Annotated in this window: 41 protein-coding genes and 1 pseudogene (1 of these 42 only partly in view); 18 read left to right on the plus strand and 24 right to left on the minus strand. The window is 59.4% G+C overall.

What is annotated here, in order from left to right; all coding sequences use genetic code 11:
• A protein-coding gene (locus ASG47_RS19920; RefSeq protein ID WP_061911996.1) for an ABC transporter ATP-binding protein crosses the window boundary here: on the plus strand, positions 1 to 140 show its 3' end. Its footprint begins 928 nt before the window's first position; the window shows 140 of its 1,068 coding nt (coding positions 929–1,068); its start codon lies beyond the left edge, outside the window; it ends in the stop codon at positions 138 to 140.
• Positions 137 to 1,036, plus strand: a complete 900-nt coding sequence (locus tag ASG47_RS19925; protein WP_061911997.1) for a carbohydrate kinase family protein — start codon at positions 137 to 139, stop codon at positions 1,034 to 1,036. The genes ASG47_RS19920 and ASG47_RS19925 overlap by 4 nt, the downstream gene beginning before the upstream one ends.
• 86 nt (positions 1,037 to 1,122) lie before the next feature.
• On the opposite strand, the gene ASG47_RS21275 is transcribed toward ASG47_RS19925, so the two are convergent.
• The 4 genes from ASG47_RS21275 to ASG47_RS19945 form a co-directional block, all read right to left on the minus strand.
• Positions 1,123 to 1,512 carry a DUF6634 family protein gene (locus ASG47_RS21275; protein WP_320408931.1) on the minus strand — a complete coding sequence of 130 codons (390 nt, stop codon included), beginning with the start codon at positions 1,510 to 1,512 and terminating at the stop codon, positions 1,123 to 1,125.
• Complete coding sequence (locus ASG47_RS19935) at positions 1,509 to 3,392, minus strand: AAA family ATPase (RefSeq protein WP_061911999.1); 1,884 nt, start codon at positions 3,390 to 3,392, stop codon at positions 1,509 to 1,511. Before ASG47_RS19935 ends, ASG47_RS21275 begins: the two co-directional genes overlap by 4 nt.
• A 1,684-nt stretch (positions 3,393 to 5,076) precedes the next feature.
• Positions 5,077 to 5,781, minus strand: coding sequence for a GntR family transcriptional regulator (locus ASG47_RS19940; protein ID WP_082511871.1), 705 nt, complete (start codon positions 5,779 to 5,781; stop codon positions 5,077 to 5,079).
• Positions 5,782 to 5,815: 34 nt separating this feature from the next.
• Positions 5,816 to 6,775: a dihydrodipicolinate synthase family protein gene (locus ASG47_RS19945; RefSeq protein ID WP_156464182.1), complete on the minus strand. Its 960-nt coding sequence runs from the start codon at positions 6,773 to 6,775 to the stop codon at positions 5,816 to 5,818.
• 118 nt (positions 6,776 to 6,893) lie between these two features.
• Between ASG47_RS19945 and ASG47_RS19950 the strand changes: the two genes are divergently transcribed.
• The 5 genes from ASG47_RS19950 to ASG47_RS19970 all read left to right on the plus strand — a co-directional run bounded on the left by ASG47_RS19950 (position 6,894) and on the right by ASG47_RS19970 (position 12,313).
• Positions 6,894 to 7,988: an ABC transporter ATP-binding protein gene (locus ASG47_RS19950; protein WP_061912002.1), complete on the plus strand. Its 1,095-nt coding sequence runs from the start codon at positions 6,894 to 6,896 to the stop codon at positions 7,986 to 7,988.
• 62 nt (positions 7,989 to 8,050) lie between these two features.
• Complete coding sequence (locus ASG47_RS19955) at positions 8,051 to 9,340, plus strand: ABC transporter substrate-binding protein (RefSeq protein WP_061912003.1); 1,290 nt, start codon at positions 8,051 to 8,053, stop codon at positions 9,338 to 9,340.
• A 9-nt stretch (positions 9,341 to 9,349) separates the two neighbouring features.
• Positions 9,350 to 10,237: a carbohydrate ABC transporter permease gene (locus ASG47_RS19960; protein WP_061912004.1), complete on the plus strand. Its 888-nt coding sequence runs from the start codon at positions 9,350 to 9,352 to the stop codon at positions 10,235 to 10,237.
• On the plus strand, positions 10,234 to 11,163 hold the full coding sequence (locus tag ASG47_RS19965) for a carbohydrate ABC transporter permease (RefSeq protein WP_061912005.1): 930 nt from the start codon (positions 10,234 to 10,236) through the stop codon (positions 11,161 to 11,163). Before ASG47_RS19960 ends, ASG47_RS19965 begins: the two co-directional genes overlap by 4 nt.
• A 58-nt stretch (positions 11,164 to 11,221) precedes the next feature.
• On the plus strand, positions 11,222 to 12,313 hold the full coding sequence (locus ASG47_RS19970) for a sialidase family protein (protein WP_061912006.1): 1,092 nt from the start codon (positions 11,222 to 11,224) through the stop codon (positions 12,311 to 12,313).
• Between the two features lie 393 nt (positions 12,314 to 12,706).
• Here the strand turns inward: ASG47_RS19970 and ASG47_RS19975 are convergent.
• The 3 genes from ASG47_RS19975 to ASG47_RS19985 form a co-directional block, all read right to left on the minus strand.
• A protein-coding gene (locus tag ASG47_RS19975; RefSeq protein ID WP_244487149.1) for an IS3 family transposase occupies positions 12,707 to 13,935 on the minus strand; the annotation gives its coding sequence in 2 pieces (ribosomal slippage) (positions 12,707 to 13,587 and positions 13,587 to 13,935; 1,230 coding nt in all).
• A gap of 302 nt (positions 13,936 to 14,237) precedes the next feature.
• Entirely contained in the window at positions 14,238 to 14,450 is a 213-nt protein-coding gene (locus tag ASG47_RS20790; RefSeq protein WP_200940993.1) for an IS66 family transposase, read from the minus strand.
• Positions 14,451 to 14,881: 431 nt separating this feature from the next.
• Positions 14,882 to 16,864, minus strand: coding sequence for a MobA/MobL family protein (locus ASG47_RS19985; protein WP_061912009.1), 1,983 nt, complete (start codon positions 16,862 to 16,864; stop codon positions 14,882 to 14,884).
• A 183-nt stretch (positions 16,865 to 17,047) separates the two neighbouring features.
• Here ASG47_RS19985 and ASG47_RS19990 point away from each other — a divergent pair, with 183 nt between their 5' ends.
• Together ASG47_RS19990 and ASG47_RS19995 are read left to right on the plus strand one after the other, a co-directional pair.
• Positions 17,048 to 17,848: a hypothetical protein gene (locus ASG47_RS19990; RefSeq protein WP_061912010.1), complete on the plus strand. Its 801-nt coding sequence runs from the start codon at positions 17,048 to 17,050 to the stop codon at positions 17,846 to 17,848.
• 308 nt (positions 17,849 to 18,156) lie between these two features.
• Positions 18,157 to 18,717, plus strand: coding sequence for a hypothetical protein (locus ASG47_RS19995; protein ID WP_156464183.1), 561 nt, complete (start codon positions 18,157 to 18,159; stop codon positions 18,715 to 18,717).
• 674 nt (positions 18,718 to 19,391) lie between these two features.
• Here the strand turns inward: ASG47_RS19995 and ASG47_RS20000 are convergent.
• The 6 genes from ASG47_RS20000 to ASG47_RS20025 form a co-directional block, all read right to left on the minus strand.
• Positions 19,392 to 20,378, minus strand: coding sequence for an ABC transporter ATP-binding protein (locus tag ASG47_RS20000; RefSeq protein WP_061912012.1), 987 nt, complete (start codon positions 20,376 to 20,378; stop codon positions 19,392 to 19,394).
• Positions 20,378 to 21,346, minus strand: coding sequence for an ABC transporter ATP-binding protein (locus ASG47_RS20005; RefSeq protein WP_061912013.1), 969 nt, complete (start codon positions 21,344 to 21,346; stop codon positions 20,378 to 20,380). Before ASG47_RS20005 ends, ASG47_RS20000 begins: the two co-directional genes overlap by 1 nt.
• A gap of 4 nt (positions 21,347 to 21,350) precedes the next feature.
• Positions 21,351 to 22,544: an ABC transporter permease gene (locus tag ASG47_RS20490; protein ID WP_082511872.1), complete on the minus strand. Its 1,194-nt coding sequence runs from the start codon at positions 22,542 to 22,544 to the stop codon at positions 21,351 to 21,353.
• Positions 22,541 to 23,524, minus strand: coding sequence for an ABC transporter permease (locus ASG47_RS20015; RefSeq protein WP_061912014.1), 984 nt, complete (start codon positions 23,522 to 23,524; stop codon positions 22,541 to 22,543). Before ASG47_RS20015 ends, ASG47_RS20490 begins: the two co-directional genes overlap by 4 nt.
• Positions 23,521 to 24,915 (minus strand): adenylosuccinate lyase family protein, encoded by a 1,395-nt coding sequence (locus ASG47_RS20020; RefSeq protein ID WP_061912015.1) that lies wholly within the window; start codon positions 24,913 to 24,915, stop codon positions 23,521 to 23,523. Before ASG47_RS20020 ends, ASG47_RS20015 begins: the two co-directional genes overlap by 4 nt.
• Before the next feature lie 62 nt (positions 24,916 to 24,977).
• Positions 24,978 to 26,585, minus strand: a complete 1,608-nt coding sequence (locus ASG47_RS20025) for an ABC transporter substrate-binding protein (protein ID WP_061912016.1) — start codon at positions 26,583 to 26,585, stop codon at positions 24,978 to 24,980.
• A gap of 135 nt (positions 26,586 to 26,720) precedes the next feature.
• Between ASG47_RS20025 and ASG47_RS20030 the strand changes: the two genes are divergently transcribed.
• The gene (locus tag ASG47_RS20030) at positions 26,721 to 27,608 is read left to right on the plus strand and encodes a LysR substrate-binding domain-containing protein (protein ID WP_061912017.1); all 888 of its coding nucleotides are present in this window, start codon (positions 26,721 to 26,723) and stop codon (positions 27,606 to 27,608) included.
• Positions 27,609 to 28,057: 449 nt separating this feature from the next.
• On the opposite strand, the gene ASG47_RS20035 is transcribed toward ASG47_RS20030, so the two are convergent.
• From ASG47_RS20035 to ASG47_RS20055, 6 genes are all read right to left on the minus strand, one after another.
• Positions 28,058 to 29,359, minus strand: a complete 1,302-nt coding sequence (locus tag ASG47_RS20035; protein ID WP_061912018.1) for a glycoside hydrolase family 130 protein — start codon at positions 29,357 to 29,359, stop codon at positions 28,058 to 28,060.
• Positions 29,310 to 31,658, minus strand: a complete 2,349-nt coding sequence (locus ASG47_RS20040) for a glycosyltransferase family 4 protein (RefSeq protein WP_061912019.1) — start codon at positions 31,656 to 31,658, stop codon at positions 29,310 to 29,312. The genes ASG47_RS20035 and ASG47_RS20040 overlap by 50 nt, the downstream gene beginning before the upstream one ends.
• Positions 31,655 to 32,386 carry a class I mannose-6-phosphate isomerase gene (locus tag ASG47_RS20045; RefSeq protein ID WP_156464184.1) on the minus strand — a complete coding sequence of 244 codons (732 nt, stop codon included), beginning with the start codon at positions 32,384 to 32,386 and terminating at the stop codon, positions 31,655 to 31,657. Before ASG47_RS20045 ends, ASG47_RS20040 begins: the two co-directional genes overlap by 4 nt.
• Before the next feature lie 206 nt (positions 32,387 to 32,592).
• Positions 32,593 to 32,718: a hypothetical protein gene (locus ASG47_RS21235; protein WP_274532539.1), complete on the minus strand. Its 126-nt coding sequence runs from the start codon at positions 32,716 to 32,718 to the stop codon at positions 32,593 to 32,595.
• 927 nt (positions 32,719 to 33,645) lie between these two features.
• Entirely contained in the window at positions 33,646 to 33,849 is a 204-nt protein-coding gene (locus ASG47_RS20795) for a hypothetical protein (RefSeq protein ID WP_156464185.1), read from the minus strand.
• Positions 33,850 to 34,967: 1,118 nt separating this feature from the next.
• The gene (locus ASG47_RS20055) at positions 34,968 to 35,204 is read right to left on the minus strand and encodes a hypothetical protein (RefSeq protein ID WP_061912022.1); all 237 of its coding nucleotides are present in this window, start codon (positions 35,202 to 35,204) and stop codon (positions 34,968 to 34,970) included.
• 257 nt (positions 35,205 to 35,461) lie between these two features.
• Here ASG47_RS20055 and ASG47_RS20060 point away from each other — a divergent pair, with 257 nt between their 5' ends.
• The gene (locus tag ASG47_RS20060; protein ID WP_156464186.1) at positions 35,462 to 35,941 is read left to right on the plus strand and encodes a hypothetical protein; all 480 of its coding nucleotides are present in this window, start codon (positions 35,462 to 35,464) and stop codon (positions 35,939 to 35,941) included.
• Positions 35,942 to 37,391: 1,450 nt separating this feature from the next.
• On the opposite strand, the gene ASG47_RS20065 is transcribed toward ASG47_RS20060, so the two are convergent.
• The 3 genes from ASG47_RS20065 to ASG47_RS20075 form a co-directional block, all read right to left on the minus strand.
• Positions 37,392 to 38,171, minus strand: coding sequence for a metallophosphoesterase (locus tag ASG47_RS20065; RefSeq protein ID WP_061912024.1), 780 nt, complete (start codon positions 38,169 to 38,171; stop codon positions 37,392 to 37,394).
• Between the two features lie 46 nt (positions 38,172 to 38,217).
• Positions 38,218 to 39,468 carry an HAD family hydrolase gene (locus ASG47_RS20070; RefSeq protein WP_061912025.1) on the minus strand — a complete coding sequence of 417 codons (1,251 nt, stop codon included), beginning with the start codon at positions 39,466 to 39,468 and terminating at the stop codon, positions 38,218 to 38,220.
• A gap of 174 nt (positions 39,469 to 39,642) precedes the next feature.
• Positions 39,643 to 40,674: a LacI family DNA-binding transcriptional regulator gene (locus ASG47_RS20075; protein WP_061912026.1), complete on the minus strand. Its 1,032-nt coding sequence runs from the start codon at positions 40,672 to 40,674 to the stop codon at positions 39,643 to 39,645.
• Positions 40,675 to 40,923: 249 nt separating this feature from the next.
• Between ASG47_RS20075 and ASG47_RS20080 the strand changes: the two genes are divergently transcribed.
• The 7 genes from ASG47_RS20080 (at position 40,924) to ASG47_RS20110 (ending at position 51,126) form a co-directional block, all read left to right on the plus strand.
• Positions 40,924 to 42,915 (plus strand): ABC transporter substrate-binding protein, encoded by a 1,992-nt coding sequence (locus tag ASG47_RS20080; protein WP_200940991.1) that lies wholly within the window; start codon positions 40,924 to 40,926, stop codon positions 42,913 to 42,915.
• 281 nt (positions 42,916 to 43,196) lie between these two features.
• Complete coding sequence (locus ASG47_RS20085; protein ID WP_061912027.1) at positions 43,197 to 44,189, plus strand: ABC transporter permease; 993 nt, start codon at positions 43,197 to 43,199, stop codon at positions 44,187 to 44,189.
• Between the two features lie 9 nt (positions 44,190 to 44,198).
• Positions 44,199 to 45,347, plus strand: coding sequence for an ABC transporter permease (locus tag ASG47_RS20090; protein WP_082511873.1), 1,149 nt, complete (start codon positions 44,199 to 44,201; stop codon positions 45,345 to 45,347).
• A gap of 5 nt (positions 45,348 to 45,352) precedes the next feature.
• Positions 45,353 to 47,437: an ABC transporter ATP-binding protein gene (locus tag ASG47_RS20095; RefSeq protein WP_082511874.1), complete on the plus strand. Its 2,085-nt coding sequence runs from the start codon at positions 45,353 to 45,355 to the stop codon at positions 47,435 to 47,437.
• A gap of 15 nt (positions 47,438 to 47,452) precedes the next feature.
• Entirely contained in the window at positions 47,453 to 48,430 is a 978-nt protein-coding gene (locus ASG47_RS20100; RefSeq protein ID WP_061912028.1) for a Gfo/Idh/MocA family protein, read from the plus strand.
• A 180-nt stretch (positions 48,431 to 48,610) separates the two neighbouring features.
• Entirely contained in the window at positions 48,611 to 50,275 is a 1,665-nt protein-coding gene (locus ASG47_RS20105) for a Na/Pi cotransporter family protein (RefSeq protein WP_061912029.1), read from the plus strand.
• A 236-nt stretch (positions 50,276 to 50,511) separates the two neighbouring features.
• Positions 50,512 to 51,126 carry a hypothetical protein gene (locus tag ASG47_RS20110; RefSeq protein ID WP_061912030.1) on the plus strand — a complete coding sequence of 205 codons (615 nt, stop codon included), beginning with the start codon at positions 50,512 to 50,514 and terminating at the stop codon, positions 51,124 to 51,126.
• A 1,009-nt stretch (positions 51,127 to 52,135) separates the two neighbouring features.
• Here the strand turns inward: ASG47_RS20110 and ASG47_RS21355 are convergent.
• A pseudogene (locus ASG47_RS21355) lies at positions 52,136 to 52,216 on the minus strand (hypothetical protein); the annotation flags it as partial.
• Between the two features lie 89 nt (positions 52,217 to 52,305).
• A protein-coding gene (locus tag ASG47_RS20120) for an IS3 family transposase (protein WP_156464189.1) occupies positions 52,306 to 53,453 on the minus strand; the annotation gives its coding sequence in 2 pieces (ribosomal slippage) (positions 52,306 to 53,195 and positions 53,195 to 53,453; 1,149 coding nt in all).
• Positions 53,454 to 53,513: the final 60 nt, after the last annotated feature.

Here is a 53,513-nt window from a genome sequence, read left to right on the forward strand (position 1 = left end):
CTCTTGGAAAGGCGCAGGTGATCGCCACGGCGCCAGGCCGGGTCGTGCCGCAGATCGGCAGCACGGTCTCGGTTCACGCCGGCACTGGATCGCTCTACCTTTTCGATGCCGTCAGCGAAAAGGCTTTGGGCCGCGCATGACATCGTCTTCGCCCCGCGCCGGGGCTGTCCTCAATCTTGGTCGCATCTATTGCGACATGGTGTTTCGCGGGCTCGACGGCATGCCGGCCTTGGGGCGGGAGCTCTTTGCCCGCGACTTTGCCCTGACCCCAGGGGGTGGTGCGCTGATCACCTCGGCCCACCTTTCAGCGCTAGGGCGTCATTCCATGCTGCTCGCACGCTTCGGCACCGATGCACTGTCCCTGGCGCTCTCGGAGCAGATCGAACAACTCGGGATCGACCTGACGTTTCTGGATCGGCATGAGAGTGCGGGGCCGCAGCTGACCGTCGTGATGGTTCATGATGGCGATCGCGCCTTTCTCTCGCGCCGGGCCGGCCATGCTCGACCCGCCGGCTTTGAGGCGGCTTTGACTCATTCCGGGGTGAGTCATCTCCACATTGCCGAATATGCAACGCTTCACGAAATGCCCGACGCGATCGCAAGCGCGAAAAGCCAAGGGCTGACGGTTTCGCTTGACCCGAGCTGGGATGCGGACCTGATCCACGATCCCCTCTTCTTCGAACGGGCCGCGGGAGTCGATCTCTTCCTGCCCAACATGGAAGAAGCAGAAGCTCTGACCGGGGAGGCTGAGCCCGAAGCCGCACTCGCAGTTCTCCGACGTCACTTTCCCATTGTTGTCCTGAAGCGCGGCGCCGAAGGCGCCATGCTTGCCTCAGGTCCCGATACGATTGCGCTTCCGAGCCCAAAGGTTTCCGTCGTCGATACGACAGGGGCAGGCGATGCGTTCAACGCCGGATTCCTCCACGCCTGGCTCAATGGCTCTGAGCTTTCAACGGCGCTGGCGACCGCGGTCGAAGCCGGAACACTCTCCGTTCAGGCCTCTGGCGGGACGGGCAGTCTTCGGCGCGCTGTTTGAGGATTTTGCGCGGCGTCTGAAAGGCTGAGTCTTGCTGCGCGGTTAGACCCCTTGTTGACTCAAAGCACCGGCAATTTACCTCCAGCTTAACGTTCCTTATCGCGTTGACTCGCGTGCAAAACGTAAAAACGCGACACAGTCCTTGCCCAGGCTCCCCTTCGCGTCTCAAGGGCAACAAGGGGGGAAGTCGTAACGACCCGATGGTCTGGCAGAAGAGGGTGACCGGTGACGGTTCCGAGAAGCCGGACCAGGCCAAAATCCTGCGGCTCACTAACGGACCAGTGGTCAAGTCGAGGCGCTCGCTCCAGAATGCGGGGTTCAGGGCGCCAGCCGCTCCGGAGGCGAGCGAGGTCGCCAAGGAGTTGTCGCCAGCGAGGTAGGCTCGAGATATCGAGATCCTCGGCTTCAACGCGTGCCGCGAGATCAAGCAGAACCACGCCGTCATCGAGAATGAAGTCGAGGGCTGGAAGGATCATGCTTTGCTTTCCGTCAAAAATGCAGCGATCTCGGCCTTTGCGAGGGTCCGGCGCTCGAGCAGAACTTCTGCAAGCCGTTCGATCGTCTGGTGGTGCTGCGCGACGAGGTCGTCGGCCCGGCTCATCTGGTCCTGAAGGATTGTTTCCACCGTGTCTTGGAGCACAAGGTTAGTGGTCAGCTCCTTTGTCACCACGTCGGGCGGCAGGGCGATGAGGGTCTCAGACAGGCCGGTGCTGAGATAAAGAAGGGCAATGGCGTGGCTCGCCTGGATTAGGTCACTGGCCGAGCCATCGTCGACCCGTTTGCCAAAACGGGCATCGGCGGCACGGCCGGCCAGGGCAATACAGCAGTCATCAAGGCGCTCGTCGTAAGTGGCGCCCGCAAGGCGCGGGATGAGCGTCGTAAAACCGCTGACCGAACCGGCTCGGTCAAGGCGAAGGGCCATCGCGTCCACGATGCGTCCAAAGGCATGGGCGATCACCGCATGCGCGGCTTCATGCAGAGCCGCTTTTTTGAGAATGCCGATACGTTCTGTTTTATCAGCCGTCCGATCCGGATCGAGATCGGCAAGTTCGAGTGTACGGCCGGCGAGAAGGGCCCTGTTTCGTGCAGCGGCAACGCGGTCGGCCAGTTGGGCGTGGCTTTCTCCAAGCCAGAGGCGAGACAGATCACGAAGTGGCGCGTCTTGCAGGTCACGGCCCAGATGGACGCGCAGCACCGCAACTACGTCGTCGATAGTCTGCGGAGGCGTTACCTCGATGAGGCGGCCAATGCGGCCGGGGCGGCAGATCGCGGCGTCGACGTCCTCCGGGCGATTGGTGCAACCGACCAGCAACACCGGCGCGCCGGACGCGTTGAGGTCATCAATGGCAAGCAGAATCGAAGTGATGACCGTACTCCAATAAGCCCCATTGGAGTCGGTTCCACCGGTACGGGTACTCATGGCATCGATCTCCTCGATGATGCCAATCGCCGGTCCATTCTGGGAGCGAAGGGCGTCAAAGAAGCCAACGATCTGACGCACGACACTGTCGAGATGGCCGGTGCCAGCGACAAATAGGGCGCCCACGCTTAGGCGATAAAGTGGAACGGCGGCGCGTTCGGCAAGCTGGTCGACCAAGCTGGATTTACCGCACCCTGGTTGTCCGGCGAGCATTGTGTGACGCAAAAGGCCTTTGGGAACGCGGCACGTCTTGAGCCCATCGAAGAGTGCCAAAGTCTCGGTCAACCAAAGCGCTGCCGAACCGAAAACTGGCCATTGGTCACTCTCCTCTGTCTTCTCACTGGTATCTGCCGTTTCGTCGGTGTGCTCCGACCAGCGACGCAGTCGGTCGCGGCAAGCTTCCGCGGTTTCGCCGGATCGTATCGAGCTGGCAATAAGGGGAAGAGACAGACCGCGCCAATCGGCGTCTTCGATGATGACTTCTTGTCCCGTCACAGTGCCCACGGCGCGGGCGATGGCGGCAGAAGTGAGCCCCTGTACGGTTACAACGCACTCGGCGGCTCTTCTTGCGAGGTCGGGTACATGTGCGGAGCTCGCCGCGACCCAGACGCTGGCGCCATCCTCAATGCGCACGAGCACGTCGAGATCGCTCGCCACCTCGGATTTTTCCCGGCTCGGGGTCGCATGTACGGCCCCGCCCCTGGCATCGATAGCGACGGTTATTGGAGCGAGCCAGGAGCTATCGGGCACAAAGATGATGGTGGGGGGAGCATCCTTGGTCCAGGGATCGGGCAGAAGCACACCTTGGGAAAGGGCGTGTTCTTCTAGCGCGGCGGTGACGAGTATGACGATGCTACTTACCACGGCTGGCATGACATGGGCTGTCATGCCAGCGTTGACGGTGCTGTTTCGGATCATCTCGGACAAAGAACTCATGTTAGGTACTCGAATTGGATGAAAATGAAGCTTCCGCCCGCTGCCGGCCGTCTCAGCACCCTAGTATCTACCAGGGGAAAACAGGTGGCGTCGCGAGCCGGAAGGGGAGAGGTGAAGGGAGAAAGGGGCGTACCGTGCCATTAGCCAGCTGTAGCCGATGACCTGAGCACCGCACCGCAGTTCATGCGGGGCAGGGCAGTCAAACCATCAGGTAACAGACATGGGCAGAAGGGCACGGCAGGCGCGGGGCGACCGGCCAGCGTGCAGACGCAGACGTCCCGGCCCCGATTTGGGACCGACCGCTCTAGTTGCGCCAACGCATGCCGCCCAAGTGCGGCCCATAAAGGCTTAAAAACCCGGCCGGGTCGAAGGGGGGTGCTTGCCGACGCGCGCACGCGTCTACTACAAGGCTCGTAGCCATTGTAACTCCTGTTGCTGCAGGATTGCGGTGGTCAGGCCGTCGCTGGTGGTTCGAAGCACTGGCGGCGGCCGTCATCGATTCGGCTGAATCGACATGGTGATTGTGCACCTGGCAGATCGAAACCTGCAAGCGTCTGATACTTTACATTTAACGTCGCCTTAGCGGCCACAAGTACGCACTGAAGGACGAAGTCTCCCATTCGTTGTGTTTATGTACTCTGTCTGTGACTGGTGCTCCAGGGCTGAGACGATCCCGCGCGAAGTGGCTAATAACGCTAGTTATCAGACATCGCACTTGGGCCTCAAATTCTAAGATGACTAAATAAGTGCCTTCACGCGGCAGTAGGCACAAGTCGCCATTCGACAAAAAGAAGAAAAGCTTCGGTGAAAAATTTGACCGCTTCATTGCCCGCGATTGGAGCAATCCGGATCCGCAACGCACGGCGTTCCCCGCAATAACCCCCAAGATGGCCCGTGTTGTGCGTGCCAACAACAAGAGCGGTTCAGGTTGCCGTTCCCTTCTTTAAAGGCACGGCGCCAGGTGCGAGAACCTCTCTCTGTAGAGCCGTGAAGGCGCACGAAACGACCCTTTAGATATTGCTTGGGTCTTCCTGCTGGATCTGCATCTCGTTCTAAGGATCGTCAAGGCCACGGCGCGACCGGTAGACCCTATGTTTGGTATTGCCGAGAGCTCTTCCAACTCGGTGGAAGCCGTTTGAAATGACGATGACCGCCCGGCAGGTGCAGACTCCTGCATCGAGACCTGCTTGCCAAAACACCGCTTGTCTTGCTGACCTAGGACGTTGTCACTCACCGCGGGGTATGGCTTTCTCTTCGAGCAATGATGGTATCGAGCTCCCGCAACCAAAAGGTTCGCCAGACAGAATGCCTAGTGGACGTCATCGATGCCTATGCCCCCGCCTCGTCAAATGGGGTGCGCCGCGGACCGACCATCTGATTTCATCCTTGACGCCCTAGAGCAGGCCCTGCACCGTGAGTTGTGCTGGTTCAGTTGCAGAGGTTGCTGTGGAATGTCAGATAACACCCTCTGCCTGGCCCCATGCGCTCCGCCGATCAAGGGGCGAAGGGCAATAAGGGTCTTGCAGCAGACAGCCAGCTTCCAGTGCACCATTGTCAATTGCGAACTTCCGGAGAGCCGGTGTCGGCGGCTCAATGGGCCGGACTCCCTAACGGCCCGCAGCGTCTTCTCGAGCCTTGTTTCGCTTAGGACGCGATCTTGTGCGCCGGCTACCAATGAGCGCGATCAGAATGCAACTGCCCTCTGCCTGGCGTTATGAATGTGCCGTTCCATAGCGGAGACAGCGCGATCTCGGTCGCGGGCGATGATGCCATCGATGATCTCGAGATGGTCTTCGAGGGCAGGGGTTAGAACGACCGGATTGAGGCGGAAGCGGTCGAGAGCGATCATGCGCACGCGAAGCGAATTGATGGAATAAGCCTGGATCAGGGTCTCGTTACCGGTGCCTGCGATAAGGAATTCATGGAAGCCGCTATCAATGTTTTGAGCTTCTTCGAGAAGCTGGGCGGTGATCCCGCTTGAGGCGCGGTCGAGGACAGAGACGTGCAGCGCCTTTTGAGCCATGAGCGCATCGTCGCTGATATGGTCGAGAGCGTAGATTGTGGCCTCCCGCTCGAAGGCGACGCGCAATTGGTAAGATTCGCGGATCATCCGAAGATCAACTGCAGTAATCTGGATTCCCCGCTGCGGCATAACCGAGAGAAGTCCTTCGGCTTCCCACCGGGCGAGAAGTTCGCGCAGGGCGCCCAGCGATATGCCGAGCTTGGCCATGAGCTCGCGTTGCGACAAGTTCTGGCCAGGTCGCACATCGCCGGCCAAGAGCAATTGTTGGAAACGCCGATAGGCAGCCTGGCGGTTGAGGCCGATATCGGTGCCCAAACTGCGATCAGCGGATAGGGCGTTTGCTAGCTCGCTTTTAGCCGAAAGCATCGGCGATCTCCAATCCGTCTGGGGCAGCGCCTTGTTAACCGAGACGGGTGCCGAAATCAAAACCGGTTGCGGCAAAACTTTCAACAAGAGTTCTGGCCCCTGCTGCGTCGAGGGGTAGCAGCGGCGGCATCGGCCTGCTCCAAGCAAGGTCTTTGGTCATGTGCGCCTTGAGAGCCTTGAGTGCAATGACCCCGCCATTGGCATCGACAGCCTCGATGCGCTGCGCTGCCCGCTGGATGGCAGCGGCATCATCGCGCTGCTCCGGCGCTGCGTAACGCTGGGCGAGTTCGGCGGCGACGATGTTGGGCATGCCGCCAATCATTCCTGCGCCGCCATTGCCGACAAGTGCGGGGAAGACACGATCATCGCCGGTAAAGATCTGCAATTGAGGGAACCGGCGGCGCAGGTCGAGCGTCTGCGGCTCGATGCCGGTAGAATCCTTGATGCCGACGATGCGATCGCCATGCCGGGCCAGCAGCATCTCTATCAGTTCGGCTGTGAAGGGCGCCCTGCTTAGCTGGGGGATGTGATAGAGCACGACATCGATAGGGAAACCGCCAAGGCGATCCGCGCAGGCGGCAAAATAGGCGGCGATGCCCTCGGTGCTGGCGCCGTAATAATAGGGCGGCACGATCAGGACGGCGCGACAGTCGAGATCGGCGGCGGCTCGAATGGTGGCGATTGTGTCGTCCAGCGCAACGCTCATCGCTGCCGGAATGACGCAGCTCATGTCGAAGCCGTTTGCGGCCAAAGCTTCTAGCGCCTGGCGCTTTTCCGGAGCCGAGAACGACGGGCCTTCGCCCGTCGAGCCGAACGGGGAAACGTAGGTGCAGCCCTGTTCAAGCAGCCAGCGCAAATGCTGCTCGAGCCTTTCGACATCGACGCGAAAATCCTCGGTCACCGGTGTCAGGGAAGCGGCGACGATGCCGGTGATGGGCAGGGTTTCCGGGCGCTCATGCGTCGCGGCCTTGGTGGAAATCATCTGTTGGGTCACTGATACAATCACCGATTTAAGCAAAGAGACAATCAAGTATTTACATGCGGTCCAATTTCATGCAACTTCATTTTGCTGACGGGTGAAAATGAGCCTGATCGCGTGAAGGAGAAAGCTCGTGGCGGAACTGGAACTGTCGGGCGTGTCAAAGACCTACGGCGCGTTCAATGCGCTCAAGGACGTGTCGCTCGAGATCGGCGATGGCGAGTTTGCAGTGTTCGTCGGGCCGTCCGGTTGCGGCAAGAGCACGCTTCTGCGTCTGATCGCGGGACTCGATCCGGTCAGCGAGGGCCAGATCGCCATTGGCGGCAAGGATGTGACCTCGCGGCAAGCAGGCCAGCGGCCAATCGCCATGGTGTTCCAGAATTACGCGCTCTATCCGCATATGAGCGTATACGACAACATCGCCTTTCCGCTGCAGATGGAGCGTCGGCCCAAGGATGAAATCCGCGCCGAAGTCGCCAAGGCCGCTCAGATCGTGCAGCTTTCGACCCGCTTGCAGGACAAGCCATCCAAATTATCCGGGGGTCAGCGCCAGCGCGTGGCGATTGCCCGGGCCATCGTCCGCAAGCCGGGCATTTTCCTGATGGACGAGCCGCTGTCGAACCTCGATGCGGCCTTGCGCATGGAAATGCGTTCCGAGCTGACCCAACTTCACCGCCGGCTCGGCTCGACCATGGTCTATGTGACGCATGACCAGCTCGAAGCCATGACCATGGCCGACCGCATCGTGGTGCTGAACGGTGGCAAGGTGGAGCAGGTGGGTCCGCCGATGGAACTCTACCATAATCCGGCTAACCTGTTCGTTGCCGGATTTATCGGCAGTCCGCCGATGAATTTTCTGGCCGGAACGGTCCGTAGCGCCGAGGGCGCGACGGTGTCTGTCGAGGCGGCGCGGATCGGTGTCGTTACGCTGCCCTTCAGCGGCGAGCACCTTTATGCGGGCGACAGCGTGACGCTAGGCATACGGCCCGAAGCGCTCGAGCTCGGCGCCGGAAGGCAAGTGCAGTTTTCGGTGGTGCCGGAGGCGGTCGAGCGGCTTGGCCTGCACACGATCGTCCATGCCGGGGAAGAGGGGCGGCCGTTTACGGCCTTGTTCAACGGCGATCCCAAATTGCGCGCAGGCGAGGCGATCAACGTGAGCGTCGATGGGGCGAGCGTGAAGGTGTTCGACGCCGATGGGATTTTGCGATCCCGGCGGGCCGAGGTGTGATGCAGGAAATCGGGTGAAGCGCGAGGAGAGGCTTCATCGCTTAACTTAAGGGAGTAGGGAACATGGAAAAACAGAATAAGACGGGACTCAATCGGCGCCAATTGTTGCTCGGCGTGGCGGCCGGCAGTTTGACGCTGGGGCTGGGCGGCTCGATCGGCCGGGCCTTCGGGCAGGACCAGCAACTGGTGTTCTGGTCGCAGTTCGCGGGTAGCAAGCGAGTGGCCGGCGAAGCGCTGGAAGCCGCCTTCAAGGAAGCGCATCCCGAGCGCAACCTCGTCAGCACGCTTTATGCGGAGCCGCCGCAGCTCAACGAAAAGATCCTGACATCGATCAACGGCAACACGGCGCCGGACCTTTTTGTCCAGCACTGGGATTACAACCTCACCTATGCTGCCGCCGACCGCATGCTCGATTTGGGCGAAGCGCTCAGCGTCTCGATAGACGATCTCGACCCCTCGCTTCTGGCCTATGGTCATATCAACGGCGCGCAATATTCGGTGCCTATGTATGGCACGTCGCGCGGCATCGGTTTCAACCGCGCCCATGTGGTCGAAGCAGGCCTTGATCCGGAAAACCCGCCCAAGACCTGGGCCGAGTTCCGCGACTGGGCCATCGCCCTGACCAAACGGCAAGAATCGGGTTTCCTCGAACGCGCCGGCTTCTCGCTGTTCCACAACGACCTCGAAGCCTGGGAAGTGTTCACGCTATTCCTCCAGGGTGCGGGCGGCAAGCTACTTAACGACGACCTTTCTGCTCCAAGCTTTGCTGGGCCTGAAGGGGTCAAGGCGCTCACCTTTCTCAAGGGCCTCCTGATCGACGACCGAGTGTCGGATCTTGGGTTCGGTCTCGGGCCAGGCGGTCTTGCGAGCCCTTTCAATACGGCGCGGGCGGCGATGATAATTGCCGGTAATTATTCGACCAATAACGCCTTGCGGGCTGGCATCGAATTCGCCGTGGCGCCTATTCCGATGGAAGATGGCGGCTTCACCTCGCTGGTCGATCCGTTCTGCTACGCCATTCCGCGCGATGCGAAGAACATCGAGGGTGCCGTCGCATTCGTCGAGTTCGCGCTATCGCCAGAGCAGCAGGTTGCGTTCGCTGTGGAGAGCAAGAACGTGCCGGTGCTCAAATCCGCCCAACAAGATCCGGCGGTGCAGGCGGATCCCTATCTTTCCAAGTTCGTCGAAACCGCAAGCTATGCACCGCAGGAAGCGCCGGCGATCCCGGCCTTCTCGCGCATGGTGACGATCATCGCCCGTGCGGTGCAGGAAGCCATGTTCGGGCGGGCGAGCGTCGAAGATGCACTGAGTGCCGCAGCGGCCGAAGTGCAGACCATTCTCGACCGCGGCTGAGGAGTGATCATGCCATCCCGATCGGCCACAGCCGGACCGTTCAACAGGTCCTGGGGCGCCTATGCCTTTCTCGCCCCGGCCCTCTTGATCCTGTTCCTATCGCTGCTCCTGCCCGCGATCGCGACGATCGGGATGAGCTTCACCGACATATCATTTCTGAGGCCGACCAATTGGGTGGGTCTAGACAATTACTTCCGGCTGATGGCGGATGGCCGCTTCCAGCAGGCCATCGGCAATACGATGTACTATACGCTTGGCGTGACGTTTCCCACCATGGCGCTGGGGCTTTTGGCGGCGGTGGCGCTCAATCGCAAGTTTCCCTTCCGTATCGTATTCCGGACCATCTTCTACCTGCCGGTGCTGACTTCGCTGATCGCGGCGGCGGTAGTCTGGGTCTATCTCTACGAGCCTTATTCGGGGCCTGTGAACGGGCTTTTTGTATCGCTCGGACTTGGTCCGCAGCCATGGTTGTCCTCGCCAAATCTTGCGATGACGGCGCTGATCATCATGGCGGTATGGCGTGATTTCGGCACGGCGATGATCATCTATCTCGCGGGCCTTCAGGATATTCCCGAGGAAATATACGAAGCGGCGCGGCTTGATGGCGCCAGCAAGTTTTCGATCCTCTGGCGCATCACAGTGCCGATGCTGGGATCGGTGACCTTCTACCTGATGATCATCCTCATCGTGCAATCTTTCCAGGTGTTCGGCGCGATCTACGTGATGACCGGCGGCGGACCGCTGGGATCGACCGAGACCATCGTCTTCCAGATGTACCAGACGGCCTTCGGCTACACCGAGTTCGGCTATTCGGCGGCGATGTCGACGGTGTTGTTCTTCGTCATCCTGCTGTTTTCGCTGGTGGGGACCAAAATCATGCGGAGGGGCGAGGGATGAGCGTCGTGGCAACCCAATCCAATCTGACGCGGACTGACGAGCGCTCGTTCCCGCTGTCGCGGTTCATCCCATGGGGCGAGCGCATCGTCGGCTATGGCCTTCTGCTGTTCGCGGCCTTTGCGACAATGGCTCCGTTCCTCTGGATGGTGTCGACATCCTTCAAGGCAGACGCGGAAGTTTTTCAATTTCCACCCAGCTTCATACCGCAGGGCCTCGAATGGCAGAATTATCTCGATGTGATCTACCTGCCCGATAGTGGGCGGCAATTGGTCAATAGCCTCGTTTTTGCACTCGGCTCGACCATCTCCAACCTCATTTTCTGTTCGCTGGCCGGTTATGCGCTGGCGCGCATGCAGTTTCGTGGCAAGACGATAGTCTTTGCCCTTGTGGTTGGCCTCCTTATGGTGCCGGCTCAGAGCCAGATCGTGCCGGTCTTCCTCATCGTACAGAAGATCCCGTTCGCGGGTGGCAATGACTGGCTGGGCAATGGTGGCACGGGTCTACTCAATACGTATTGGGGTATGATCCTGCCGACGGCGGCGACGCCATTCGGCATCTTCCTGATGCGGCAATTCTTTACTCGCATTCCGAGCGAATACGAGGAATCAGCTCGTCTCGATGGCGCCAAGTCCTTCACGATCTTCTGGCGTATCCTCCTGCCACTGGCGCGGCCGGCTATGGCGGTGCTGGGTGTGCTCAGCTTTCAGAGCGCCTGGAACGAGTTTATCTGGCCGCTGATCCTGACCAATTCGCGGGATATGGCGACGCTGCAGATCGGGCTGCAATTGCTGCAGAGCGGGCCGGACGCGCGCTGGAACGTGGTGATGGCAATGGCAACATTGATCACCGTGCCGATCATCATCGTCTTCCTTTTCGCCCAGCGCTTGGTCATCGACGGCGCAGTCACGAGCGGCGTCAAAGGTTAGGCGCAGCTTTTCCAATACCACAACCCGAGCGCGGACGGCGCCACGAGGAGACTTTCCCATGATCGAGCATGTCGACGTTTATCGCGTCCCCGGAGAATACGCGGCCTGGCCTGCAAATTACGGGCTTTGGGCCTGGGGCGACGAGATCGTCGCGGTGTTCTCGCAAGGGTTCAAGGGCGTGCAGGAAAACCTTCATGCCCGAGACATGACCCGTCCGTTCGTCGGCAAGCAAGCGCGCAGTCTTGACGGCGGGCATACCTGGACGCCCGAACCATTCAATGGCCATATCCCTGGTGGGACGTCGTTGTCGGGCGACGAGCATGTGGTGGAGGCTTTGCAGTCCCAGCCCAATATCGTGCCGGATCGCGACCTTCAACCGCTCGGGCACCCCATCGATTTTCTTGATCCTGAAACCATCGTCATGGCGGCACGCACCGGGCTCAACCTTGACTCGATCAGCTGGTTTTATGTGAGCCGCGACCGCGCACGTTCGTGGGAGGGGCCATATCGCTTCGGTGATTTTGGTCTGCCCGGGATCTCTGCGCGCACTGATATCGTCCCGCTCGGCCAGCACGATGCGCTATTTCTGCTGACGGCCGTCAAGAGCAACGGCAAGGAAGGGCGTGTATTCTGCGTGAGGACGCGCGATGGTGGCCAGAGCTTCAACTTTGAAAGCTTTGTCGGCGAAGAGCCGGATGGTTATGCGATCATGCCAGCGTCGCTCAAGATGAATGACGGCAGCATTCTTTCGCTGGTGCGCTGTTCGACACCGGGCAAGGGTCCGGACCGCAAAGCCTGGATCGAGCAGTATCGTTCACTCGATGAGGGCAAGAGCTGGACGCTGGAAGGAAGGGCGGTCGACAATACCGGTTTTGGCGGAAATCCGCCGACCTTGACGCGGCTGGGCGACAAGAGACTGTTGCTGATTTACGGTTTCCGTGACGCGCCGTTCGGCATGCGCGCCCGCACCAGCAGCGACGAAGGCGCTAGCTGGAGCGACGACATCGTGCTGCGAGACGATGGGGGCATGTCGGATCTTGGCTATCCGCGTACTGTTGCGCTTGATGACGGCAAGGCGCTCACGGTTTACTATTTCAATGGAGGTTCCGATAGCGACCGATATATCGGCGCGACGTTGTTCAAGCTTTGAGTGGCAGCTTTTGGATTCGCTCAACGATGACTGAACGATCGCAATAGGACGGGCTTTACCGCACTATCTAGACAAATGCCCGGAAAGGCGATGTCGAAAAGCAAATGGTCCTTTAAGGCCCTCGTTCTTTCTCGACGCGGCTTTTCGAAAGGCAGCGCCTTCGGGCAAATGTTTGATAACGCCTTCTGTCGTTCATTAACCGAGCTGTGGGGATGTCTCGCTGCAATAAGGGTCGGGCAACGGCCCGTCCCTCCCTCTGGATCCTGTGGCAATCCAAGAAGGCGATGCGCGCAGATTCGTTGTTATGCGTACCACGTCGGACTGATCCTGCCGAAGGAGTTCCTTCACATCCGTGGAGTGAACCCCGTTTCACCGGACAGTCGGCGGTTGGGTTTAGGCACTGAGGCGCAGGAACTCGCGTGGTGAGCGGAACTTGAGACCGGAGTGCGGGTGGACCTCACAGTAATCGTCGATCCATTCGGGCAGCAAGGCCAGGATTGTCTCGGCGTCTGGGAGGATAACCGTAGAGGCATAATCCCTTTTCAGGGTTTTGACGAAGGCCTCGGACATGCCGTTGCTCTGCGGGCTTCGAACTGGGGTGAAGAGCAGTTGGATGCCCAATGCCGCGGCCACTTGGGCGGTCTGCCTTGCGATGTAGGCGCTACCATTGTCCGAGAGCCACTCCAGTCGATGCGGGACTTTGAGTGCCCGGAAGCGGCGCTCGACGGCTGCGATCATCAGGTCACATACCATCTCAGCGGAGATGCCGGCATTGGCAACAGCCGACCAGGCGATGATCTCGCGATCGCAGGCGTCGATGACGAAGACGATGCGGACTACTTCGCCATTGCGGGCGTGGATCTCCAGGTGATCGGAACACCAGCGGATGTTGGAGCGCAGGGCAACCACAACACCGTCGTGGGTGCGGGTGGGCCGGAGGGCTGTATGCTTTTGAAGGGTGAGCCCGTTCTGCTGCATAATCCTGAGGACCCGTTTGGTGTTGACGACGGGCTTGCCTTCCTTGCGCCGCTGCCGGTTGAGCAATGCTGTCACACGGCGATAGCCATAGGTGGGGCGCTGGTCGATGATCGGGCGCAGTTCAGCAAGAAGGGTAACATCCTCGGGCTTGCGATAAGGGCCTCTGACCCTTGAGGGCTTGCTGGCGCGCTCGATGAGGTTGGACCTGGAAACACCTAGAGTGCGGGCAATGGCGCTCATTGAGTATCGTCCTCGGGATTGCTCCACGACAGCAAGGGCGAGGTCCGTTTTTTTGGGCGGGCGAGATCAAGGGCTTCTTTGAGGATCTCGGCCTCCATGGTCTTCTTGCCCAGCATACGCTCGAGATCACGCACCCGCTTCTCCAGATCGCGGACCTGGGAGGCACCAACAACATCTTCATCAGCCTGAACGACAGCATGGCCGCCTTCGAGCATCCGGCGCTTCCAAGCGAATAGCTGGGAAGGAGAAATGCCAGCCTGGCGGGCCACATAGGAAACGCTCATGCCTGGCTGCAAGGCTTGCTCAACAAGCCGCATCTTCTCGGCGACGGACCAACGCCGTCGGCGCTGCACGGAGGTAATGACTTCGACCCGTCGAAACGGCTCGTCGGAACTCTTGGACATAGTCGTACTCATAGGCGCATGCCTATGCCTTATCGGCTATGCCGGCTGTCCGGTCAAAATGGGGTTCGCTCCAATCCGCATTCTCGGTGAGTAGGTGCGGTTCAGGATATGGATCATCGTTTGACTGCCAATTCCCCAATGCGACGAGAATTTTCCTTCTCTCGGACTCTCTTTCTAATACAATATGTGTTTAATGAGATCGTCCGCGCGCGAAGGTTGTCTCGGCCCTTATCTGGCGACAAACCGAACCACCTGTTCTATTAAGAAACTAGGGCCCACGTTATTTTCCACCGGGCGGCTGGTCACCTGTTGATGACTGGGATGTTCGGCAATATGGCCCGGAATACCGGCGTGCCAAGTTTGCGGTTAACATCGTCCAGCTTGGCGTTCACGATGAGGCTATAAATGAAGGTGGCCCGCTGCCCGCCGCGGTCGGAGCCGGCGAATAGGAACGCCTTCCGTCCAAGTGCGATAACTTTCAGAGCCCGTTCGGCCGCATTGCCGGTCAGATAGATCTGCCATCCTGCGGAACTGCGTGAACGCGGGCCAGCTTGAGCATATAGTCTACGGCCTTAGAAAAATTCTCCCGCCCCGACAATCCAGGGCGGTGCTTGAGTATGAGGCTTCGACCTCACTCATCATCGCGCGCTTAAAACGCCACTCATCGTCAGCTGCTCGGGTGGTCACCAGCCATTAGTGGACCTCTCGACCTCGAACAGGCCAACTAGGCGCCGCACGATCGCAAGGACCGTGCCGCAGCGTAAGTTCGCTCCTGGCCGAAGCATTTCGGCAAATATTCGAGCCGGTTTTCCATGATGCGGTTGTCTATCGCTTGGCCGTCGGTGCCGACGATGGTCCACCGATAACGTCACGCACTGAAAAGACCCGTGCCTCGGTTGACGCTCGTTACTTAGGAAGGAGGGAAGAGAACACCGCGCATGTTCTTTCAAACTTCTGGTTCGTCGAGATCGGGCTCATCGTAAACACTGTGCTCTTCGGACCATTCCTCATCATGATCGCCCGTTTCCCAAGATTGTTCGACATCAAAGCTGTCATCATCGGCTTGGTCGAAAGGCGCGTCCAGGCTGTCGAAAGCAGCATGTTCCGCATCTAGACTATCGCCGGGGACTGAGGCCATCATCGTCTCTTCAGCGAACCAGGCTTCAAGCCGTTGAAGTAAGAGCGCCTCATCCGACGCCTTGTCGTTGTTCGGAAAAGCCCATTCGAGCTCATCAGGAACACTTGCGAGCATCCTCATGATGACAGCCATGGAGGATTTCGAGGTTATGACTTGTCCATCAAAGTCGACGCCAAAGCGTGGCCAACCCCCAAGATTGGGAGCATTGGGCTTCGTTTGAGGGGCAAAGGTAATTGCCGTTCGCGGTACGATTGGAGTTCTCTCCTGGACGACTCCAGTGCGAGGATGAGAAACGTCCAGCGGCTGCCATTCGAGCACTGGGGCATGTTCAGCGATGAGATCGATAAGTTCTAGCTGTGCCCAGTCGCTGTCTGCTCGTCTCACAACGACTAGTTTATTGTTTCCCGCAACCGCTGCAGCCAGGACTAGCGACAGTTCTGCGGCGACTAGTGCATCGGGATCGTCAAGGATGATAAGCGCGTCGGAGACCATCTTGGAGGTAAGCGCCGCGGCCTCGACCACAATGGACTGCGGTAACGGATGGCCTGCGGGGGACGCGATCGATACGGCTCGCAGACCAACTCTCTTGGCAAGCCCCGCGAGGTCGCCGGCTAAAGCGTCCGCTGCGTTTTCGGTTTTTACAATGACCAGATCCGGCCCTGAAAAAATGTTGGCAAGTACGGTGCTCGTTGATTGGGTAAAGCCCTCAACGACAAGATGACTAACTTCGCGTTGTCCGAGGAAGCGCTCGGCGAGGATGAGACCACGACCAATCGCTGCCATTTCGTGATGCACCAGTCCAACGCTCGCATACCATTCGCCTGACCCTTCAGGCGTTGAAAGTGCAACGCAACCAAGGCCGATAGCTGCATCGGCGGCCTCGAGCCCGAGCGATCCAGGCAGGTGACGCATAAAGAAACGGTTGAGTTCGTTTCGCGTGAATGGCGCTTTGAGGCTTTGGAGCATACCGTCAATTTTTAAGGCGGCCTCGGTATTGTCGTACTCCCTGCTTTGATTAACCAGAAGCTCGCGCCCATCAACAGTGCCGCTGGCTGTGCGCTTTTTTGCCCGCCAGCCTCTCACCAGCCGGAGTGGCGCGGGCGTTAAAGAAACGGGAGGATTCGGAGTAACTCGAAGGTCGCTTCCCGATCCCGCAAAAAATGTGTTCTGGAAATTTCCCCAAAGCCTTCCCCACTTCCGGCCATAGGTCTTTCCATTCCTGTTCACAGGGTCAAGAGCGGTATAACGCCGGCTCGACCAACCATGTGGAGTGCGCTGTCGCGGAGAGATAAGCGCATGTACGTGGAGGTTGACGGCAGACATGGCCATTGCCGTTGCAAAAGAGTCTTCCTCTCCCACAGAAAGGAGAAGAGCGTCCATCTCGAATTCTTGTTCCGATTTATGCGGCGAATGCAAAGCGACTATTGCCGTAAGTCCGTGCTTTTCGACAATGACGTTGCGGATGAATTGCTCAGCCATTGCCTGGCTTGTTTCGACGGCTTGTTCCTCGGGCGTCGGTAGCGCAAGGACAAGTTCAAAGCCTAAGGCGGCATCCTTGCGATTACTGGCCATCTCCAGGCCGGTGCAAAGCTCAATAGCCGATCTGACAGGAACGGCGCCATTGGGCAGAAGCACTGTACCGGCGAGGTAATCTCCGTAATGTGAAAAGTCGTACGACTTGCCAGTGCGATCCGAAACTGCCCGCGTACGCATCACATACGCCACTCGTTCGATCGTCGAGTGTCCGCGTGAACGCTGGATGAGCTCGGCTCGTGCGTAAGGGATAGCCACTGCTTGTCTTTCCAGAAAACGGACCGCCAACCACAGGTTCTGGCAAGGCACAAAGCTGAATTTCGCCTCGAATGCGAAAAAAACCGGGGCAGGCGCGTGTGCCTTGCGTAGGTCCGAGTCACCCTAGGTCAGCACGCGGTTTGCAAGGTGCATACCGGGGCGTCAAGTACAGGAAGGCTTCTGATGTCGAATAAAACGAAAAAAGATGATTTGGCCGAGACGGCTAAGCTCCTCAAGGAGACGCAGCGTAGCCTGACCAAAATGCAGCTTGGTGCGCAGACGCCAGCAGCGCGCTCCGAAGCGCTCTTGCAGAAGCGTGCGCGGGTCGAGGTCGCTGAGATTAAGGGCGACCTTGCAATTAAGGGCTCACTCGCCCGTATCTGTGACGAAATTGGGCTCCACCGCTGCCGTCTCGACACAAGCGGTCTGCGTGGGGCTATGTTGCTTGCGATGGATCACGATCGCGACGCCGAGACCATTCAGCGCTTTCATGACCGAGATGCCGAATTTCAGAAGTCGCGGAAAAAAGCGCAGGTCGGAGTTGCTGCCTTTGTTGCTGCTGCCGCCCCAAGCCATGAGCTTGTGGAGATGGCTCGTCAGATCGGTCTCAAGCGAGACCTGCTAGTAGGCGGGTTCAAGGGAAGGGCAGCCCTGACTGATCTAATCGATCTTGGCGAGCGCTTCTCCTCTACCATCCGCGTCGAGATCAAGAAAGTGGCTTACCTGCTCGTTGATGCAGGAGAGGTCGATAGCGCGGTCTGCCATTTGCTGGCCCAAAACGATGTTAGCATGCTCGCTGACACGACGGAACCTTCGAAGGACAATGAAGAGGTCGTCAAAAAACCCGGCGAGGGCAACGATGTGATGGACAACAAGCCGACGATAGAGACCGAGACGGCGGACAGTGCACCCCATCACCAAGCTCGCCCAATAGGAAATACCATACGGCGTTCGGTTATCAGTGGTCCGATGCGCCCGACCTAAACGGAGCAGAGGTGTTTGACGAACTAACCTGCATGCCTTCGTGAAGTGTTGTTAACTGGCACGGTACTCATGACGACCGTCAGGCTTGCACCGACTGCAGACAACAAAGGCAGAACCTTGTGTTCTGCCTTTTTGCTTAGAACATCCAATTGCGGGCGGGCAGAGTCTCGGGTGGGCTATATGCAAGACTGTTCCGCTGCTCCTGAGCGGCTGGCGACAATATTGAGCAAAAATTTATGCATTTTAACGTTTGTCGCTTTCAAGAGCTCGGGCGAGCATACCTCACAACGACAATGTGAGGCCGATTCTTGTTTAAACCTCTTTCTCCCCCCATGACGCTGAATACCCTCGAAAGCGAACTTCGTTTGGCTCTGCTGGTGCAGGCAAGCCACATCGCGTATGTCGCAAATGTGCAAGCAGCCACAGCATTTCTAGGTAACGAAGTCGATTGGGACACGTGGGAAGGCGAAACCGTCAGTTTCGACTTGGCACACTTCCACATTTGGACAATCGTCAAGGCGGCATATGAATATGCGTACCGGTTCGATCCGACCGACTATGTCGGACACGGTTTAGATTTGGCAGATATGTTCGACAGTTTTAGTCAATGGGAAGCGGGCGGCATCCTCAGCCCACTATGGTTTCCTGATAGCCCTTTGCGGCAGCTTGCTGATAAGGCACGTGCTCGAGACAAATTTGACAAAGACGAAGTTATGGACCTCAAAGAACTCTCGCGCTTGCTCGACTGCTCGGAAGACACGATAAAGTCGCTTTTTTCGTACGGTGGAGGACCGGACGCTCCTTGGTTCCGGGCCAGCGAGGTTTCCTACATCGTGAAGATGCACCCAAATTTCGTGCCATCCCAGTAAACGTGACTGGATATCATAAATGCCGATGGGTAGAGCAGACGAGGTTTCTGCTGAACGCTAATCCCGAAGCGCGCGATGAGGCATTGCTTGATCCGGGAATGGCCTCGAGCATTTGCCGGCGGGCGATAACTGTCACAACCCTGCCGGTTTTAGCTTAATGGATTCAGAATCGTCGGTTTTTTAGGCCCAAGCTCTGTTCAATAGATTTGCTGCTCAAACCGCAATCCGCGGTAATCTGCTTTCGCCGCTCGAGCATGTGATAGCCTGACCCAATATTGGTAAATGAGGGTTGAGACAAACGGCCTGAATATGGCAAGACCGGCAACGGATCTATTGCGAAGCGCCACAAAGACGACGTCTCATACCTGTGCCGACGGTAGTTCTTGGCCTAGCCTTATGTTTCATCAAATCTTCTTGACCGTCTGTTTTGAGACGAACTCGGCTATTACACAGTCGATGGCATGGCGTTGATGTTCACGGGCAGCCCTTCTCGAGCACGAGCCTGACGCAACGAATAGCTGCTCTCTCGCCAAGAGCAGCCACCGTCCGATCATCTCAAACGGTTGGGACGACATGTCAGTGTTTGAGATATCGCAAGGTTACGTGAAACTTCAGAGCTGGGGCGCAAACTGGTTTTCGTAGGTGGGCCCAAGCCGGTTGCTTTCGATCCGATGCTACGCGTTCAGGCATGCATGAAGATGGCCGGGGACTTTTTCTCTTAAATCCGGGCGCGAAATACGGCAGTGATCCGTAGCGCGGTCACATCGCGGATGGAAATGACATCCGCTTGGCGGGTTCAGCGGAGACGGTATCTCACCCTTGATAGGCATAAAAGTCCGCCGCTCGGTTGAAATGCGCGGCATGCCGGCGAGCAACATCTGGGTATAGGGATGGACCGGATTCGCGAACAGTTCGCTGGTCTTTGCCAATTCGACCACGCGCCCGAGATACATGACCGCCACCCGATCGCAGAGGTGCCGGATGAGGCCCAGATCGTGGCTGATGAAGATCATCGACAACCCGCTCTCCTGACGGATGTCCATCAGGAGGTTGATGATCTGCGCCTGCACCGAAACATCGAGCGCCGCAACGGCTTCGTCGCAGACGAGAAGTTCCGGCTCGACCGCGAGCGCGCGGGCAATGCCGATGCGCTGCCTTTGGCCACCCGAAAACTGATGCGGATACCGATCGATACTGTCGGCGGCAAGGCCAACGCGCTCGAGCATCTTGGCCGCATGCTCCCGCATGCGCGACCGGGGGACGATGCCATGAACCACAGCCCCTTCGCCGATGATCTCGCCAACCTTCAAGCGGCCATTGAGAGATGACATCGGGTCCTGAAACACCATCTGAACCTTGAGGGCATCCCGGCGACGGGCGAGAAAACTGTCATAGTCTTCGTTCCGAAAGCGGCGCGTTCCGCCTGAGACGGGCAGAATGCCGGTGATCATGCGGGCAAGGGTGGATTTGCCGCAGCCCGATTCCCCCACAATGCCCAGGGTTTCGCCCTGGGCAACGGAAAGGCTGACGCGATCGACGGCCTGAACGATGGCGGGGCGCTTGCCGGTCAGGCGGTCTGTCAGTTTTTCGATCGTGCCGCGAGCGGGCTCGAAGACGCGGGACACTTCATCAGCTTGGAAGACGGTTTGGACCACTTGCATCATCCCTCGATTGGATGGTGGCACCAGGCGTGGTGCGTTGAAGAAAAACTGCGCTTTGGCGGGGACGTTTCGCATGCCGGGGAGGCGCGCTCGCACCGGCTGCGGAAGGCGCACCCTTCACCCAGGTCCAGAAGCGAGGGCATGGTGCCGCGGATCTGCTTGAGACGTTGACCGGGCTCGTTGTTCGACGGCACCGATTCAAGCAGCTTGCTGGTATAGGGGTGGCGCGGCGTTGCGATGATTTCGGCCGTCGCGCCTGTTTCCATCATGGCCCCAGCATACATGACGAGAATGCGGTCCGCGAGTTCGGACAATGTTGCAAGATCATGGGTAATCCAGATCATGCCGAGACCCCGATCGGTGATCTGGCTACGCATCTGGTGGATGATCTGGGCCTGGATGGTGACGTCGAGTGCCGTTGTCGGCTCGTCGGCGATGATCAGGTCGGGGTTCATCAACAGTGCCGTCGCGATTACAACGCGCTGCCGCATGCCGCCGGACAGCTCGTGCGGATAGGCTTCGAGCCGTTCTTCAGGCGAGGGGATGCCCACAGCCTTTAACGCGGCGATCGACCGCTCGCGCATCTGGGCGGCCGGGACCTTCTCATGTTCGCTGATCGCTTCGAACATCTGCTGGCGCACCCGCATCAGCGGATTGAGCGTCATCAAGGGGTTCTGGAAAACCATGGCGATGCGGCGGCCGCGATACTTTCGCATCTGGTCGAAGCTGAGCTCGGTCAGCTCTTCGCCATCGAGCCTGATCGATCCGGAGACGATTTTGCCGGGCTTTTCGACCTGTCCCATGATCGACATGCCAGTTACCGACTTGCCTGATCCGGACTCCCCGACAATGCCCAGCACCTCGCCGCGCTTGAGATTGAAGGAAACGTCCCGGACCGATTTGAACGTGCCAGCGCGGGTGAAGAACCAGGTGTTGAGGCCTTCGACCTCAAAGAACTGCTCGCTCATGGGATCAACTCTCGAAACGCGGATTGTTAAGATCGCGCAGCCGGTCACCCAGAAGGTTCATGGCGACAATCATGATAAGAAGCACGATGCCGGGGCCGAAGCTGATCCAGTATTTCTGCGAGAAGATATATTCGTAGCCGTTGGCGATCAGCATGCCGAGCGAGGGCTGCGTCAATGGCAGGCCGACACCGAGAAAGCTCAGCGAGGATTCGAGGGATATCGCCGAGGCGATATTGAGCGTGAACAGCACGATGATCTGCGGCAGGCAATTGGGCAGCACGTGGCGCAGCATGATCCGCCACGCTGGCAGACGCATGCCCCGCGCCGCCTCGATATATTCCTTGTTGAGTTCACTCAGCGCCAGGGATCGAGCCGTTCGTGCATAGTAGCACCACTGCACCAGCACCACGGCGAGAATGACCTTTTCGACGCCGCTGCCGAGGATGGCAAGGATCGCAAGGCCGACAAGAATGGCGGGAAAGCTGAGGGTAAAGTCCACGGCGCGCATGATCATGGCGTCGGTCGCTCCGCCGCGCCAGGCGGCCAGCAGGCCGAGGCCCGTGCCGAAGAGCATAGCCGACCCGGCCGCCGCAACGCCGACAAAGACGCTGATGCGAATGCCATAGAGAATAGCCGAGAGCATGTCGCGGCCAAAGGCGTCGCTGCCGAGCTGGAAGATGAAGCCGGTTGGCTGATTGTCGGTACGCGCAATGGCTTCGACGCGGGCGTCGGCCGGGGCGGTTTCAAAGCTCACCTTCCCCTGATTGTTCTCTGGCGCGTTCAAGGTCCACCATGGCTGGATGGGATGTTTGCTCGCACCATCGACGATGGCGTCGCGCGCCAGGCCGCGAAGTTGCAGGCTCATCAGCGGGGCGGAGCTATCTGCGAGACCGACAATGAAGCAGTTCGCGCCACAGGCTTCCACCTCAAAATCCGTGGCATTGGCCTCAGGTATCAACTGGCCTTGCGTCAGGGCGAAATTGGCTCGGATTTCCTCACCCGGCTTTACCTGGGGTGAGCCCATAGGCTTGAGCGCGTCGATCAGTTGCAGGCGCGCCAGATCATAAGGATTGGTCGGGGAAAGCCATGGTGCAAACAGCGCGCAGGCAAGGAAGAGCACGGTGACGACAAGGCTGGCGACAGCAACCCAGCTTTCAGCGAAGCGACCGGCGAATTCGGCAAAGGCGGCGCGGTTCATTTGGCACGCTTTCCCATGACGGAGCGCACGCGCGGGTCGATGGTCATGTGCAGGATGTCCACGAGGAAGTTGATGGTGATGAAAAGGAGCGCCGTATAGGTGAGCTGCGCCACAATCATCGGGCGGTCGAGCACCTTGATTGAATTGATCAGGAGCTTTCCAAGACCGGGCCAGGAAAAGACCGTTTCGGTGATGACGCCATAGGCAAGAAGATTGCCCAATTCGATGCCGATCACGGTGATCAGCGGGACAAGGGCATTGCGCAGAATATGCACGAAGACGATCCGAACGGGATGCACGCCCTTGGCATAGGCGAACTTGACATAGTCGAGCCGCACGATCTCGAGCGTTGCCGCGCGCGTTACGCGGATCAAGAGAGACATCTTGAGGAGGGCGAGGCTGAAGGCGGGCAGAAGAACGTGGTGCCAGCCATCCAGCGTCCAGAGGCTGGATGTGATCCCGAAATAGGTCGCAACATTGCCGCGGTCGCCGACGGGGAAAAAGGGCAGGGCGATGCCGAAGGCGACGATCAGCAGCATCCCCTGCCAGAAGGTGGGGATGCTGACCCCGATCAGTGAAAAGCCCATCACGGCTTTCGAAAACGACGATTCCGGTTTCAATCCGGCGTAAAGCCCTGCGGGGATGGAAAAGCCGATGGCGATGAAGAAGGCGACGAAGGCCAGTTCAAGGCTGGCGGGCAGACGCTGCAGCAGGATGGTGGTGACGGGCTCCTTATAAACAAAGGAGGTGCCCCAATCGCCCTGCATGGCGTTGACGAGAAAGTTGAAGTACTGCTCCCAGATCGGCCGGTCGAGACCAAGGGCGACAATGGCCGCCTGACGGTCAGCTTCGGTTGCTTCGGACGAGATCAGCACATCGACGGGATTGCCGATCAGCCAGAGCCCGACAAAGAGGACGATCGAAAGCGCGAGCACAACGCCGATGCATTGCAGCAGGCGCTGAAGGACGAAGTTGATCATGTGCTGGCCAATCCAAGCTTGCGCTGTTCGGCTCCGGGATAGGGGCCCGACCCCATGGCGTCGATGAGGTCTGCGAAGTGAAGTGCGAACTCTTTGCAAATGCCGGCCGCGCCGTCCTTATCGAGCATGTGGCGAATGTCGGCGCTGACGACATCGCCGCCTGGCAGACGCTCGAGGTGCCCGAGGAACGTGCCTTCGCCGGAAGCGGCCGCGATGGCGGCTTCGTGCACCAGATGATGGCTCTGGTGCTTGCCCATCGTCGCGCCCATTTGCATCATGGCGTATTCGCCGAAGATCGCGCCGTTCGACAGTTTGAGGTTTTCGCGCATGCGCACGGGGTCGAGTTCGAGCCCTGAAAGCAGGGCCTCGGTGCGGACAAGAACTTCGGCGGCGGCGGCGATGACTTCGACCAGTGTATCTTCAAAGAGAAGATTGGTGCTGCCATCGGAATCAAAGGGACGATGGGCATTCGCCATCAGCATGGCGGCCTGGGAATAGAGCTTGTTGGCGTTGGCGATAACGCCATAGCATTGCACGGGATTGATCTTTTGCGGCATGGTCGAAGAACCAATGGCGCCATCGAGCCGCTTTTCGCGCAGTTCGCCAAATTCTTCGGACGAGGTCTGGTACACTTCTTCCGCGATCCGATGGCAGACGGATGCAAGGAGCGCCAGGCCGTTTACGTATTCGCAGATATGGGTGCGGATGGCGCGGGAGGGAATGGCCATCTCGCCCATGCCGAGACGCGCCGCAACGCGCCTCTGGAATTCCGGCCCCTGAGCGCCAATCGCCGAAAAACAGCCGACAGCGCCACCCATCATGACAACGAAGGCGCGATCGCGTGCGGTATCGAGCCGCTCGATGGACTGTAGAATTTCTTCGATCCAGACAGCAGCTTTGAAGCCGAAGGTGATCGGCACGGCATGGCGGAAATGCGTGCGCCCGGCCATGGTCGTTGCCGCATGGGCGCGCGCCAGTTTGCCGAGGTGCCCAAGCACGTCACGCGTGATGGTGTCCATCACGTCATGGGCGCGCTTGGTGAGCACCAGCATGCCGGTCTGGATGACGTTTTGCGTGGTAATGCCCCAGTGCACATAACCGCCGTGCTTGGGCCCGCTGACGCGAACGAGTTCGTTGAGGAGCGGCATCAGGGGGTGGCGCGTGACGCCATAATCGGCCTCGATGCGCGCCATGTCCAATCGATTGGCGCAGCAATTGTCAGCAATGGTCTGGGCGGAATCGGCCGGGATCATGCCCATTTCACCTTGCACCAAAGCGACGGCCTTTTCGATTTCGAGAAAGGCGGAATAGGTGGCGGCGGGGGAAAATGCGTCGCGCAGGCCACGAAGGTCCACTTGCGCTGCCAGCGCATCGTTGAAGGCTGTGCCCATCTAAGCAACTTTCAGGATTTTGGAGACGGGATGCGCCCAGGGCGCATCCCGATCGGACGAGCTCACTTCTTGGGGTGAGCCGTATAGAAGATATTGACGAGATTGGCGTGCGGCTCGAACACGATATCGGCCTTGGTCGCCCATACGCCATATTCGTGATAAAGCGGCACATAGCCTTCGTCTTGGTAGACCTGAGCCGAGGCCTGGCGCAGCAGGTCTTCGCGCTTAGCGTCATCAAGCGTCTGCTGGGCTTCAACCAGCAAGGCATCGGTTGCAGGGTTCGAATAACGGCCACGATTGGCGCCGCCCCAACCCTTTTCGGTGTCACGTGTCGCGGCCAGGTTGAACATCAGGCTCAGCCCTTCGCCCGTGTCGGCGGCGGCACCGGCGAGATAGAGGCTATATTCGAACGCACTGGCCTTTTCAAAGTACACGCTGCGCGGAAAAGTCTCGAGCGTCACGTTGATGCCGATCTGGGAGAGCATGGCAGCAACAGCCTGCGCGACCTGGGCGCCGTTGACATAGCGGTCAGCGGGCGCGGTCAGGGTCAGTCCGAACCCGTTGGGATAGCCGGCCTCGGCAAGCAGCGCGCGCGCCGCTTCCGGATCGTAGGCATAGGGCGGCAGGTTGGGATTGTAGCCGAAGACGCCTTCGCCGATCAGCTGGCTTGCCGGCTGCGCCATGCCGCCCATGATCGTTTCGGCGATCTCGGTGCGGTTGATGGCAAGGTTGAGGGCGCGGCGGACGCGAACGTCGAGAAACGGGTTCTTGCCGTCCGTGCCAGTCACCTTTGGCGTCGGCTCCTGGCCCTGATCGGCGAGGAAGAAAATCGCCAGCGTCGAAGGCGCCGAAACCAGTTCAAGATTGCCGGCCGACTGGATCGACTCGACACCATTGATCGGCACCGAATTGATCACATCCACCGAACCGCCAAGGAGCGCTGCAATGCGTGCGCTATTGTCGGGCAGCGCCTTGATCGTCACCGTTTCGTAGGCCGCGGCTTCGCCGTAATAATCATCGTTGCGCTCGAGCACGATCTCAACGTCTGGCGTAAAAGTGCGAACCTTGAAGTGGCCGATGCCCGCGGCAGTCGCGCCGGAATTGAAGTCGTTGGTCGAGAGCCAGTTATCGTTGCCGCAGGTTTCCTCGTCATAGGCGAGGGTGCCTTCGGTCGGATTTTCAACAATGCCGATATTGCTCAGGCTGCGCATCAGATTGGGGTCTGGCGCCTTGGTGGTGATTTCGAGCTTGCCGTCGCCGAGGTCGGTAAGGCTCGCAATAGTGCCGATGAAGCTCGAATAAAGACCGGGGCTGTTGGGCACGTTACGCACGCGGCAGAACGAATAGATGACGTCATCGGCGCCCAAGGCATTGCCGCTGGCAAACTTTGCATTCGGCTCAAGGGTGACGACCCACTTGGTGTCGTCGACGATCTCCCAGCTCTGCGCGAGGCGTGGTTCGAGTTCGCCGGTCACGCCGCTGCTGAACGCCAGGGCATCGGAAATGTTTTCGCGCAGATCGAAATTGTAGCCGGCGCGGTGGAAATGCGGATCCGCCGAGGTCGCGATCGCGGCAAGACCAACGGTCAGGTCTTGCGCGGCAGCCTCAAGTGCGAAAGCGGATGCACAGGCGAGCAAGCTGGTGCCCGCGATGATTTGGATCTTTCTCAATACGACCTCCCTTGACCGTCTTGTCGCGGTCTCTTCTTCGGTAGGCGCGGATCGTCCGCCATAAAATCGAAAGTTTTTCGCAATGATTGAGTTTTTCTCAACGAACCGCTAGAGCCTGTGGTGGAGGCAGAGGCGATGGATAGCAAGGACCGGAAGAAGAATCTGCCATTGCCGCCGATGACGGCGCTGCCTGTCTTTGAAGCCGTTGGACAATATCTCAGCGTCGCCCGAGCCGCAGAAGCGCTCAATCTCACGCCAGGCGCCATCAGCCGCCAGATCCAGAACCTTGAACTTTACCTCGGCATCGCGCTGTTCGTGCGCAATCACCGGCGGATGAGCTTCACACCGGAGGGAGAGGAATATTGGGCCCAGGTCAAAAAGGCTCTATCTGATCTCCGCGATGCGACAAGGGCCGTGGCGACGCGCGCCGAAGATGCCCCCCTGACCATTGTCGTACCGAGAATGTTTCTCCAGCGTATCCTCCTGCCTCGGCTCAGCAGCTTTTACGCGCAACACCCGGATGCCAAGGTTAAGTTCCTGACCTCGGGCAGCGGCGCCAGCCCTGTCGATGGCACCATCGCCATCAGCCCGGAACGGCGCGAAGATTACCGATACGATCTCCTGGCGGAGGCGAACCTCACGCCCGTTTGCAGCCCGCGATATCTCTCAGCCGCGTCGGCCTTGCACAAGCGCTCCGACTTGGCCCGGCATACGCTGTTGCGCTCCCGCGACTATCTGCAGAACTGGACCAATTGGCTGTCCGAAGACGCGCAGAGCGTCCTTGAAGAGGCCCGCTGTATCGACTTTGAAAGCCCCGGCCTCGAACTGACGGCAGCCATCGAAGGTCTTGGTGTCACCATCGTCCGCATCGCGCTCGTCAACGAAGAGATCCGCTCGGGAAAACTGGTCGCCCTCTTCCCAGAGCACATCGTTCACGAGCACTATGTGTTCTGCTTTTCCGGAACAAAGAAGCGGCCGCGGAATTTCTCTGCGTTTCGAAACTGGCTCAAAGAAAACGTCTAGTCTCAGACCTGACTATCTAAGAGGAGGGGTAGGGCCGACCAATCAGTCAATCGTGCTCGTTCCGATCTGGGGTCCATGGGTTGATCCTTGGACTTTGATCGGCCAGCGTCTGCCGATCCGGTTCTGGCCTCCAGCCGTGAGAAAATTTCCAGTGCGACCTCTTGTTCACATTCGCCGCGGCTTGGTGGCCGGGCAGAGTTTTTGGGTAAATGTCCGATAACGGCCCTTGTTCTGCCCGTGCCATCCCTCGATCCCGAGTGGACCACGAGGGGGCGGCCCAATGTAGACGGGCTGCTACCGGGCTGACGTCCCCTCTCAGCGGATATCCGCGATGTGCGAACATTGATAAGTGGGACAACGCCCATGCAAATTGGGTGAAGCGGATGCTGACCCCAATCTCACCTCAGCAAGGCAAATGGCCGCCCCATGGCCTTGCCTATATCCACCAATCAGGCCACCGGCTCCATGGCCTCAAGCAACGACCTAATCTTGATAGTGGCAAAGTTTGAGTAGGTGTCGGACACCGCGTAGGGGAGGATGATGCGGCTGCCGTGGCGGATGGCGCCGCAAGTGTAGACCACGTTCGGCACATAGCCCTCGCGCTGCGAGACGTCGGGATGCACCAGCGGGTCGCGCGACCGAGCCAGCACCTTGCCGGGATCGTGCTTGTCGAGCAGCGCAGCGCCGATCGAGTAGCGGCGAACCGGGCCAACGCCATGGGTGAACAGCAGCCATCCCTCCTTGAGCTCGATCGGTGATCCGCAGTTGCCGATCTGCACGAATTCCCACGGCCAGAGGGGCTTGAGGATAGGCTTGCCGCCATTCCAGGTGATCAGGTCGTCAGAATAGATGAGATAGAGATTCTCGTTGTCCTGCCGGCCGATCATCGCATAGCGGCCGTCGATCTTGCGCGGGAAGAGCGCCATGCCTTTGTTGACCGCCGCACTGCCCTTGAGCGGGGTCATGCGGAAGGAAAGGAAATCCTTGGTCTCGATCAGCTCTGATCGGATGCCGGCGCTGCTATAGGCTGTATAGGTGGCGTAGTAGGTGCTCTGATCGCCATCTTCGAAAAGCACGAAGCGCGCATCTTCGATACCGTTCGACTGTGCCGCGGTGACCGGGAACAGCACGCGTTCGCTAATATCGCCAGTATCGAACGATACCTCCACTGGCTGGTCGATGGCCGCGTCGAAATCCTTCGGAAGTTTGGAGGTAGCGGCGAGGCGGGCAGTGGGGTCGATGGAAACGCTGCCATCCTTGGTGATGGTGCCAGCGCGAAAGGTGAGGGAGGAGACGTGTCCCTCTCCCACAGCACGCAGGCTCAGGATGAACCGCAAGCCGCCCGGGGGGGCAAGCCCCTGGTCCGGGTGGGGCACGATGCTTGGATTGAACAGAGCCGAGGCCTCGAACGAATATTCGTTGAGGAAGTAAGCCCCGGCCAACTGGCTCTGTGCTTTGGTAAAGCTTGGATGGTCGAACAGCGCCGCCTCCATTTCGGCGGCGCGTAGCTCGAAAGTGCGCAACAGGTTGCGATGCCGCCCCTCAAAATTCTCCAGCACATCGGCAAGCTGGCGCGTCACAGTCTCCTCATCAAGGGCCAGTACCCGATCAACGATGTGGTTAGCGCGCGTTTTTTCGGAAGGCTTGAGGTCTTTGGGCTCCGTTGTCGGTTTGAACGGGCGAACGACGACACGGGTCGGATCAGGCCTGAGGTAAAGGGCCTGGCGGTTCAGGAAATTTGCTTGCGACAAGACGGCCTCGAAATTTGGGTTGGGGAAGCAGGGTCAGCCGAGGCTTGTCGACCGCCAGTCTGGATGGGTTGGGCGCGAGGGCCAGGCGATCGAACTGCCGCATGTCGAGCAGGCCCAGGAGATAGGACAGGACAGATTCTGCACCGCGGTTCTCGTTTGGCCGATCTGGATGCAGGCCGTCACGGCAACTTCCCGTCGCGGTGTCGACCAGCGAAACACCCAGATCGTTGCTGCCTGTAAACCAGGCGAAGGCGCGGTTGGCTTCGCTCCGCCAACGCGTATCCGTCGTCATGCGCCAGGCAGCAAGGCAGGCCGCGATACTGGCAGATGCCTCGACAGGCTGTTGATCGAAGGCGCGCGGCGGCTGACGAACATCGCCGAACCCGGTGCTGCCGACAGGACGGAAATTTCCGGCCGAGCTTGTCTGTCGTGCCATCAGCCAATCCAGCGTTCGCAGGCCCGTCTGCGCATAGTCCGGCTGTCCGGTCTCACGCCCGGTCAGGATTAGTGCTTCGCAAAAGCGCGCATTGTCATAGGCAAGACCTTCCTCGAACCAGATCCAGTCCGGGCTCTCGACCTGGATGAGGAGCGCGCAGAGCCGGTCTGCAAGGATGTTGCGCAGCCCAAGGGCGAAACCGTCCTCCGGCCGGACCTCGCAATAGCCGTTAAGGCCAAGCAGCGCGAAGGCCCAGGAACGGGGGGACCCGAAGTTTTCTACCGCTGGCAAAGCCCGTTCGAAAAGTTCGGCGGCCCAATGGCTACGGGAGGACTGGCGTTGGCCGCGGGCCGTAAGGCCGAGGGCCCAAAGCGTGCGCCCGTGACTGTCCTCAGACCCTTGCGGCTCTAGCCAGCGCCGGTCATAGCCCATGAAGTTTCGGAACCGGCCAGTGTCCGAATTGAAGGCATGCTGGACAAAGGACGCGTAGGCCGAAGTCATCCGTTCAGGAATGCTGTCGCGGCCCTCGCTCGCCAGTGTGCTGGCCAGGAGAAGCGCCCGCGCATTGTCGTCGACACAGTAGCCGTGCAGCCGATCAGGCACGTCATGGATGGCGTGCTGAATAAGCCCCGTATCATCGCTCATGATTTCGAGGTGGTTGAAACGCAAGGCAGGCAGGGCCGGATTGGTGCTGCGCAGGGGTGACTGCTTGCGCTCGGCAGCTCTAGCCCGATCAAACAAGGTGACATAGCGGGCGGCCACATGGTCCCACGTCATATGCCGGCTATCGGCATAGGCCCGCTGCCGCATCGCTTGGCGGCGAGGCTCATCCATCAGCAGCGCAGAGATGGTCTGGCCGGTCGCCTCCGCGTCACCGAAAGGGACCAGTAGGCCATGGCCGTGGTCGAGCAATTCGACCGCGTGCCAATAGGGAGTGGAGACGACCGCGTTTCCAAGTCCGAAGCTGTAGGCCAGCGTGCCTGACGTCATCTGCGCCTTGTTGAGGTACGGCGTAACGTAGACATCGCACATGGCGATGTATTGCAGCAGTGTTGGTCGATCGACGAACTTGTCGAGAAAGACGACGTGATCGTGCAAACCCAGTTCGTCCACCCGTGACTGCAGGCTATGCCGGTAACTCTCTCCGTGATCGCGGACCAGGTTGGGGTGCGTTGCCCCAAGAACCACATAAACAGCACCGGGATGGCTTTTCAGGACCATCGGCATGGCATCGATCATGACCTCGATGCCCTTGTTGGGCGACAATAGGCCAAAAGTGAGGATCACCGTCTTGTCGGAAAAGCCGAGACGTGCCTTGGCAGCTTCCGGTCCGACAAAAGGGTAATTCGGGATGCCATGCGGGATGACCTCGACTTTTTCGCGAGGCGCGTCATAGGTTTCGAGCAGCAGGCTGCGCCCCTTTTCGGCCATCACCACAACGCGCGAGGATAGCGCAAGGATGCGATCGAGGACCCGGCGCTGAGCCGGCTCGGGATCGGCGAGCACGGTGTGCAGCGTAGTCACGACCGGGATGGTCACTCGCTCCAGCAAGTCCAGGATGTGGCTGCCAGCTTCCCCCCCGAAAATCCCGAACTCATGCTGCAGGCTCATCACGTCATAGCCGCCCTTGTTGATGAATTCGGACGCTCGAACATAGTCCTCCAGGCGATTTTGCTGCACCTCGAAGCCGACCACCTTGGGATAGCTGTATTCCCGCCCCGGGTCCGTCAGGGCGACAACCGTTGTCTCGAGGGGTAGGGCCGTGGCAGCCACCGCCTGCTGTAGATCGGTGGTGAATGTGGCAATGCCGCACTGACGCGGCAGGGAATTGCCGACAAATGCGATGCGTTTGAGGCGGGTCATGGGAAATTCTCCTGGAGCTCGGCGCCCACAACAAGATCTAAGGCAGGGGAGGGACCGGGATAGACGAACAGCACCACGCAGGGTACGGCGCCAGTGGTGAGGATAGTGCTCGTCGCGCAAAGGTAGGCCGCTTCGGCGATATCCAGATGCACGTTATCAACGCCCACGCTGCCGGCCACGGCAAGGATCCAACCTTCTCGATCAACGGTTATCCGGTGCCGTGAGAAAGGCGGAAGATGTAAGCGTTCGAGCACAAAGGCTTCGGAGGCCACGAGCACTGTTCTTATCGCATCGAGTGCAATCATCGGCGCCTGATCAGGCAGCGGTCCGGCATCAGCGATAGCCAAGGCATGATCGAGATGCAGTTCGCGCTGCCGCCCGAAGTCGAAGAGCCTGAAGGTGGCATCGCTGCGTTGCTGGATCTCGGCGATCACAATGCCTGGCCCGATGGCGTGTATGGTGCCAGCCGGCACGTTGACCACATCGCCGGCCACGACTTCGCGCCAGGCGATCAGGTTGGCAATAGATCCGTCGAGCGCTGCGGCGCGCAACTCCCGTTGACTGAGCCTTGTGATCAGCCCGATGGCAACGCGGCTGCCTGGGCGGGCAGAAAGCACATACCAAGCCTCGGACTTGCCGTTCGGCTGCCCAAGCGCGCGGGCGTAATCGTCGTCCGGGTGTACTTGGACCGAGAGGATTTGTTCGGTGAAAAGGAGCTTGAGCAGCAAATCTGATTGGTCTGGCGCGCCGCCGGCCGGGTCAAACCAGAGTTCGCCGATCGGCTCTCCGGGTGCGACGACGCTGCCGTTCCAAGGGTGCAGGCTTTGCGCACCCCAGGGCTTGCCAACCGCCCTGATGGCCGCCCGCTGCGCAGCCTGGACCCGGGCGCGAGAACGATGCGGGCCGACTGATCCTGCCGGCTCCGTATCACGACTCAAAGCTTGCCCTTACGGGCCATGACGCCAGTCACCGTACCCTTGTTCGCCGCCGGTTCGGCGACGGGCTTGATGGCCTTGGGCTTCTTGGCTTCACGATTGCCGTTCTTGCGATTACCTGACATGGGATCATCCTTTGTTGAGGCGCGGCATCAGCGCCGGTAGTTGAAAAGGCCTGGTGGTGTGATTCAATTCGTCAGCAACACGATTGGGGTGTCATAGGCGTCGATTGCGACGTCTACTTCCTTGGGAAAAGGCGACCACTCCGGCGTGAATGGGGCCGAGCCGTTCTGCCGTCGAGATTGCCGCTTCGTGCGTTTTGCACGATTTGACCACGTCCGCGACGAGCCTGCTCGCCTTGAGCCGGAGGCCTTGAACCAAATAGTCCGTTGCTATTTTGTTCTTTCACTGAACCCAGCGTCCCTTGGCGAGCGTGAGGGCGAAGTTAAACGTTCAGAGAGTGCGGTAGCGAAGACGCGTCCGATGACCTGGTGCCATCGGTTTCATGGTCTCACGGACTTATGAGACGATCGGTTTAGAAAAATCAGGCGCACACGATGCGTCCGCCCCCACCAATTGAATAAGGGAGGGACTTGCGGCCGGTCGCACACTGTGGCGCATCTAGCGATAAACTTTTGTGCGCTCTATTTGTTCATATAGCAAATGGCTTCGTATGTCCGACCCGAACTTGCTCTGCACACGTGCATCTGGATAGGCAGACATGGATTGACTGAGCGCAACCACACGAGTGAACCGGAAACCCACACGCCCTGAGAGGGGCGTTTACCCCGGACCCGCCTCCGCTAATCCGAATGTTATTGTGCCAAGGATTAGCTGCTTGAACATCACACTGTCGGGTATAGACAGCGGGTTTTTCGACACCCTTTCAAAGGCGCAAAGACGATCGAACAAACTGCTTCTCGGAACTCTCGGATCGACCTTTCTATCGACAAGTGGCTCGTTGCCTCCTGACCATTACCACCCCGTTGCGGCCACCTGCGGCAAGCACGATCTACGTCTGCTACTGCCCGCACCTGCCACGACTTAGATGGCTAGGTTGGCTGATCTTGGCGACCGCCTCCTGCCTTATTGCCTTGATCGTCAATGTTGTCGTCGTCCTGTCCACTGTCACCAGTTTCTACGGGAGCAGGTTTTTGCTTGTGGTTCGGGTCGGGTGGCGTCTCGCCCACCGGGGGGGCAGGCGTCGCATCTGCATCGCTGCCAGGTTCAACATCTGTAGGTCTTTTGTTGGTCATCGCGTCTCTCCTTCAAAGAAGGCTAGCGGATAGCTATGGGAATGGTTCCCATGAGTAACGGCTCCATCGCAATTGCCTACAAGGTCGGCCATTCTCGAAAGGTTTTGGAGCTGCAGCGACCCGCGAGCTAAACAAGCCGATAGCCAGGATCTTACCATGATCTCCCGAGACAATTAGGAGAAGCATGGGGGGTGTGATACAAGGCAGGTCAGGAGAGCTGCGTTTAACGCGCTGCCAAACTGTCATGGAAATAGTCATCACCTACCTCGCACCGCAAACGGGCGGGCATTCTGGCTCGGCGGGAAAGCAGTCCGAAATGCACTTCGAGTGCTTTGGCGACCTCCGAAAATGGGTTCTTGCGAACATCCCGCAAGAGCAGCGAGCACGAATAAAGGTCTGGATTGACGATCTCAGGATCAGCGGCTCAAAGCGGGATGAGCTGTTCGAGCCAGTTCGGTATGTTTGGATAAACCCGGAACGTTCGTTCTAGTCCGAACTGCCAGCGCCGGCCTCTAATGCAGACTGCAATCTAAGGCGTAGCAACGATGGACCGGGCGCATGTTAAATCACTGCGCGCCGGGTGTCGGCTTTATTGCTTCTGCTTGTGCTGGTCGGCGTTGTCGTTCTGAACCCCAAAGACTCGGGTTGGTAGCCCGCAAGGGTCGTTTGAAGACGTATCGGTATCTGGTCTTTTGAGGTCTTCTCTGAGTTGACGGATCAGGGCAGGTCCCTCAATTTGTTCGATAGAATAGCCTTCGGTTATCAAAACCCGTTTCTCGTCCGCCAGTTCAAAAGCTCTCTAAAATGGTGTTTTGCCGGGCTTCACGATCTGAGTTTTCTTTTAGAGCTATTTTAATGAGCGGAGCGCAGTGATCGATTGATCATGTCGTTTATCAGTCCAGCGCAGCAGTAACACCTCAAGATCAGTGCTCGATCCGTCCCAAAGTCTGGCTCGTTCCCGTCACGCAATCGCCCTTGTCTCGAAAGGGCAAACCAGCCATGAAGGTTCTTGCCCAATATAAAACTATCGCGACAGAGTTGATGGTCCAACCCCTTCAACCCAGTCCTCGCTTGGATGAACAGCAACAGGCACCTGAAGGCGCATATACTCCGATCCGTCAGAGCTGGCTGTAAAGCGTGGTCACTCGTTGTTGGCCAATCGCATCTAGCCCTGTGACTCGGGCACGAAGTCGTCGGACGTTGCCGATCTCATGCAGATCCTCGTTCAATGCCTTCATGGCTGCGGCCTTTGGGCTATGCGCAAAGACCAGACAGACATCGGATTGCTGTGAACGCCCTTCTGGGTCGGTGTTAAACGACTCGACTTGAAATTGCTGCAGCGGCGCGTCGGTCATAAGGGCTCCAGGGGAGTATGATATCACTTAAAGCAAGGTTCGTCTGTAGCTACCCAGTCGCCGACAAAAGAAGCGCACCAGCGCTCTGTGGATTCGCCTCCGGACACAAAGATAGTCAGCGCCTTCGATCCTTTTCAACTATCGGCACCAATGGTATTTCGTGGCGGTCACCATCCTCTAACGGCATGTTCAGCTTGCGCGCTGGCAGCTTCAGTAGGAAGCATTGCCTGACCACATCCTCGTCACGGAACTCGTCCATGAAGCGCATCCTAGCCCTCTGCATCATTCTGCCAATGCCAGCGATGGCGAACTGCGTACCCCCGTGGCAGACGCATTTCTCCTGCTACATTCCGGAGCAGAACGCTCACGCGGAGTTCTGCCGCATCGCCGACACCAACTTATATCCGGGCAAAAAGGAAGGCTACTATTCCTATGTGGTCGGCGCTGAGCCAGCTGAACTCTACTTCGAGACCGACACAATCGGTTTCTCGGTCAAGGACACGAATATTGACCATCCGACCGACCTGACCATGTCAATGGGCTACATGCGGAACGACTGGGTCTATGCGTTTGTGATTACGGAAGACGAGCGAATTGGCGGTGACATTCGGGATGCCGAGGTGCGCGTCTATAGTTCATCCGATGACTTTTTCAACGATAAGAAGGATGTGGAACAAGCCCGTCTATATTGCGAGTCAGGATCGATCATCGCTAACCAGGATATGATCGCTCCATAGCAACCTGTTTGTCGGCCATCGACCGATGGCGAACATTCAGGCATTTTGAGCATGGACTGAAAGCACCTCCCCTCCCGAACCGGGCGGTCCCCGCAAGCCCGGGGTCGCTAAAGCGCTTCGGCGCAAGAGTTGGGGCGCAGAAAGCTGGCTGTTCTGGACGAAAGCGGACTTCGTTCCCTCCGCTCGTCGGCAGGCGTTTCCAGAATTGTCGGTAGTCGAAAATGCATTTCGCGCATCGCACGAGAGCAGATGGTCTGCGAGTGGCGCCGACCCCACCCTCGACCCATACTTTGCAGAAAAAGTTGGCGCCCAAAGAACGGTGATCCGATCACCAATCCGTCTAGACTGGTGATTGTTGATTTCTGCCGAGAAGTGACCCTGGCTTTCCACTGAAAATCTCGATGGAAATAGCCACGCCTAACGGGTCATTTCTCAGTGGCAATCAACAGTCACCGACAAAAGTAGGGGCAGTGGAGCAAAATTCCGGCCCTGTTCAAATACCCAGAATTTTGACGGCAGGCCGCCGCACTTTGGCTCGCGATGACACGCGCGGCAGCAAGCGCCTCATCGAAAGGCGCTGGGACGGTCGGAGGCTCTAACTTCCGAGTCGGATAGAGCCTGTTGCCGTAACGAGATCGGGTCGGTTGGGGAGCGCCCGGGCAATGGCCAGCAATAGGGTCGCATGCCCCCCCGCTGCTTGGCATCGCGCGAGCATAGTCCCAGCAGCTCCGTGCAGATGAGGCCAGAGCATGGCGCTGCGATCCTCGAGAGCCCTTGCACTGTTCGATCCGTATCAGTCTGCGGGTGCTGTGAATATCGTCGAGCTGGTGGTGCGCCGCCTCGGGGGACGCGCCGCCCGGCGCCATAGTCGATCCCGAGGGCAGCCCAGTATCTGATGCCGGCTACGGCCTGACATAGCCTGCCTGCCTCTGCGATGCTGAGAAGGTCCGGCACTTGGCGCTGATAGCGGGTGATCACCAGGGTCTGGGACAAATTACGGCGCTTGAGCTTTACCTCGAACAGGAAGCGCAGGGCCGAGACGGCATTATTAATTCTCTAGGGACGATGCCGTTCTCATGCTGAAAAGCTGGTAGAAATGAAGATTGGCTGCCTTGGTCACCTCTTGGCTCTAACCCAGAGAGACGGCAAAGCGCCGGCCGTGACGGACATAATCGTGCTAGGTGTGAACGCCCATCCTAACGAGGGGAAATGTCCGATAACGCCGGTTGCCTCAGCCATCGCACCTCGAAGTGGTCAGTTTCGACCCGGCTTCGCCAATCGACTTGGAGTTATCGTGAGCTGACGCTTAGATTCCAGGTCTAAGCTGGATTGAGCTTTCACGGCAGGTCGTTGAGGCCCATGTCCGCCAAATGATCAGCCACTCTTTGCCATGTGATGATCCGTGGCGCTCCCCGCGGGCAGGTCGTGCGCTTGGTATAGATTTTCTCGATCAGACGATTTCGGGATTGCCGTCGATATAGCTGTCGAAATGCACCGTCGTCTGGTCCTCTTCGCCGATAACGAAGGCCATCTGCGCCGGACCGGCAAGGCGGCGCATGGGAACGTGGTCCTGGTCCACCGTGCAGTAATAATGGCCACCGGCGAGGGTGGTGAAGGGGATGCCGCGCCAGAGGGCGGTCGAGGTCAGGTGGACATGGCCGGCCATGACTTGGCGACTATCAGGATGGGTCTTGAGCGCGGCGATGAACGGTTCAGCGTCGCGGATGCGGATATCATCGGAATTGATGTGGAGCGCATTGGCGTTGTGATGGAGGATCACGATGACCGGGCGGTCCAATGCCTCGGCAAGTCGGGCCTTGAGCCAAGCGATCTGAACCTCGGTGAGGACGCCGTCGACGCGTCCGGGCTCGGAGGAATCGAGGAGAATGATGCGATAGCCTTTGGCGTCGAAGGCTTTGTCGATCTTGCCGGTTTCGGCAACGTATTCCTCGCCGAAAACAGAGACAAAAGTCTCGCGATCGTCATGATTGCCGAGGGTCAGGTGGACCGGGATTTCTATCCGGTCGATCAGTGATTTGAGGCGTTCATAGGCGGCGGGTTGACCAAGATCGGTAAGGTCGCCGGCAAGGACGCAGAAATCGACAGTGTTGTAGCGGGTGGCAATGGTTTGGACGGCTTGCTCAAGCCTGGCGCCGGTGTCGAGCGTCATCGAGAGCTCGCCCTCCGGCATGACGTGAAGGTCGCTGAGGACGATGAATTTGAGGGTCATGGCTGAGCGGTCCGCTAGGTTTTAGGCAGTCTGACGCAGTTTAATGTCAGGGAGAGGACAGCGCCGGATTTTGGCTCGCGCGGGCCATGGCCAATTCGATTTCTTCAAGCAAAGCAGGGAGTTCGCCGGGAGTACGGATGGTGTAGCGCGGCACTTCGTGGGCGAATTCGGGGATGTGGCTGCGCTTCTTGGACCAGCTCTGCCAGATGCTAATGATGCCAAGTTTGTTGGCGCCGCCAATGTCGCGCTCGAGATGATTGCCGACCATGACGATTGCGTCCGCGTCGTCCGGTCCTAAGCCTAAGGAGTGCATAGCTTTTTCAAACATGCGGCGATCGGGCTTTTCGCAGCCTTCGGCTTCGGAAATGACCTGGGCGTGGAAGTGCGGTTCGATGCCGTGGCCACCGAGGATGGTGGCAAAGCTGCGGACGCGGCCGTCGGCGACGAGGGCGAGGCGATAGCCTTCGCGGGTGAGGGCGTCGATCATCTCCAGGGCGCCGGGGATAAGTCCAGCTTCAATGACATATCCTTCGGCGTCGAAAACTTCGGTCGCTTCATTGACGAGGGTGTCGCCGCTATCCAAAAACACCGCTTTGAGAAGGGGTTGCTGGGCGCGCACATCAGCGAGCACGGCTTTTACGCGGCCCGGAATCCAGGCAACGAGTTCGGTCCAGGAGGTGAATTCGACCGTGGACAGATCAAAGCGCTGGTGGAACTGGAAAGACGGCAGGAAGGCGCGGGACTGCAGGTGGCGCTTTACGGCGCGGTGGTCTTCGGCGGTCAAGCCGTGGAGTGCCTCACCGAACATATCGTTGATGAGAATGGCGCCGTAGCCGGCGAGGTTCTGGCAGGCGAGGGTGATGTCTGTGGCGACGGCGCGCTGGGCGTCGGCCGTGGCGGTGAAGGCGTGCTTGCCCGGCGCGGAAAACAACGTGACGCGGCCCTCTTCGAGGGGCAGGGTACCGTTGGGGGGAGTCATTGGGAACACGCCACCATGGGCGCTGGCTTCGACCGCGACCACGCTATTTTCGGCATTGAGGTGGAGCCAGATATGTTCGAGCTCATAGAGGTGCTGGATATCCCAATCCCACCAGATGGCATATTCGATGACCTTGGCGATGCCTGCGCCAAGGGTGATCGCGTGGTTCGCTGAGGGCGAGGAGCCGGGCTCGGTAAAGACCGTGACGCCGATGCGGCTTGGGAGAAAAGGTTCGTTATCGCCAAAACGGACGATGGGCGCGAGGTGGCGAGCGAGTTCGAGATCGGCGCTGGTGGCGACCTTATTGGATGGTGACATAGAACTTCCTCCGGCGCTCTTAAGCAGTTTCCAGTCTTGTAATCGTTTTCAAACTTATGCGGCAAGGTGGTGTGACGGATATTTTTGCGATGGTGCATTTATCCCGAGTTTTTCCGTTTCGCCGAAATTTGGCGTGGAGCCCGTCGATTATAGCGCTTGCGGCCGCAACGAGGATTAGTCGGCGAGCGGAATGGTCGAGGCGCGGGCGATAAGGGTGTTTTCGAGCACCACCTGGCGCGGCGACTTGCTGGTGCTGGTCATGTGGTCGATCAGCGTCATAGCGGCGATCTGGCCCATTTCGTGGATCGGCTGGGCGATGGTCGAGAGCGTAGGGAAGGTGACGGCAGATTCGAGAACGCCGTCATAACCAAGGATCGAGAGGTCGCGTGGCAGCTCTAATCCAAGGCTGTGAGCAGCATGCATGACGCCGATGGCTAGCATATCCGTGGTGCCGAAAACGGCCGTCATGCCGGGATTGCCGGTGATCATGGCGGCGCCGGTTTCGCGGCCGACATCGAAGCTGGCGCTTTCAAAGGGCGGCGAGAAGATGATCTCCACATCGGTTGCGAGATCTTGGGCGGCTTGGCGAATGCCGCGGACGCGCTCGCTGCCGACATCCTGGCTGCCGCCGCGTTGGGCGACGCTGCCGGCGACGATGCCGATCTTGCGATGGCCGAGTTCGATCAAATGGCGCATGCCTTGATAGCCGCCCGAAAAATTGTCGCAGACCACCGAGCTGATGGCGGGAATCTTGGGCTTCATGTCGACAAAGGCGACGGAAATGCCGCGCTCCTGCAGGAGTTTGACCTGTTTTACCGTGCGGGCGTTCGTGCCGGATGGCCGGATGATGACGCCCTGGACACGCATGTCGAGCATGGTCTCGAGATAGGCCTCTTCGCGGTCGGCGTCGCCATTGGTCGAGCAGAGCAGGACGCGATAGCTCTGGTCGAACATGGTGGTTTCGATGGCATAGGCGAGGGCGCTCGAGAAAGGCGTGCGCTGTTGGCGCAGCAGAACGCCGACGATATTGGACTGCTGGGTGCGGAAGGAGCTCGCGAGGCCATTGCGGCGATAGCCCAGGCTGTCGATGGCCTTATTGACCGCCTCGCGCACTTCCGGTCGCACATGGGCATAGCCATTGAGGACGCGTGAGACAGTCGCGATCGAGACGCCCGCGAGCTTTGCAACATCCTTGATGGTGACCACTTGGTTAGCATTCCGTTAGCATCGAGCGCGGCTTAAGGCCCTTTGCGATAGCATTTTGCACCGCGTTGAACCATGTCGATTTTCCTAGCTTGTATTGAAAACGTTTACAAGATAGCGTCACTAAACCGATAGAGGTGGGAACTAGTGACGAGGGGTAAAGGCACCCTCAGGAAGGTGAGGCTTCCGGCTCCAAACCCACCGGCCGGACCTCGGAGGATGCGAAGTGTTCATTTCGTGGGAGGGAAGCAAATGCAGATGGTTCGTTATGGCGTGACCCGGCTGATGGCAGCGTCGCTGCTGCTCGGCGTGGCAACTATGCCCGGCGCGATGGTGCTGCCTGTGGCGGCGCAGGAACAAGCGGCGGCAGTTTGCGCCAGCGGGTTTACCGAAGCGCCGCAGCTCAAGGCTATGGTTGATGCCGGCACCTTGCCGCCCGTGGCCGAGCGCCTGCCGGCCGAGCCGCTGGTGATCCAGCCGGCCGAGGAAGTCGGTGTCTATGGCGGGCAGTTCATCGATAGCTGGGGCGGCGGCAATATCGCCGATATGCGCCAGTTCGGCTATGAACCGCTGGTGCGCTGGAGTGTAGATGGCTCCGAAGTCGTACCGGGGATCGCCAAAAGCTGGGATGTTTCGGAAGACGCGCGAAGCTATACCTTCCATCTGCGCGAGGGCATGAAGTGGTCGGACGGGCAGCCGTTTACCGCTGACGACATCATCTTCTGGTGGGACCGCGTCGAGAACAATCCGAAGGTGATGACCGGCGGACCGCGGGCCGAACTCAAGAACAATGGCGCTGTGCCAACCGTGACCAAGGTCGACGATTATACGGTCACCTTTGCCTATGAAGAGCCGAACGGGCTCTTTCTCCAGAATATGGCCGGGCCCTATGGCCAGCGCGCCGTGCAGTTTCCAAAGCACTATATGGAGCAGTTCGATATCGACCTGAACCCCGATGGTGTGGCCGAGAAGATGGCAGCGGCTGGGGCGACCGATTATGCGGCGTGGTGGAAGGGCAATGTCGGCTCCTACAATGATGCCGCCCAGTTCAATGACCCCAAGCGCCCCTCTATCCATGCCTGGATCGGGACCGATACGCTGCTCGGCAAGGAGCGTGTCACATACGTCCGTAATCCCTATTATTTTGCGGTCGATCCGTCCTGCCAGCAATTGCCCTATATCGACGAACGCGTTTGGGCGGTGGCGGCTGATCCGGAGGTCACGCTGCTGCAGTCGATCCAGGGCCAGATCACCATGTCGCCGCGCAACGTGTCGACGCCGCAGAACCGGGCCGTGTTTTTCGACAATCAGCAGGCCGGCGACTATCGGCTCGTGCCCGCTTCAAGCTGCGACTACAACACGGCTGTTCTCGGGTTCTCCGTGACCCATCCCGATCCGGTCAAGGCGCAGGTGTTTGGCTCGAGGGATTTCCGCGCCGGCGTATCGCTCGCCATCAACCGGCAGGAAATCATCGACACGATCTATCTGGGGCAGGGGGAGCCATTCCAGCCCGCACCACTGCCGAATTCGCCGTTCTACAACGAAAAGCTCGCCAAGGAATTCACCGAATTCGATCTCGCCAAGGCGCAGGAGCATCTCGACAAAATCATCCCCAAGGACGCCAGCGGCGTGCGCGTCGGGCCGGATGGAAAACCGTTCAAGTTCTCGGTCGAGATCAATGCCGACTTCAAGCCGGACACGGTCGATGCATTCCAGTTGATCGAGCGAACCTGGAAACAGGCCGGGCTCGATGTGACGGTCAACTATCACTCCGATGAACTCTTCGGAAATGCGCGGGCCAAGCCCGAGGCCGATGCGGCCGTATGGGTGGGCGAGAATGGCTGCGGTCAGTTGCCGCTTCTCAATCTCAGCCGGTTCATGAACGACTACGGCTATTGGTCGCTCGGCAATTGGTCGGGTTGGGCCGCCTGGGACATGAAACGCCTCAACCCTGACGCAGAACTGGCTGAGGGTGTCAGTGTCGTCGAGCCGCCGGCCAATGTGCAGCGCCTTTATGAACTGCGGTCGTTGATCCCGACGACGGTCGGAGAGGAACAGACGGCGCTGATGCAGGAATTCACCGATCTCCTCGCCGAAGAGTTTCTGACCATCGGCATCGCCAACCCGGCGGGGTACTACCGCTCGGTCAAAAACAACCTGCACAATGTGCCGGCTGAGCTGATCGAAGGTTGGCTCTATCCGGGTCCGGCACCGGCGAATTTTGCGACGTTCTTTTTCAAGTAAGTTCACTCCCTGCAAGCGGGATAGCCGCGGGAGACTGCGGCTGTCCGATGTTCAATTGCAGTGCCACGCCCTCGTGGTTCGAGGGTCGCTACGCTCCCGCCTCACCATGAGGGCTACTGGGGCGCGGCGGCACGAGTAGTCCTCATGGTGAGGTGCTTTGCACAGCAAAGCCTCGAACCGTGATCACCGGTAGCAATAGCTCCAGTGGAGCTATTGCCGGGAAGAACGCCCAGAGCGCTACGCGCGTCGGGCTATGGGCGTGGCACTGAAAGGAGACCGCGATGGGTTCGTTCATGATACGCCGGATCATCTATGCGATCCCGGCGCTGATCGCGGTGTCGTTGATTTCGTTTCTCGTCATCGCCATTCCGCCCGGCGACTATGTCACGCGGCTCGCCGAGATGTCGGCGGCGGCTGGCGATGTAATGCCGATGGCAGAGCAGGAGGCGATGCGTAAGGCCTATGGGCTCGATCTGCCATTGATGGTTCAATACTGGAACTGGATTAGCGGCGTCGTGCTGCGCGGCGATTTTGGCTATTCGTTTTCGTTCAATCTGCCGGTGAAAGACGTCATCTGGCCGCGGCTCGGGTTGACGATCGTCCTGTCAGTTGCGAGCCTCCTTTTCATCTGGGTTGTCGCCATTCCGATTGGGATTTTCTCGGCGGTGAAGCGCTATTCCGCCGGCGATTATCTCGCGACATTCCTCGGCTTTCTCGGCCTGGCCATTCCCAATTTTCTCCTGGCGCTGGCGGCAATGTATATCGCCTTTGCCTGGTTTGGCGTGAATGTCGGTGGGCTGTTCTCGCCGCAATATGTCGAGGCGCCGTGGAGTTGGGAGCGGGTGCTCGATCTCCTGGGCCATCTCTGGCTGCCCATGATCGTGTTAGGAACAGCGGGCACGGCGAGCGTCATTCGGGTGATCCGCGCTAACCTGCTCGATGAGCTGCACAAGCCCTATGTGACTGCGGCGCGGGCCAAGGGGAAGGGCGAGTTTTCGCTTTTGATGAAATATCCGGTCCGGCACGCGCTCAATCCGTTTGTGTCCGGACAGAACGATATTTTCGTCGACATCGTCTCGGGCGGCACCATCGTTGCCATCGTCATGGGGCTACAGACGACGGGGCCGCTGCTGCTCGACGCGCTGAGGACGCAGGACATGTATATGGCCTCAAGCTTTATCCTGATGCTGTCGGTGCTCGTGGTGATCGGGACGCTGCTGAGCGATTTGCTGCTGGCCTGGCTCGATCCGCGCATTCGGTATCAGCAGGGCTAGGAGGCAGGCATGAGCACGTTTGACGAAACTACTGGCCAAGTCGCTCCCGCCGCCAAAACCCATCAACGCGGGCGCGGCTTTGATGGGCATTGGGCGCTGGTCTGGCAGAAGTTTCTGCGACACAGGCTGGGCGTTGCGGGCGGGGTCGTTGTGATCCTTGCCTATGTGGTCGCCGCGATCCCGGAGTTTTTGGCGCCGGTGACGCTCGAAGCCTATAATCCAGCCTATAGCTACGCGCCGCCACAGACGCTACATCTAGGGCGGGACGAGGGCGAGGGCTGGCAATTCAGGCCCCATGTGAACGCCTATAAATCCGAAATCGACTACAATTCGGGGCGGCGGACCTTTGTTGATGACGAAAGCCAACCGGTCGATCTCGGGCTTTTCGTCGAGGGCGAGAGCTACAACCTCTTCGGCTTCATTCCGACAAATCGGCATCTCTTTGGCCCGGTCATCGAAGGGCAGCCATTTTTCCTTTTTGGGGCGGATCGGCTGGGGCGGGATATTCTGAGCCGCACGATCTATGGCACGCGGATATCGATGACCATCGGGCTGATCGGGGTGGCGCTGAGCCTCGTCTTCGGCATCCTGATCGGCGGGATATCCGGGCTCTTTGGCGGGGTGACCGACAATGTTATTCAGCGGCTGATCGAGTTCATACAATCGGTGCCGGCGATCCCGCTTTGGATCGGCTTGGCGGCGGCCATTCCGGCAAGCGTGCCGCCGCTGCAGGTCTATTTTCTCATCACCATCATTCTCTCGGTGCTCGGATGGACCAGCTTGGCGCGTGTGGTGCGCGGGCGGTTCCTCGCCATGCGCAACGAGGATTTTGTTAAGGCCGCACGGCTCGATGGGTGCGGGCCCGTACGGATTATTTTCCGGCATATGCTGCCCAGCTTTCTGAGCCACATCATCGCGACGGTGTCGTTGGCCATTCCCGGCATGATCCTGGCGGAAACGGCGCTCTCCTATCTTGGCATTGGCCTGAGGACGCCGATCGTCTCCTGGGGCGTCTTGCTACAGGAGGCGCAGAACGTGCGCACGATTGCGTCGGCGCCATGGCTGCTGCTGCCGGGCGCAGCGGTGGTGGTGGCGGTGCTGGCGCTCAATTTCCTCGGCGATGGGCTGCGCGATGCGGCCGACCCCTATTCGGACTGAGGCGCATGGACAATCTCATTGAAATTCGCGATCTCCGCGTCACCTTTGCCGGGGCGATCGATGTGGTCAACGGGCTCGACCTCGATATCGCGCCGGGCAAGACGCTGTGCCTTGTCGGCGAAAGCGGTTGCGGCAAATCGGTGACGGCCAAGGCTATCCTGCAGGTGATCGATCATCCTGGGCGCGTGTCTGGCGGGTCGATCAACCTGCGGCAGCCCGATGGCTCGGTGCTCGATATCGCCAAGACCAAGCCGACAAGCCCGGTAATGCAGCATGTGCGAGGCGGCGATATCGCCATGATTCACCAGGAGCCGATGAGCTTCCTGTCCCCGCTCTATACGATCGGCAACCAGATCAGCGAAGCGCTGATGCTGCACCGTAAGGTCGGCGAGAAGGCCGCGCGAGCCGAGGGCATTCGCATGCTCGAAGAGGTCGGCATGCCGGATCCTGCGCGGCGCTATGACAGCTATACGTTCCAGCTTTCGGGCGGTCAGCGGCAGAGGGCGATGATCGCCATGGCGTTGATCAACAAGCCGCGGCTGCTCATTGCCGACGAGCCGACAACGGCGCTCGATGTGACGACGCAGGCCAATATTCTCGACCTTTTGGCGCGGTTGCAGCGCGACACCGGCATGGGCGTATTGTTCATCACCCACGATCTTGGCGTCGTTGCGGAGATCGCCGACGAAGTGGCGGTCATGTATCTGGGCAAGATCGTCGAGCGTGGGCCAGTGCGCGAGGTGCTGGAGCATCCCAAGCATCCTTATACGCGTGGGCTGCTTGCTTCGATGCCGCGGCTCGACGGGGATTTCAAGGCGTCGCTGCAGGCTATTCGCGGCATGGTGCCGCCGCCGGCATTGCGGCCTGCGGGCTGTCCGTTTCATCCGCGCTGCGATTGGGCGCGGGCCGATATGTGTGGGCATGTGCAGGTGCTCGAAACCGAGCTCGGGCACGATCATATGGTCGCCTGCCATGCCTATGGGCCCCAGGCGCACAAGTTCGATCGCGTGGATCGGCCTGTGGCGGCAGCGGCGGCTGCTGCCGCGGTGAAAGTGCGTGAGGAGAGTGCAGCGCCACTTCTCAGCGTGCGCGATATCAAGAAACATTTTCCCATCCGTTCGGGCTTTTTCCAGCGCCAGACCGGGGCGGTGCGGGCGGTTGACGCGGTTTCGCTCGATATTTTTCCCGGCGAGACGCTGGGGCTCGTGGGCGAGAGCGGCTGCGGGAAATCGACTTTGGGTCAGACCATTGTCGGACTCCACCGGGCCGATAGCGGGTCCATGCGCTTTGCCGAAGACGACAGGCCGGCAGTCGATCTTCTGGCGGCGCGCGGTGCGGAGGCACGGCGCCTGCGCACCGATATCCGCATGATCTTCCAGGATCCGACCGGATCGCTCAATCCGCGCATGCGGGTGCGCAATATCATTGGCGAAGTGCTGCAGGTCGAAGGCCAGCTTAGCGACGCCGAGATCGAGGCACGGGTTCAGGCGCTGCTCGCCAAGGTTGGGCTGAGCCCCGATTATGCGCAGCGCTATCCGCATGCATTTTCGGGCGGCCAGCGGCAGCGCATCGCCATTGCCCGCGCGCTGGCATCGGACCCGCGTCTAGTGATTGCCGATGAAGCGGTGTCGGCGCTCGATGTGTCGGTGCAGACCCAGATCATCAATATGATGAAGGCGCTGCAGGCCGAGATGGGTTTGACCTATCTCTTTGTCAGCCATGATCTCGGCGTTATCGCCAATATCAGCGATCGGGTGGCGGTAATGTATGCCGGGCGGATCGTCGAACTGGGATCGACCGAAGAGATTTTTCGCAATCCGCAGCACCCCTATACCGAGGCTCTTCTGGCGGCCATTCCGGGGCGCGGGGAGTCGGCGGGCGGGCGCATACGCCTTGGTGGCCATGTGCCCGATGTGGCGGGTCGGATCGAGGGCTGCGCTTTTGCCGATCGCTGCCCCTATGCGCTCGAGGCCTGTCGGCAGGTCCGGCCCGAACTCAAGGGAGCGGGTGGGCATCTTGACGCCTGCATCCGTTCCGAGGAACTGCATCTGCGGCCGGTCGCGTCAAATGAGACGCTGGTGCCGGCGTAAGCGAGGAGAGTGCTTATGGTTTTGCGTCTTGGCGTGATCGGCGCCGGTCTCAAGGCGGCCGATTATGCGCGCGGCTGGGCAGCTATGCCTGAGGTGCAGATCGTCGCGGCGGCGGAGGTGAGCACGGGCTCGCTCGAGCGCTTTGCGGGCGTTTGCGAAGCGGCCGGCGCGGCGCGGCCCGAGGGCTTTGCCGACGCCGATGCGATGCTGGCGACAATGCAGGGCAAGATGGACGCGGTCTATGTGTCTACCCCGCACGTCTTCCATGGCGCCAATGCGCTGGCGGTGGTCGAGGCGGGCTATGACCTGCTGCTCGAAAAGCCGATGGTGACGACGCAGGACGAGGCGCTCAAGCTGGCTGAGGCGGAAAAGCGCACGGGACGGACCGTGGTCATCGCCTTCCAGGGCGGGTTGTCCCCGCTGATCCACGACACGCGCGACCGGGCGCGGCGCGGCGAATTCGGGGAACTGGTCAGCGTCAATACCTCGATCTGGGAGGGCTGGAAGGACAATTATGCCGGGCAGTGGAAGCAGGACCCGGCAATCTCGGGCGGCGGCTTCATGTTCGATACCGGCGCGCATATGATGAATACGGTCTGCGTGCTGGCCGACAGCGAATTCGTCCGGCTTTCGGCCTTTGCAAACAATCGCGGACTGCGCGTCGATCTGGCAACGGCCGTGGCGGCGCGGTTGGCAAATGGCGCGCTCGTGACTTTCAATGCGGCTGGTGAAGGCCCGCCGGGCTGCGCCTCAGCGATCACGTTCTTCTATTCTAAAGCCATCGTGCGGGTTGATGCCTGGGGCAAGTGGCGCGAGATCGCCGATATACGCGAGGAAGGCGAGGTGCGGGATACGCCGATCCAGACATTCATGGCGGTGCGCGAAGGGCGGCTCGACAATCCCTCGACGGTAGCCAACGGCCTGCGGTTTGCCAAGCTCTGGGATGCCATCAAGGCGTCTGCAGCGCAGGACGGCACCGCGGTCGACGTCTAGGATCGCTTTGTGCTGCACATTTGTGCAGCACGTTCTCGCCTATTTCGATCATCGATCTTCTCGCTCACAAAACGCAAAAGTGCGGACAGTATTGCACACGCGTGCAAAGTTCGGTTGCGTCGCCCCCCGCCCTGTGTCCATGATCATTGTTCGGCGGCTTTGCGGTAAAGAGGAGGCCTGATGTACTTCATTATCGTTCATCTCGTGGCAGCCATCGTGCTCCTCCTTTGGGCCGTGCGCATGGTGCGGACTGCAGTGGAGCGTGCTTACTCGGCACAGCTCAAACGTACACTTGCCCATGCCGAGCGCAGCGCCTTTTCTGCTGCTACGGTCGGCGTCGGCATGGCCGTTGCGCTCCAGAGTTCGACGGCGGTGGCAGCGCTGGCATCGAGCTTTGCTTCGGGCGGTCTGCTCGCCGGCAGTACGGGGCTGGCGCTGATGCTGGGCGCCTATTTTGGGTCGGCACTGGTGGCCTCAGTCCTCTCCTTCGACTTGACTCTGCTGACCGCGCCTTTGATCATTGTGGGCGGTGCGCTGTTCCTGCGCGCCAATGAGCGGCAGATGAAGCAGTTGGGCCGCATGATCCTCGGCATTGCCTTTGTGCTCCTGTCGCTCGAAATGGTATCCGAGGCGACCGCGCCGTGGCGTGAGAGCGACGTTTTGCTGATGGGGATCGACTATCTGCGGGGGGACCCTTGGACGGGCTTCATTATTGCGGCGCTCGTGACCTGGTTTTCCTATTCGTCAGTGGCGAGCGTGCTCGTCATCATCACCTTTGGCGCTTCAGGCGTCATCCCGTTCGAGGTGGCCGCGGCATTGGTTCTCGGCGCCAATCTCGGCGGCACGCTGATAGCGCTCGGGATGACGCGCGGCGCGGACGTGCGGGCGCGCCGGATTGCGATTGGCGCACTGCTGTTTCGGGGTGGCGCTGCGGTCCTGGCCCTGGCCATCATCGAAATCTTCCAGGTGCATTCGATTGGCCTGCCGGGGGATGTTGGGCTGCAGGCGAGTCTCTTTCATAGCGGCTTCAATCTCCTCGTCATGATCCTCGGCCTGCCGATGGTGGGAGCGGCATCAAGACTTCTCGACCGTTTTGTGCAAGCAGGGGCGAGTGAAGAGTCAATAGATCTCGCGCGGCTCCGCCGACCCGCGTTGACGGCATCAAGCCACGGCAATGTCGATGCCGATCTTGCGAGCGCTACCCGTGAACTCCTGCGCATGAGCGAGCTGGTGGAGGTGATGCTGCAGCCCACGATGGAAATCCTCAAGGGGGGCGACAAGGCTGCGATCCGGCGGGTCAAGGCGCTGGAGCCTGAGGTTGATCGCGCCAATGCCGAGATCAAGCTTTTTCTTTCCCAACTTGACTGGGACAATATGGACGAGGGTCAGACGAGCCGCGCGTCAGATCTCAGTACCTTTGCCATTAGCCTTGAACAGGCCGGCGACATCATTTCGCGCCAGCTTCTGCGGGTGGCCGACCAGCTCAACGACCGCCACCTGACCTTTTCGGCGCAGGGCTGGGAGGAACTGCTGGACCTCCACACACGCGTGCTCGGCAATCTGCAACTGGCGCTCAACGTGCTTGTTTCCGAAGATATTGAATCTGCACGCCACCTCGTTGCCGAAAAGGACGAAGTGGGCATTCTGGAACGCAACAGCGTCAGTCGGCACTTTGCCCGCCTGCGCACTGGCGATCCCAACAGTTTTGAAACCAGCGAACTGCACCTGCAAACACTACGCTCGCTGCGGCACATCAACTCGCTGCTGTGTAGTGTTGCCTACTCGATCCTGAGCGAGCAGGGCGAGTTGCTGGGTTCCAAGCTTGCCAGCCGCTCAGCACGCTAAACCCGCCTCTCTGGATTCAGCTGATCATCCAGGCATTCGCGACGAACGCGCCTGGCCCACAACTTCAGCACCAAGACAAAATGCGGCACATCATGACCACCGAATTTGTCGTCGCGTGGCCGTAAACTCGGCACATTCGGCTTCTAGCCCTATTTGGTGCTGGACGTTCATTTCCGACCGCTTCATCGCGCTTCGACCAGCGCAAACTCAGACGTTTCAATCGTGAGGGTTCTGCCATGTTCAGGATTTTGCCCACTCTATCCATTTTCGCGCTCATCTCGGCCAGCGCGGTGCAGGCTCAACAGTTTGTGGCTGCGGGGAGCACGTTGAGTGTGGGCGATGAGGCCACTGTGCCTTTCCTTCTGCCCAATGGTCCTGAAGTTCCGATCACGTTGACCGTCACCGATATCGAAACTGGCAATATCGCCGATCTTTCCAATTTCGATGTTCCAGCTGAGCTTAACGACTCAACGCCCTATTACGTACGCTTCAGCTATACCAATGAAGGCGACGATGACCTTGGCGGTTATCAGGTTGCAGGCTTTGTGGGCCTGGATGCCGATGGGTCCGAACTTATGCCCTCAACGACCATGGGCGGTAGCGAACCATTCACCGCCTGTCTAAACCCCGCTCCATCGACATTGACGGAAGGCGCAAGTCACGAGGGTTGTGTTCTCTTCCTGGTTCCCAAGGACAGTGAACTGGTCTCGGTCGGGTATCGCGGCAATTACCGTTACGAGGAAGGCAAGGACACCGAAGCCAACTTCCCGATCTATTACAATCCGGTGCTCTGGAGCTCAGAGGACGCTCCTAGCAAGAGCAAGGGCACTGTCGTTACGCCCGCGAGCTAGAAATCGACGTGGAGAGCCAGCATTTGGCAGCCGCAAGCTCTGCTCATCTTGCGCTTCTGAACGTCAAACATATTTTTGCGTTCAAAAGCGGCGGCAAGAAGGTCCACCCGTCCGCCATGAAAGGTTAGACCGCACCTAACTGAACATCTCCGAGTCCGACGCGCTCCTGATGACAGCGTAACCCATGTCCCGAAGGTCGCTCATTGCGTGGAGAGCGTTACGGGGTGCGCGCTGGCCAATATCTATGTCACCGACCGATCGCCACTTGTATTCGCGCTGGACTTCAGGAATCTCGTTGAACCTTGCTGGATCAACCAGCAAGACCCAAAGCAACCCCTCTAACTCCAGACGGTAGGCACGGACCTTCATGGATGCTCGCTACATCTTCGAAACCGTGCGCTAGTACCCAGCCTTTTTGGTTGCCGCCATCACTTAGATTAAGCGAACTGAGTGCCCCTCGGCGTCATGGAACGGCGGAAGACTAAGGACATTGATTGTCGCTACGTTGGAGTAGCATCCCCGACCTATCTAGACCCCTGCGATACCTCCTTGGGGCAGGGGTTCTTTTTTGGGGCCAGCCTTACGCCCACTTGATGATGAGGCGGCAGGGTCTAGCTCAATCGGCTAGATTGGAAACTTGGCCAGAAAGCCTACCGTTCTTCCGATAAAGGGAGAGGGACATGATGAAATTTTTTCCAAGCACTGTCGGCGCCGTTTTGGGCGCGGCAGCGGTGTTTATGCATTCGCTTAGCCGTGCAGACACCACGCACCATGGCGACATTTACGACACTTAGGAAGTTAGGGTGGTAATTTACGCCCCATGACGCTACTGCGGCTTATCGTACCGCGGGTTTTCCGTCATGCCCTCGCCTTGGACTCCGCTGTTTCCGCCACCCGCAACCTTATCAAGTGCGCTGTCCGGAAGTTCATCAGACGGTTTTTTGACGACTGAACGTGGATGCTTGTTCTGCTTGGTCATTGAGCTGCTGCCGGTTCGGTAGACACTAAGTTAGGCTAGTTTAGCTTGCTCTTCGTATTCCACGGGGGTCAGATAGCCCAATGTCGAGTGTCGGCGCCTCGGGTTGTAGAAGTGGATCGTGGTGCCGCCAGTGGCCGGTTGGGTCGCCGGCCAGTTCAGCATTTTCTAACTGAGCTGCTGCCGGTTCGGTAGACACTAAGTTAGGCTAGTTTAGCTTGCTCTTCGTATTCCACGGGGGTCAGATAGCCCAATGTCGAGTGTCGGCGCCTCGGGTTGTAGAAGCGCTCGATATAGTCGAACACATCAGCCTTGGCATCGTCCCTGGTGCGATAGACCTTACGAGCGGTGCGTTCGGTCTTGAGCGATGAGAAGAAGCTCTCCATCGCCGCGTTATCCCAGACATTGCCGGACCGGCTCATCGAGCAGGTGATGCCATGGTCGGCCATTAGCCGCTGGAACTGCTCGGATGTATATTGGCTGCCCTGGTCGGAGTGGTGCAGCAGGCTGTCGGGCTTGCCGCGACGCCAGATGGCCATGATCAGCGCATCGGTCACCAGTTGAGCGGTCATCGATGAACTCATCGACCAGCCCACCACCCGCCGTGAGTAGAGGTCAACAACCGCTGCCACATAAAGCCAACCTTGGGCCGTCCAGATGTAGGTGAAGTCGGCGATCCACTTCTGGTTCGGCGCCGAGGCGACGAATGCCCGATCCAGGATGTTGGGCGAGACAGCATGGCGTTGACCGGCATCCTTGGGCAGGCCACGCCGGCGCGGCCGCGCCCGCAGACCTTCTTTGCGCATCAGCCGCTCGATGCGATGGAGACCCGCATCGAGACCTTCGGCTAGCACATCGTGCCAGACCCTGCGAGCGCCATAGGTGCGATCGCTGCCGGCAAAGCTGGAACGGATCCCGGCGACGAGCACCTCGTCATACTGAGATCTCCTACTCGGCGAACGGTTGAGCCAGGCATGGAAGCCCGAGCGAGACACACCGAGCGCCTCGCAGATCCACGAGACCGGCCAGATCCCTCGGTGCTTCGCCACGAAAGAGAACCTCATATCGAGTCCCTGGCAAAGTAGGCCGCGGCTTTTTTTAGGATGTCGCGCTCCGCCTTGAGCTTGGCGACCTCTCGCCGCAGCCTCTCGATCTCAAGCTGCTCGGGCTTCATCTGCCCATGGCCAGGGAAGGCCTGCTGCGGATCGGCGGACTGCTCACGCACCCATTTGCGCAACACGTTCACATGCAGGTCCAGATCGCGGGCAGCCTGCGCCACCGCAACGCCCCGTTCCCTGACCAGCTTAACAGCCTCGAGCTTGAACTCCCGGCTGAACTTGCGTCTCTCCATCAAAACTCTCCAGTTCCAAAAACACCTTATCTTGGTGTCCTCAAAACCGGCAGCAGCTCA

The organism is Devosia sp. Leaf420 (assembly GCF_001425445.1).
Taxonomy (GTDB): Bacteria; Pseudomonadota; Alphaproteobacteria; order Rhizobiales; family Devosiaceae; genus Devosia.

What these genes read in the sequence shown, in the direction of transcription:
- ASG47_RS19925 (WP_061911997.1), top strand. Translation starts at nt 137, where the DNA reads ATGACATCGTCTTCGCCCCGCGCCGGGGCTGTCCTCAATCTTGGTCGC.
- ASG47_RS21275 (WP_320408931.1), bottom strand. Translation starts at nt 1,512, where the DNA reads ATGATCCTTCCAGCCCTCGACTTCATTCTCGATGACGGCGTGGTTCTG.
- ASG47_RS19935 (WP_061911999.1), bottom strand. Translation starts at nt 3,392, where the DNA reads ATGAGTTCTTTGTCCGAGATGATCCGAAACAGCACCGTCAACGCTGGC.
- ASG47_RS19940 (WP_082511871.1), bottom strand. Translation starts at nt 5,781, where the DNA reads ATGCTTTCGGCTAAAAGCGAGCTAGCAAACGCCCTATCCGCTGATCGC.
- ASG47_RS19955 (WP_061912003.1), top strand. Translation starts at nt 8,051, where the DNA reads ATGGAAAAACAGAATAAGACGGGACTCAATCGGCGCCAATTGTTGCTC.
- ASG47_RS19960 (WP_061912004.1), top strand. Translation starts at nt 9,350, where the DNA reads ATGCCATCCCGATCGGCCACAGCCGGACCGTTCAACAGGTCCTGGGGC.
- ASG47_RS19965 (WP_061912005.1), top strand. Translation starts at nt 10,234, where the DNA reads ATGAGCGTCGTGGCAACCCAATCCAATCTGACGCGGACTGACGAGCGC.
- ASG47_RS19970 (WP_061912006.1), top strand. Translation starts at nt 11,222, where the DNA reads ATGATCGAGCATGTCGACGTTTATCGCGTCCCCGGAGAATACGCGGCC.
- ASG47_RS19990 (WP_061912010.1), top strand. Translation starts at nt 17,048, where the DNA reads ATGTCGAATAAAACGAAAAAAGATGATTTGGCCGAGACGGCTAAGCTC.
- ASG47_RS20000 (WP_061912012.1), bottom strand. Translation starts at nt 20,378, where the DNA reads ATGCAAGTGGTCCAAACCGTCTTCCAAGCTGATGAAGTGTCCCGCGTC.
- ASG47_RS20005 (WP_061912013.1), bottom strand. Translation starts at nt 21,346, where the DNA reads ATGAGCGAGCAGTTCTTTGAGGTCGAAGGCCTCAACACCTGGTTCTTC.
- ASG47_RS20490 (WP_082511872.1), bottom strand. Translation starts at nt 22,544, where the DNA reads ATGAACCGCGCCGCCTTTGCCGAATTCGCCGGTCGCTTCGCTGAAAGC.
- ASG47_RS20015 (WP_061912014.1), bottom strand. Translation starts at nt 23,524, where the DNA reads ATGATCAACTTCGTCCTTCAGCGCCTGCTGCAATGCATCGGCGTTGTG.
- ASG47_RS20020 (WP_061912015.1), bottom strand. Translation starts at nt 24,915, where the DNA reads ATGGGCACAGCCTTCAACGATGCGCTGGCAGCGCAAGTGGACCTTCGT.
- ASG47_RS20030 (WP_061912017.1), top strand. Translation starts at nt 26,721, where the DNA reads ATGGATAGCAAGGACCGGAAGAAGAATCTGCCATTGCCGCCGATGACG.
- ASG47_RS20040 (WP_061912019.1), bottom strand. Translation starts at nt 31,658, where the DNA reads ATGACCCGCCTCAAACGCATCGCATTTGTCGGCAATTCCCTGCCGCGT.
- ASG47_RS21235 (WP_274532539.1), bottom strand. Translation starts at nt 32,718, where the DNA reads ATGTCAGGTAATCGCAAGAACGGCAATCGTGAAGCCAAGAAGCCCAAG.
- ASG47_RS20795 (WP_156464185.1), bottom strand. Translation starts at nt 33,849, where the DNA reads ATGACCAACAAAAGACCTACAGATGTTGAACCTGGCAGCGATGCAGAT.
- ASG47_RS20055 (WP_061912022.1), bottom strand. Translation starts at nt 35,204, where the DNA reads ATGACCGACGCGCCGCTGCAGCAATTTCAAGTCGAGTCGTTTAACACC.
- ASG47_RS20060 (WP_156464186.1), top strand. Translation starts at nt 35,462, where the DNA reads ATGAAGCGCATCCTAGCCCTCTGCATCATTCTGCCAATGCCAGCGATG.
- ASG47_RS20065 (WP_061912024.1), bottom strand. Translation starts at nt 38,171, where the DNA reads ATGACCCTCAAATTCATCGTCCTCAGCGACCTTCACGTCATGCCGGAG.
- ASG47_RS20070 (WP_061912025.1), bottom strand. Translation starts at nt 39,468, where the DNA reads ATGTCACCATCCAATAAGGTCGCCACCAGCGCCGATCTCGAACTCGCT.
- ASG47_RS20080 (WP_200940991.1), top strand. Translation starts at nt 40,924, where the DNA reads ATGCAGATGGTTCGTTATGGCGTGACCCGGCTGATGGCAGCGTCGCTG.
- ASG47_RS20085 (WP_061912027.1), top strand. Translation starts at nt 43,197, where the DNA reads ATGGGTTCGTTCATGATACGCCGGATCATCTATGCGATCCCGGCGCTG.
- ASG47_RS20090 (WP_082511873.1), top strand. Translation starts at nt 44,199, where the DNA reads ATGAGCACGTTTGACGAAACTACTGGCCAAGTCGCTCCCGCCGCCAAA.
- ASG47_RS20095 (WP_082511874.1), top strand. Translation starts at nt 45,353, where the DNA reads ATGGACAATCTCATTGAAATTCGCGATCTCCGCGTCACCTTTGCCGGG.
- ASG47_RS20100 (WP_061912028.1), top strand. Translation starts at nt 47,453, where the DNA reads ATGGTTTTGCGTCTTGGCGTGATCGGCGCCGGTCTCAAGGCGGCCGAT.
- ASG47_RS20105 (WP_061912029.1), top strand. Translation starts at nt 48,611, where the DNA reads ATGTACTTCATTATCGTTCATCTCGTGGCAGCCATCGTGCTCCTCCTT.
- ASG47_RS20110 (WP_061912030.1), top strand. Translation starts at nt 50,512, where the DNA reads ATGTTCAGGATTTTGCCCACTCTATCCATTTTCGCGCTCATCTCGGCC.